The following is a 57,671-nucleotide window of genomic DNA, read 5'->3' as shown; positions in this document are numbered from 1 at the left end:
GAGGTTCCTGCCCGCGATCGGCGCGATCCCCACGGACGCGGCCTTCGACGCGCTGCTGGATCGGGTCGACGAGAAGTACGTGCTGCCCGAGGTCCAGGCGATGGCGAATCGTTTCCCGGCCCGTGCGATGCGGTTGCTGGCGGTCCGCCCGACTGCCAAGCGGACGTTCACCGAGCTGCTGACCGCACATGTGCTGGCCCACCAGGAGCTGGCCGCACGACTTCTTCCCGAGTTGCCGGAGTCGGTGGCCGACCGGGTTCAGGACGTGCTCGACCGGGCCGCCGAGGTGCGGGAGGCCCCGGCGGACACGCTGCCGTCGCTGCTCGCGAGCCCGCCGTGGACGCGCAGCCGCACGGTCCGCAAGCCGACGGTGATCACCGGTCTGGAGTGCACCGACCCGGTCGCACTCGACTGGGCGCCCGGTGAGGCCGACGTCTGGCTGACGCTGCGCTTCGAGCAGATGAGCTGGGCCTCGCACACGGACTGGGCCGAGGTCGCGACCGAGATCCGGCGAACCCCGCGCCAGAACTGGTATCAGATCGGCGCGTTCTTCGCACTGGCCCCGCTGTCGCTGACACTGCCGCAGATCGGCGCTTGGCGGCCGTCGGATCTGTACGAGTCCGGCGAGGTCATGCGGCGCGTGGTGGCCCGGCACGGCATGGTGGCGTACCCGGCCGCGCTGCACGCCGCGCAGCACATGCCGCAGGCCGTGATCGCGTTGCTGCCGTTCACGTCGCCCGAGGTGGCGACGCTGATGGCGGACCGGTTCGCGCGCCTGAAGTCGGTGCGGCCGGTGGCGCTGTCCTGGCTGACCCGGCACCCGGTCTCCGCGGCCCGCGCGTTGATCCCGGCCGCGGTCGGCAAGGCCGGTCCGGACCGGCGGTCCGCGGAGCAGGCGCTGTCCGCGATCGTGGCCGCCGGTTTCGCGGACGAGGTGCGGGCCGCCGCCCGGTCGTACGGCGAGGTGGCCGCCGCCGAGATCGAGCCGCTGATCACCACGGACCCGCTGGACAGGCTCCCGGCGAGGATGCCGGTCGTCCCGGACTGGGCGGACCCGGCGCTGCTCCCGCGGCTTCAGACGCCGGCGGGCGCGCTGCCGCTGGACACGGCCCGGCACGTGCTGACCATGCTGGCGTTGTCGCGCCTCGCGGAGCCGTACCCCGGCCTGGGGATTGTGAAAGGGCTTGTCGACGCGCGGGGTCTGGCGGAGTTCGCCTGGGCGTTGTTCCGGCGCTGGCAGGTGGCCGGTATGCCGTCGAAGGAGTCGTGGGCGTTCGAGGCGCTGGCGCACTTCGGCGACGACGAGGTGGTGCGGAACCTGGCGCCGCTGATCCGGGCCTGGCCGGGCGAGGGCGGGCACACGCGTGCCGTGGCCGGCCTGGAGATCCTCTCCACGATCGGCTCGGACGTGGCGTTGATGCACCTGCACGGCATCGCGCAGAAGGTGAAGTTCAAGGGCCTGAAGGACCGGGCGAACGAGAAGATGGCCGAGGTCGCGGCCGCGCTCGAGCTGCGCCCGGAGCAGCTGGCGGATCGGTTGCTGCCGGACTTCGGCCTGGACGACACCGGCAGCCTCACGCTCGACTACGGGCCGCGGCGGTTCGTGGTCGGCTTCGACGAGCAGCTGAAGCCGTTCGTCGCCGATGCGGAGGGCAAGCGGCTGAAGGCGCTGCCGAAACCGGGTGCCAAGGACGACGCCGAGCGTGCGCCGGAGGCGTACCGCCGATTCTCGGGTTTGAAAAAGGATGTGCGCACGGTCGGCGGTGATCAGATCCGTCGTCTGGAGCGCGCGATGGTGGACGGGCGCCGGTGGACCGGTGCGGAGTTCACGCGCTACCTGGTCGGGCATCCGCTGCTGGTGCACATCGTGCGCCGGGTGGTGTGGGGCGTCTACGACGACGGGGGTGCGCTGACCGCGGCGCTGCGGGTGGCCGAGGACCGGTCGTTCGCGGATGCGGAGGACGGTCCGGTGACGGTGGCCGACGACGCGGTGATCGGCGTGGTGCATCCGCTGACGCTCGGCGACGCGCTGCCGGTCTGGGCGGAGGTCTTCGCGGATTACGAGATCCTGCAGCCGTTCCCGCAGGTGGGACGCGAGATCTTCCGGCTGGGGGAGGCGGAGGCGACCGCGGTGGAGTTCACCCGGTTCAAGGACGTGAAGCTGCCGACCGGCAGACTGCTCGGGCTGGAGAAGCACGGCTGGCGTCGCGGCGACCCGCAGGACGGCGGCCACCAGGGCTGGATGGAGCGGGACGTGCCGGACGACCGGATGATCGTGGTGCAGCTGGACCCGGGCATCGCGGTCGGCGCGATCGACATCTTCCCCGAGCAGCGGCTCGACGAGGTGTCCGTGCAGTCGCGGAACGATTCCGTCTGGGGCCGGGACCGAAAGTTGATCAGGCTGGGTGAGCTCGACGAGATCACGATCTCCGAGATCATCCGCGAGTTGAACGAGGTGACCGTGTGACCGACATCGAGACGATGCAGCGCCCGCCGGCCGAGGTCCGGTACGCGGACGAGCTGCGCAGGCTGCGGGAGACGGACTCGGATCCGCGACCGCCGGGGTGGGCGCTGAGCCTGCGTGCGGCCCGCCGCTTCATCGTCGGCGACGAGCGGCACGGCATCTCGAAGAAGTTCGTCGGTGACCCGTCGCTGATCGACCGTTCGCTGGTCAGCCTCGCCACCAGTCGTGGCCTGATGCTGGTCGGCGAGCCCGGTACGGCGAAGTCGCTGCTGTCCGAGCTGCTGGCGGCCGCGGTGAGCGGTGACTCGACGCTGACGATCCAGGGCGGTGCGGCCACCACCGAGGACCAGATCAAGTACTCGTGGAACTACGCGCTGCTGGTCGCGGACGGCCCGTCGACGAAGTCGCTGGTCCCGGCGCCGCTGCTGCACGGCATGTCCGGTGGCAAGGTGGTCCGGTTCGAGGAGATCACCCGGTGTCCGCTGGAGGTGCAGGACTGCCTGCTCTCGCCGCTGTCGGACCGGGTGATGTCGGTGCCGGAGCTGACCGGGGCGGACGCGATGGTGTTCGCGACGGAGGGCTTCAACATCATCGCGACCGCGAACACGCGGGACCGGGGTGTGAACGAGATGAGTTCCGCGCTCAAGCGGCGTTTCAACTTCGAGACCGTCTTCCCGATCTCGGACCTGGCCACGGAGCTGTCGCTGGTCGAGCAGGAGGCGTCCGCGCTGCTGCGGCGCTCCGGCGTCACGGCCGCGCCGAGCCGGGACGTGCTGGAGGTGCTGGTCACCGCGTTCCGGGAGCTGCGGTCCGGGCAGACCGCGCGCGGCGACTCGATGGACAAGCTGACGTCCGTGATGAGCACGGCGGAGGCGGTGTCCGTGGCGCACGCGGTCGGGCTGCGTGGCTGGTTCCTGCGCGGCGAGTCCGGCACGGCCGAGGATCTGGTCTCCTGCCTGGCCGGCACCGCGGCCAAGGACAGCCCGGAGGATCTGGCGAAGCTGCGGCGCTATCTGGAGCAGCAGGCCCGGGGCCGGAAGGGCGCGGGCTGGAAGGCGCTGTACGACGCCCGGCACGTGCTCCCCGGATGATCACTTTCATCGGGGTCCGGCACCACAGCCCGGCGTGCGCGCGGCTGGTCCGCGAGACGATCGAGGAGCTGAAGCCGGCGTACGTGCTGGTCGAGGGCCCGGTCGAGATGAACGCGCGGATCGGCGAGCTGCTGCTCGGGCACGAGCTGCCGATCGCGGTGTTCAGCAGCTACAAGGACGGGGAGCGGCACCACGCGTCCTGGGCGCCGTTCTGTGACTACTCGCCGGAGTGGACCGCGCTGACCGCGGGCCGGGCGGCCGGTGCCCAGCTGCGCTTCATCGACCTCCCGGCCTGGCATCCGGCGTTCTCCGAGCGGCGGAACCGGTACGCGGACGCGGAGCAGCGGTACGCCGAGGTGGTCGACCGGCTGTGCCGCGAGTTCTCCGTGGACAACGTGGACACGCTCTGGGACCACCTGTTCGAGGTGCCGGACCCGGACGGTCTGGCCGAGCGGCTGGCCGCCTACTTCGACCTGCTGCGGGGCGAGGCGGAGGCGGGCGAGGACGACGTTGCCCGCGAGGCCTACATGGCGTCCTGGATCCGGAAGGTGCGCAGGGAGGCGGGCGACCGGCCGATCGTGGTGGTCACCGGCGGGTTCCACCGTCCGGCGCTGGTCCGGCTGGCCGCGCTGCCCGGCGACGACGAGCCGGTGGTGCACGCGCTCCCGGCGGACGCGGCCGGCGGCAGTTACCTGGTGCCGTACTCGTTCCGACGCCTGGACTCGTTCGACGGCTACCAGTCCGGGATGCCGTCCCCGGCGTACTACCAGCACGTCTTCGAGGCCGGGGTGGACACGGCCGCGAGCCGGCTGACCGAGGCCGTGGTGACCCGGCTGCGCGACCGCAAGCAGCGGCTCTCCACGGCGGACCTGATCGCGGCCACCACGTCCGGCCAGGCGCTGGCGCTGGTCCGCGGCCACCGGCACCGCTCCCGGACGGATGTGCTGGACGGCCTGGTGTCCGCGCTGCTCGACGAGGCACTGGACGTGCCGCTGCCCTGGTCCGCGCGGGGCACGCCGGCGCCGGGCACACATCCGGTGGTGGTGGAGATGGTCGCGGCGCTCAGCGGTGACCGGGTCGGCCGCCTGCACCCGGAGACGCCCGCGCCGCCGCTGGTGCACCACGCCACCGCGGAGCTGGAGCGCCACGGGCTGGACTCGGACGGCGCCCGCAAACTGGACCTCGCCCGGGACCGCGATCGCGAGGTCAGCCGCGTGCTGCACCGGCTGCGGATCCTGGGCGTGCCCGGCTTCACCCGGCAGTCCGGCCCGACGACCGGCATCGACCCGGAACCGGTCGAGCAGTGGACGATCGCGCGGGACGACCTGCGGCTGCCCGCGCTGATCGAGGCCGGCGGCTACGGTGCCACGATCGACGAGGCGGCCGGCGCGCTGCTGGCCGAGCGCGTCACGGACGTGGGCGGCGACGTGGAGAAGCTGGCCGGCGTGCTGTTCGACGCCGCGCTGGCCGGTATCCCGGAGCTGTCCGGCCGGGTGCTGGACGCGGTCGGCCGCGCGGTCGGCGCCACGCCGGAGATGGGCCCGCTGGGCAGGGTGCTGGACGTGGTGCTGGCGCTGTGGCGGCACGACCGGCTGCTCGGCACGGCCGGGAGCACGCCGCTGGGCGTCGTGATCGGGGCCTCGGTGGAGCGGATCCTCTGGCTGGCCGAGGGGGTCCGGGGCGGTGCCGGTGCGGATCTGCCGCGGATCGGCGCGCTGGCCTCGGTGCGGGACGCGCTCGTGCACGCCGGGAAGGCTCTCGACCTGGACCGGGACGCCGCGCTCGGCGTGGCCGCCCGGCTGGCGCTGAGCGCGGAGGCACCGCCGGACCTGCGCGGTGCCGGGTTCGGGTTCGGCTGGTCGCTGGGCTCGTCCGACGCCGGTGATCCGGTGCGGGCGATCCGGGGCGCGTTCGCGCCGTCGACCGCCGGTGACTGGCTGGCCGGGCTGTTCGCGCTGGCCCGCGAGGAGGTGCTGCAGGCCGGCGGCGTGCTGGACGTGCTGGACGAGGCGGTCGACGTGATGGGCGACGGGGACTTCCTGATCGCGCTGCCCGCGCTGCGGCAGGCGTTCGAGTTCTTCCCGCCGCGCGAGCGGGACACGATCGCGCAGCACCTGCTGGGCCGGCGCGGGATCGTCGGCCACAGCCGTGCGCTGCTGCGTCTCGCGGCCGAGCCCGAGCTGGTGGCCGAGGGTGCGGAGCTGGACGGACGGGTGGCGGAGCTGTTGACGCGGGAAGGACTGATCACGACGTGACGACTGATCCGACGCTGGAGCGCTGGCGGCTGATGCTCGGCGACCCGGCCTCCGCACTGAACGACGGCCGGATGAGCACGGAAGGCCGGGCCCGGAGCGCGGCGCTGGACTGGCTCTACGGCCGCGACGAGGGCCTGCGCAAGCGGGGCATCCGGGGCAGCGGGGCCGGGGGCAAGGAGGGCGGCGACGGCGACTCCGTGCTGAACACGGTGGACTGGCTGACCGCGATCAACAAGCTGTTCCCGAAGGAGACGATCGAGCGTCTGCAGAAGGACGCGGTCGAGAAGTACCAGATCCACGACGTGGTCACGAACCCGGCCGTGCTGGAGACGATCACGCCGAACCAGACGCTGCTCAAGGCCGTGCTGCAGACCAAGCACCTGATGAACCCCGAGGTGATGCGGCTGGCCCGGCGCATCGTCGAGGAGGTGGTCCGCGACCTGATGGAGAAGTTGAAGGCGGAGGTGCGGAAGTCGTTCAGCGGCAGCCGCAGCCGGCGTCCCAGTCGCTTCCAGCAGGCGCGCAACTTCGACGTCCGGCGCACGATCCGGGACAACCTGGGCCACTACCGGCCGGAGGACCGGCGGCTGCTGATCGAGACGCCGTACTTCTTCTCCCGCACCCGCCGTCACCTGGACAAGTGGCAGGTGATCCTGCTCGTCGACCAGTCCGGCTCGATGACGGACTCGGTGATCCACTCGGCGGTCACGGCCGGCTGCCTGTGGGGCCTGCCCGGCATCAAGACGCACCTGGTCGCGTTCGACACCAATGTCGTGGACCTGACCTCCGATGTGGAGGACCCGGTCGAGATGCTGATGAAGGTGCAGCTCGGCGGCGGCACCGACATCACGCGCGCGGTCCAGTACGGCGCGGGCCTGATCGAGCAACCGCGCCGCACCATCTTCGTGCTGGTCAGCGACTTCTACGAGGGCGGCGACGCCACCCACCTGGTCCGGCTGATCGGCAACCTGGTCGATCAGGGCACCAAGGTGTTCTGCCTGGCCGCGCTGGATTCCGACGCCAACCCGGACTACGACGCGCACACGGCACAGCGCTTCGCCAACGTCGGCGCGGCCGTGGGCGCGATGACGCCGGGCGAGCTGGCCGCGTTCATCGCGGAACACGTCAACCGATGAAGAACCGAGGGGGTACGCCGTGCGGGCCGACCTACGTGCGCTGACCACGGACGCGCTGGCCGCCCTGACCAACCGTGGCCTGGTCAAGCGCGCCGCCCGGGAGCTGGACGCGGCACCGCCCGAGCTGACGGAGGACGCGGACGGCACCGTGGTCGCCACGTTCGCGGACGGGCCGGTGACCACGCTGCCGGTCGGCGGGCTGGAGGCCGGTTCCTGCACCTGCGGGGCGATGGGCGCCTGCCGTCACCTGCTCGGGCTGGTCCTCGCCTACCAGCGCCTGCCGGACTCGGCGTCGGCAGCACCGTCGTCCGCTGAGGCGGAGGTCATCGACTGGTCGCCGGGCACGTTCACGGACGAGCTGCTGCAGACCCGGGTCGGCGCCCGGCTGATGACCGCGGCCCGCAAGACGCTGCGCTCCGGTTACGTCGCGCGTGTGCGCCGGCCGACCGCAGCCGACCCGTCCCCGCAGGTCGACCTGGGTTCCGCCACGGTCCGCTTCCTGGTCCCGCACGATCTGGGCTTCGTGCACACGGACGCGGTCGCGGGCGCGCGCGACGACGTGCTGGCGCTGGCCGTGTGGGCGTTCCGGGCCGCGGACGAGCGCGCGCCGGGCGCCCCGGAGATCCAGATCGAGGTCGGGGGTACGGACGCGGCCGCGGCCAAGGACGGCACCGGCCTGGCCCCGGCCGTGGCGGTCGCGTCCGAGCTGCTGCGCGACGGCGCTGTGCACGCCGGCCCCGGGCTGGCGTCCGCGCTGGCCGAGGCGCGCCGAGGGCTGGACTCGACCGGGCTGCGCTGGCCGCTGCTCGCGGTCGCGGACCTGGAGGAGCTGCTGACGGCGTACCGGGACCGCAGCGCCGGCTACCGTCCCGAGGCGCTGGCGGAGCTGCTGGTGGAGCTGCACGCCCGGGAGCGGACCGTCCGCAACGGCGGGTCCGGGCTGCGCAGCCGCGTGCTGGGCACGGAGGAGGCGGCGGAGACGCCGTTGCGGCGGACCCGGCTGGAGAGCCTGGGCTGCAGGGTCACCGAGCTGGGCGACACCCGGACCGCCGAGATCTTCTTCGCGCACGCGGACAGCACCACGGTGCTGGTGCTGCGCCGGTCCTGGACGACGGAGGAGGACGGTCCCGCGCTGGCCCGGCGGCGGGTCGGCGGCGTCACGATCGGCGGCCTGGCCGGCGGCAACGTGATCACCGAGTCCGCCGTGCGCAGCGCGAGCCGGGTGGTGCGGCTGGCCACCGGGCGGCTGGCGAAGACGTCCGCGAGCCCGTCGCGCGGCACCTGGGACCAGCTCCCGGCCGGGCTGTTCGTCGACTCCTACGACGCGGAGCGCCGGCGCCTGGAGGTGCTGCCGCCGCGCCCGGTCCGGCCGCGCGTGGAGGCGGAGCTGGTGCGCGCGCTCGCGGTCGCGGAGGTGCACACCGTCATCTACTCGCCCGGCCAGCAGCGGCTGGACGCGCAGGTCGCGGACGCGTCCGGCACGCTCGCCACGATCACCGCGCACCACACGCCGGCCGCGCCCGGCCGGCTGGACGCGCTGGCGGCCGCGCTGACCGGCGCGCACGGCACGGTCCGGCTGGTCAGCGGCACGGTGCGGCGTGCGGCGGGCGGCCTGGTGGTGGACCCGCTGGCGGTCGCGGCCGACGGCACGATCGTGGTGCCGGACCTGGCCCCGGCCGATGCGAAGGCGGACGCGTTGCCGCACGGCGCGATCCCGTCCGACCCGCTGGCCGACGCGCTCACCCAGGCCGCCGGGCTGCTGGCCGAGGGCGCGCACCGCGGCCTGGCCCACCTGCCGTCGTCGTTCCCGGAGCGGCTGCGCGCCGAGGCGACCACGCTGACCGGCCTGGGCCTGCGCCGGGTCGCGGACGCGGTGCGCGGCTTTGCCGACTCACTCGGCCCGGACCCGTCCGACGCCGCCGTGGAGTCCTGGCTGGACGCGTCGCTGTATGTCGGCACCGCGCTGGAGCAGCGCTGACGGACGCGCGCGTCCCGATCATCGCGGGCCCGGGTTTTGATCTTGCGGCCACGGACCTGGCAGGGAGGAGCCCCGGCGACGACCGGTGTCGCCGGGAGGCCTCGGCAGGTGATGTGAGACCAAATCGGCAGATGAATGCTTTTTCAGGTGGTGAGATCGGCCATCCAGAATCCGGCGGTACGCGTGTGGAGCTCCGGCTTGTGCTGCTGGTTGCGGAAGGCGAGCGCCTCGTCGTAGAAGCGGTCGATCTGGAAGACCGCGCGGTCGGCCATGTGGTCGAGCGACGAGGCGATCTGCGCGTCGAGCGCGCCGGTCGGGTCGCCCAGCGGGTCCGTGCGGATCCAGTGGGCGATGACCAGGCGGACCAGCTGCGGATCGCCGTTGACCGGCTCGGCCAGCTCGCGCAGCTCACCGCGCGGGCCGGGGTAGTGGCCGGTCGTCCGCGGTGCCGCGGTGATCGCGCGCAGCTCGGCCAGCCACCTGTCCGCGGGCAACTCGGCCAGGCGCAGGTCGAGGTGGTTGACGACCGGCTCGATCTCGCCGAGCGCGAGGCCGTGGCGGAGCGCGCCGACGCGTCTGCCGATCTGCTCGTAGTGCTCGCGCAGTCGTTCGTGGACGGCACGCCACGAGTCCGGATGGTTGATCGGGCGGTCCGCCAGCTGGTCGAGCAGCACCCGGCGCAGGAACGGGTGCAGGAGCCGGGTGCCGGGCGCGACCAGCAGGTCCGTGCGGGTGAACTCGGCCAGGCCGGGCGGCGGCGGCGCGGCCAGCGCGACCGCGGTGGAGACCGGGTCGAGGACCGGCAGCACGCTGCACGTGACCAGCTCCTCGTGGAGCGCGCCGGCGACGCGGCCGAGCAGCCGCGACGCGGTCACCGTCGCGAGCGTCGCACCCGGGTCAACGGCGTCGGCCAGACGCAGCACCGCCCGGGGATCGAGGGGCGGACCGGAAGCTCCGTCCGTCTGTCGTGCCGTCGCCAACGTCCGTAGCACATGGGTGAACCCCCAGGGATGGCCGCCGGTGAGACGCTCGGCCACGGTGACGTCGTCGGAGGTGACGGCGGACTCGAGGTGGCGGCACATCGCCTCGGCGGAATCGTCGTCGAGATCGGGCAGCTCGGTCACGAGCAGCAGGTGAGCGGGGTCGGCCCAGCCGGCGGCGAGCCGTTCACGCCAGGCGCCGGCACCGCCGTCCTCGATGGACGCGCCGGCGACGGTGGGTTGCGCCGTGCCGGCCGGGAACCGGGTGTGGCCGGACGCGAGCAGCAGCATCGGGTCGGAGCGGCCGGTGCCGCCGCGCTCGACGAGTCGCTTGTGCCGGATGGCGGTGAGCATGGAGAGCAGACTCAGGCCGGAGCCGCTGTCCGCGTGGTCGAGCAGCACCACGGGGTGGTCGGTGCGCGGGCCGGCGAAGCGGCCGCCGTCGTAGGCCGCGGCGAGGTCGGCCAGGAACGCCTCGCAGAGGATCGACTCGATGGCCTCGTGGTCGACCTCCATGGTGTGCCGCATGTCGATCAGCGCGTCGACCGGGTCGCGGGAGGTGGTGTGACGCTGCCGGTACCACGCCAGGCTCTCGTGGGCGCGGCGGCCGAGCGAGGCTGCGGTGGCGTCGATCGCGGCGAGGTAGCTGACCTCGGACGGGTCCGGCTTGAGCCCGGCGGCCGCGAGGTCGCGCCCGAGCTTGAGCATGACCTCGCGGGTGACGGCCTTGAGCCGGTGCCGGTTGGCCAGCAGGTCGCGGAGCACCTGCTCGGTGACGTGCCGGCTGTTGTCGTCCTCGAAGGACACGCGCAGCGCGACCAGCCCGAGCGCGAACCGGGGCAGCGTGAGCCGGCCGTAGCCCTTGATCTGGCCGGCCAGGCCGAACATGACGCGGGCGAGCAGCTCGTGCGGCTCCAGCCAGCCGCAGGCGCCGAGGTCGATGCGCACGCACGGCCGGGCGCCCTGCGACTCGGCCCAGACGTGGGCCAGCAGGTCGCTGCCGCGCTCGCCGCGGGCCGTCCAGAACAGCATGATCGGCTGCTCGGTCGGGACCATGTCGCCGGCGTCGGTGAACTCCGGCTCCAGGAAGCGCGGGAGCAGGTGGTCGACGATCCAGCGGCGGTTCGGTGGCAGCGGGGGCGGCTCGGGCATGGCGGGGATCCTCGCTCGACTCGCTCGGTGGTGCGGTGCGGGGGAAGGCGCGAGGCGCTCCGGGCAATGATGCGCGTCCGCAGGAGGCGTAGGCAAGTGCAGATGCACGTGCAGATGCAGACTCTCAAAGGTGAGCCACTTCCGACCGATGCGGAAATTTCCGGACATTTCCGTTCGGTCCATGCGTGACGGCCTGGAACACCGATCGTTAGTTTTCCGGATTTTCTGCCTGCTGGCGTGCTCGTGTTCGCCGCATCGGGGTCACAACTGAGCCAAGTTTGCGGCAAGACGCGGTCAACCGTCCTGCTTCGGTCGGAATCCAGTCGTCCTCTTTACAGTGACTAACGGACGAATGCGGTAAGGGCGACGGCGAACAGCAGTAGGGCGCCCGCGGCCGTCCACGGTGTCCGGGACGCGCGACGGCGGTGCCGCCGGGCCCGGCCGGGCAGCCGCGGGCCGCCGGACGGCAGCGACCGGTGCACCCGTTCGGACTGCAGCGCCGCGCGGTGCTCCGTGACGCGCCGGGCGGCCTCGTGACGGACGAAGTCCCGGCTGCCGAGGTAGGCGCTGTCCAGCGCGCGCCGGGCGTCCGCCTGTTCGCGCAGGCTCTCCGCACGCTGGGCGGCCGCGTAGATCAGCGCCCGGTGCACGTCCGGCGACTCGCGCTCGGCCGTGGTCGCGGCCTCCAGCTCCTCCTGCGTGCGCCGGCGCCGGTGCCGCTTCGCGATGTCGACCAGGCTGACCGGCGAGAAGACCTTCGCCACGGCCGGCACCAGGTCCACCACGACGAACACGATCTCCAGCAGCCGGTAGAGCCGGCGCGCCTCCGGGTCCCGGTCCAGCACGGTCGCGAGCGCGGCCCGGCGGGCGAAGATGCCGTCGTTGTGCGCGGTGGACGCGCCGGCCGCGTCCGCAGCGGCCCCGAGGCGCCGGTCCAGGTCCCGCACGGCCGTGTCGATCTCCGGGCCGCGCGCGTTCAGCCGGCTCCGCGCGATGTCCCGCGCGGTCTTCGCCACGTTCAGGTCGCCGAGCTTGATCCCGGCGATCTTGCCGCAGCCGCGCAGCCGCCGGGTGCCGGGGCACTCCTCGTCGAACGCCTTCTGCAGCGGCGGGATCGCGGCCTCGGTCCGGTCGTAGCCGCGCTGCAGCGCGGCCTTCTCGGTGACCAGCGCGGCGCGCTGCTTGGCCAGGTCGGAGTCCGCCCGGACCTGGTCGGAGATCGCGGCGGTGCTGCGCAGCCGGTCCGCGTCGATCTGCTGCGCGATCTCCTTCGCGCCGACGCCGAGCATCGCGAACCACGCGATGAGCAGGCCCATCGGCACCGCGATCGCGAGCCGCGGCACCAGCAGCCAGAGCCGGTGGAGCACGCCGTCCCGCTCGATGTGCGCGGAGACCAGCCACCGGTCGATCTGGAAGATGCCGAAGCCCCAGACCAGCGCCACGGCCGCGGCGACGCGCGGCGACGCGTCGGTGGCCATCGTGACCGCCCAGAACGTGGTGGCCGCGGCCATCAGTGTGGTGAAGAGCACCAGCGCGCCGAACACGCGGTACCGGCCGGCCTCGCCCCAGAAGAGCGCCTCGTCCGGATCCACGCCGGAGGCGCGGAGGAAGAGGTGGGGTCTGCGTCGAGCAGGGGACATCGAGCCTCCAACGGGCTAGATCATCCCCATTATGTGTTTTTGCCCTAGTTGTTTGGCCCTGAATGACCAGATCCGTCACGGTTGGACCCAGAACCGCCGTGATCGCACGCAGTGGCGGTCGCGTAAGCGCTCTGTGAGGGAGAAAGCGTTAGCAGAGTGCCAGGAGAATTTCTCTTGATTCGAAAATCCCATTACGTGCCGAACTTCCGCTACTTTCCTACCCGTTGGCGACGTCCGTTTTCGCACGGGGCGATCACCGCGGCCACCGCATGCCGTGGAGATGGCGGGAACGGGCGGCTGTGGGCTAGGGGTGCATTGTGATCATGCCAGTGCGGCGTGCGCGTCAATGGTCGCGTTCCGCGCCGGGTCTTCTCGCGGTCGTGCTGATCCTCGTGCCGACCGCAATACTTTTCGGACAGAGCTGGAACGCGTCCAGCGAACGAATCGACTCCGTGAAGCGCGAGCACCAGGGCGTCGAATACACCATCGCGCTCGGCGAGCTCACGCGCGTGATGGCCGAGGCGCAGTCGGCCGCGCTGCACCAGAGCCCGTCGCTGGATCCGGTCAACGGTGCGGTCGCGGCCGTGGACGGGGTGGACGCCCGACTCGGCGCGGACCTCGGCACCACCGCGCGCTGGGCCGACGCCCGCTCCAAGATCGAGGCGCTGGGCGGGGTGAACGGCAGCACGACCACGGTCTACGCGGCGTACGCGGCCGTCACCGACCTGCTGCTCGCGCTGCACGCCGAGGTCCGCGACAACGCGGAGCTCAGCCGGGACCCGCGCGGCGATACGTTCCACCTGCAGGAGGCCGGTGCGGCGGAGCTGCCCGCGCTGATCGTCGGCACCGGGCGCCTCGCGGACCTGGCCGGCATGGCGGTCGGCGCGACCGACGCGGAGCGGCCCGCGCTGCTCGGCCGGATCCTGGCCACCCGCACCACGGTCGAGGACGGCGTCGCGGACCTCACCGACAACCTGCAGTCCTCGCTGGACTCGACGGACAGCGACACGCTCAGCACCAAGCTGCTGACCGGCCTGAACCGGTTCCGGCAGGGCGTCGACAAGCTTTACGTGGTGGCCGCCGGTGCGGAGACGGACGCCGGCATGGCCGCGCAGATCTCACCCGCGCGCACCGAGGCACAGCGCGCGCAGGCGGACCTGATGGCGACCGTGCTCACGGAGCTGGACACGCTGCTCCGCGACCGGTCCGGCCAGCTCAACACCCAGCGGATCGTCGCGGTGGCCATGCTGGTCCTGGCCGTGCTGATCGCGGCCGTCCCGATCGTGCTGCCGTTCGTGCTGAACAGGCCCCGTGCCCAGACCGAGCCGGTCGCCCGGCACGCCGAGGAGACCGCGGCGGCGGAGGACGTCTGGGCCCCGAGACGGAGGCGGACCAGTGCCACGCGTTGAGTTTCCCCCGCTGCGCGTCCAGGGCAAGCTCGCCCTGGTCATGGTGGTGCCGCTGATCGGACTGATCGCGCTCGCGGTGCCGGTGGTCGTCGACCGCATGCAGGAGGCCGGGCGCGCCGGCGACACCGCGGACCGGGTCATGCAGGCCGGGCGCGTCGGCGCGGTCGTGCAGGCGCTCCAGCAGGAACGGCTGCTCTCCGTGGCGTACGTGCGCGGCCTCACCGACCGCTCCCGCCTCGAACTGCAGACCGCGCGCGTCACGGACTGGACCGCGGACCTGCGCGCCGAGGGCGACCTGACGCCGGAGCTGACCGCGGCCGCGGACGCGGTCGGCGAGCTGGCCGGCACGCGCAAGGAGGTGCTGTCCCGGACCGCGGGCACGGAGGCGATCGGCGCCGGCTTCGGCCAGGCGATCGCGCGGTTCGTGGACGGGCTGCGGCTCTCCGGCGTCGCGGACGGCGGCACCGAGACCGGGCGCCGCGTGCTGGCGCTGGACACGGCGATCCGGGTGGACGAGGAGGCGAGCGCGGCGGCCTACGTGCTGCTCGACCTCGCGGTCAGCAAGGATCTCGCCTCGGTGGCGCGGGCCGCCGGCCGGTTCGAGGCGCTGGACCTCCAGCTCGCCCGGCTGCGTGGATTCGCGGACGCGGAGCAGACCGCGGCGTACGACTCCGTGCTGGCCCAGATGCGGCTCGCGGCCGGCGACGACTTCTTCGACAGTTTCGCCACGGACCCGGTCGGCACCGCGAACCGGCTGGACGCCGCGCGGATGCTGCCGTTCATCCAGTCCGTCCTGGTCAACGGCCGTTTCATCGAGCATCAGATCGCCCGCGAGGTCGGTGACCTGGTGGAGTCCGACCGGCGCGCGGCGAACGCGATGGCCGGGCTGGTGCTCACGCTGACCGTGCTGCTCACCGCGGCCGTCGGGGCGGGCGCGTTCATCACGGCCCGCCGCGTCACCAAGCCGCTGCTGCGCCTGACCGAGACCGCGGACCGCGTCGCCCGGCTCACCGAGGAGGAGCTGACCCGCGTCGCCGACGACGAGGCCGAGTCCACCACGCCGATCCGGCTCGATCCGCTGCGCGTGCGCGGCGACGACGAGGTCAGCGACCTCGCGCACGCGTTCAACCGCGTGCAGGGCACCGCGGCCCGGCTGGTCGAGCGGCAGGTCGCCGGCCGGCGGAACGTGGCGCAGATGTTCGGCCACATCGGACGCCGCGCGGAGAACCTGATCGACCGTCAGCTGGCCGTCATCGACGCGCTCGAACGCGACGAGACGGACGCGACGCGCCTGGAGAGCCTCTACCGCCTCGACCACATGGCCAGCAGGCTGCGCCGCAACGCCAGCAGCCTGGTCGCGCTCTCCGGCGGCGGCACCGAGTCCGGCCAGTACCGGGAGCCGCTGCCGCTGCTGCACGTGGTCCGGCTCGCGCTCGGCGAGATCGAGGGCTACCCGCGCGTCGACGTCGACGTGCCGGACACCATCGACGTGCTGCCACAGGCGATCGCGGACCTGACGCTGGTGATCGCGGAGCTGATGGAGAACGCCTGCACGTTCTCCCCGCCGGACACGCGGGTCACGGTCACGGCCGCGCCCGCGGACAACGGCGTCCGCCTGATCATCACGGACCACGGCCTCGGCCTCGCGCCGGACCGGCTCGCGCAGGAGAACGCGCGGCTGGCACGCCGGGAACGGCTCGATCTGGCGCCCACCGAGGTGCTCGGCCTCTTCGTCGTCGGCCGCGTGGCCCGCAGGCAGAACATGCCGGTCCGGCTCGCGGAGACGCCCGGCGGTGGCGTGACCGCATCCGTGCTGCTCGGCCGCTACCAGCTCGTCCTGCCGGAGCCCGAAGAGCAACACCTGCGTCCGGGGGTACGGATGGAGGCCGCGATTCCGGCCGCGGGCATGGAGGTGGCGCTGCTGGACCGGGCGAGCCGCAGCCTGGAGGCCGGGCCGTCCTGGGACGCGTTCTCGATCGCGGCCGCGGAGCTGGCGGAGATCGAGGCGGCGCCCGAGCCCGCACCGGCCGAGCCCGCACCGGCACCCGCGCCGGTCGTGCAGACGCCGCTGCGGGTGCGCCCCGTGGTCGAGTACCGGGCCGCGCCGATCGCGCTGCCCGGCCCGCTCCCGGAACCGCTCGCCCTGCCGGGACCGCGGCGGCCGGTCAGCCCGCTGATCGTCGCGGACGCGGACGGGCGGACGACCGACACCGTCGAGGTGCCGAGACCGCTGATCGTGCCGATGGTCGCGACGCGCGGCGAGCTCGTCGAGAACCCGGCGCCGTCCGTCCGCCGAGCGGACCAGGACACCGCGCCGACGACCGAGATCACGATCGTCGACCCGGCTTCGGTTACCGACGCTGCCGAGACGGGTAACGGGCTGCTGAAGCGGGTGCCGGGCGCCACGCTCGACAGCCAGAACGTCCCACTTGTTCCACCGAGGATCATCCGCCCGGGAACCGCGCCGGCCCGTCAGGACCCGGAGAAGGTACGCGAGTTGATGCGGCAGTTCGAGTCCGGCGTCGCCCGGGGCTTGCGTGCCGTCCGATCCGACCAGCACACCGACGAGGGAAACACCCGATGAGCACCCTGAGCACCGAGGCCAAGACCTTCAACTGGCTGCTGGACACGTTCGCGTCCGGTACCGCCGGCGTGATCCAGGCGATCGCCGTCTCGTCCGACGGCCTGCTGATGGCGATGACCACCGCCCAGGAACGGGCCAACTCGGAACGACTCGCCGCGGTCGTCTCCGGGCTGACCAGCCTGGCGGCGGGCGCGGCGAGCTGCTACCCGCTCGGCGGCCTGAACCGGGTCATCCTCGACATGGACGAGGGATATCTCCTGGTCACCTCGATCAGCGAGGGCTCGGCGCTGGGCGTGATAGCCGAGCGCTCCGCGAACCTGGGCACGCTCGCCTACGAGATGACGCTCTTCGCCAACAAGGCCGGCGATGCGCTGACACCCACGCTCATCAACGAGCTCAAGCGCAACGTCTCGGCGTGACCGCGGTGGAGAACGGCGGCGAACTCGTCGGGCGGCACCGCGTGCGGCCCTACCTGGAGTCGTCGCCGGCAGACGAGCCCGGATGGAACACCTCCACCGGCTTCCGGCCGTTCGTGCTGACCGCCGGCCGTGTCCACGAGGACGGCGACACCGCCGGCGCGATCGGCATGGAGACACAGGTGGTGGCGCGCTGGGGCGAGCCGACCGACGCGCTCGGGCCGGAGGAGCGGGAGATCGTGCGGCTCTGCGTGGAGTCGCTCTCCGTCATGGAGATCAGCGCCCGGCTCGGGCTGCACCTCGGCGTGGCCATGGTGCTGGTCGGTGACCTGAGCGCGGCCGGGCACCTCGTCGTGCAGGAGGAGACGGGCGAGGACGGCCTGAGCGACGAGACCATGACGCGGGTGGCCGAAGGGCTGCGGTTGCTCTGAATTGTCGTACCCCTTCCATAGGGTCGGTGGGTGCCCGTCGAACCGTGGACGGCCGCGCACGTTCTCGCTCTCGCACCCGACGCCTCTTCGGCGAAGGGTGCGCAGAGCGTCAGCGGTGCGGCCAAGTGGGAGGCCGTCGGCCTCAACGATGACGTGTTGTGGGGACTCTGCAAGGGCAGCGGTAAGAAGCCGTACCAAGCCTGTGTGGATCTCTCCGGACCCGCCTACAAATGCTCGTGCCCGAGTCGCAAATTCCCGTGCAAACACGCGCTGGGACTGTTGCTGCTCTGGTCCGCCGGCAGTGTGCCCACCGGTGATCCGCTGCCGGACTGGGTGGCCGAGTGGCAGGCCGGGCGCCGCGACCGGGCGGCCCGCGCGGAGACCCGGCGCGCCGAGCCCGGCGTCGTGGTGGACGAGGCCGCGGCCCGCAAGCGCGCGGATCAGCGGGCCGACCGGGTCGCCGGCGGCCTCGCCGAGCTCGACCGGTGGCTGCTCGACCAGGTGACGTCCGGCCTGGCCGGCGCGGAGCGGGCCGGTTACGGGCCGTTCGAGACAATGGCCGCCCGGCTGGTCGACGCGCAGGCCGGCACGGCCGCGAGCACGGTCCGGCGGCTCGGGCGGCTGGCCGGCGTCGGCGCCGGATGGGCCGATCGGCTGCTCGGCGAGCTGGGGCTGCTGCGGCTGCTGGTCGCGGGCTACGACCGGCGCGACGCGCTCCCGCCGGAGCTGGCCGCGACCGTCCGCACCCGGATCGGCTTCGCCACCTCGACGGACGAGGTGCTGGCCGGCCCGCGCCTCCGTGACTCGTGGCAGGTGCTCGGCCAGGCCGACACCGTGGAGGAGCGGCTGACCAGCCGGCGCACCTGGCTGCGCGGCGTGACCACCGGCCGGTCCGCGCTGCTGCTGGCCTACGCGGCACCCGGCCAGTCGCTGCCCGGCGACGCGGTGCCGGGCACGCTCCTCGACGCCGAGCTGTGCTTCTACCCGGGCGCGTCCCCGCTGCGCGCGCTGATCGCGCAGCCGCACGGCACGTCCGGGCTCTCCACGGTGGCCGGTGCGCTGCCGGTCCGGGCGGCGCTGGCCGCGGCCGGCCGCCTGCGCGCGTCGGATCCGTGGCTGGAGGAGGTGCCGGTGCTGCTCGGCGCCGTGCGCCCGGCCGGCACGGACCGGCTGACCGACCCGGCCGGAGACGCGGTGTGGCTGGTCGGCGGCGAGCCCTGGTGGCTGCTGGCCGCGTCCGGCGGCCATCCGGTGACGGTCGCGGGCGAGCTGACCACGGACGGCGGCGTGCGCCCGCTGGCCGTCTGGTCCGAGGACGGCGTGTTTACGGCGGCCCCGCACGGCGCGGTGACCGGCGACCGGCACGCCACGCGGCTGCCGGGGGAGCTGGTGTCGTCCGCGCTGGTCGGCGTGGAGCGGCGGCCGTGGCGCGGGCCGTCGGTGACGGCCGAGGGGCGCGAGCTGCTGGGCCCCGCCGAAGCGCTGCTCGAAGCGGCCGCCGTGGCCGTGGTCTGTCAGCGGTCCGGGCCGGCACCGTCGCCGGACGTCGAGCCGGACGCGCCGGCCGGTGCGGAGCCGCGCCCGCCGGTCACCCCCGCGGCAGCCCGGCGGCTCGCGCAGCTGCTGTCCGGCGCCGGGGTGCCGGGCGGCGGTGACGTGGCGCAACGGCTGCTCGCGGAGTGGCTGCGGATCGCGGCCGCGCACGGCCTCCGGGCGCCCGCGTCCTCGCTGCCCGCGCTGCTGGACGCCGGTCGTCGCAGCACCGCGCTGCGGCCCGCGCTCGCGCTGGTGGCCGGCGCGCGCGGCGGCTGGCTGGCCGAGCGGCACCCCGACTGGCGTTACCTGCTGACCGAGGCGACCGCCACGGCCGATGAGGCGGATTGGGCGACCGGCTCGCCCGGCGCCCGCCTGGCCTACCTGGTCGCGCTGCGCGAGCGGGACCCGGATGCCGCCCGTGAGCTGCTCACCGCCGGTTTCGACGCGGAGGAGCCGGAGCAGCGCGCCCGATTCGTGGCCGCGCTCGCCACCGGACTGTCCACGGACGACGAGCCACTGCTCGAGCGCGCGCTCGACGACCGCCGCCGCGAGGTCCGGCAGGCCGCGGCGGAGCTGCTGGCCGCGCTGCCCGGTTCCGCGCTGCGGGCCAGGATGACCGGGCGTGCGCTGGACGCGGTCCGGCTCGACGCGGGCCGGCTGGTGATCACGCCGCCAGCGGCCTGTGACGCGGCCATGCGGCGGGACGGCATCGCGCCGAAACCGCCGCGCGGCGTGGGCGAGCGTGCCTGGCTGCTGGAGGAGGTGGTCGCGCGCACGCCGCTGAGCACCTGGACCGGCGCGTTCGGCCTGGACCCGGCCGCGATCACGGCGCTGCCGGTGGCCGACGACTGGGCTCTCACGCTCCACAAGGGCCTGTCCCGCGCCGCCGTCACCGAGCGCGACCCGGCCTGGGTGATGCCGCTGGCGGACCTGATGTCGAGGCCGATCAACCGTGACCTGGACGTGGCCGACCACCTGCTGACGATGGCGCTCTACGAGGCGCTGCCCCCGGCCGAGCTGGGCCGGTACGCCGCACGCGTGCTGCGCGCGGACCCGGCCCGCGCGCACCGGCTGGCCGAGCTGTGCCCGGCACCGTGGCCGGACGAGCTGGCCGACGCCGCGCTCGACGGTATGGCGAGCCTGTCCGCCTCCGGGCGGTACGCGTGGAACCTCGGCGACCTGTGCCGGCTGGCCGCCGCGGCCATGCCGGTGTCCTGTACGACCCGCGTCGCGGAGCTGGCCGAGCGGATCCGGCACGCCGGCGACGCCGCGGTCACGACCCGGCCGGCCGACACCGTCGCGGCGCTGGCCGCCGCACTGACCTACCGACACGAGATGACCGAGGAGCTTCGATGACGGCCCTGCGCCCGCACGCCGAGCAACTGTTCGCGGCCGAGCTGGAGCGGCTCGCGGCCGCGGACGATCTGCCCCGGCCGCCCGGCTGGAAGCTGTCCCCGCAGGCCGTGGTGACGTACCTGCTGGGGGACGGCGAGGGCATCTCGCCGAAGTACGTCGGGCCGCGCCGGCTGATGGAGGTCGCGGTCGCCACGCTCGCCACCGACCGGGCGCTGCTGCTGCTCGGCGTGCCCGGCACGGCCAAGACCTGGGTCTCCGAGCACCTGGCCGCCGCGATCTCCGGCGACTCGACGCTGCTGGTCCAGGGCACGGCCGGCACCGCGGAGGAGGCGATCCGGTACGGCTGGAACTACGCCCGGCTGCTGGCCGAGGGCCCGTCCACGGACGCGTTGGTGCCCAGCCCGATCATGCACGCGATGCGTACCGGCGCGATCGCCCGGTTCGAGGAGCTGACCCGGGTGCCGTCCGACGTGCAGGACTCGCTGATCACGATCCTGTCCGAGAAGACGCTGCCGGTCCCGGAGCTGAATTCGGAGATTCAGGCGCAGCGCGGCTTCAACATCATCGCGACCGCGAACGACCGCGACCGGGGTGTGAACGAGCTGTCCAGCGCGCTGCGCCGCCGTTTCAACACGGTGGTGCTGCCGGTGCCCGCGTCCGCGGACGAGGAGGTCGACATCGTCGCCCGCCGCGTCGAGCAGCTCGGCCGCTCGCTGGAGTTGCCGGAGGTCCCGGCCGCGGTGGAGGAGATCCGCCGCGTGGTCACGGTCTTCCGCGAGCTGCGTGGCGGTCTGACCGCGGACGGCCGCACCAAGCTCAAGTCGCCGACCGGCACGCTCTCCACCGCGGAGGCGATCTCCGTGATCACGAACGGGATCGCGCTGGCCGGGCACTTCGGCGACGGCACGCTGCGGGCCGGCGACGTGGCGGCCGGGATCACCGGTGCCGTGATCAAGGACCCGGTGTCGGACGCGGTCGTCTGGCGTGAATACCTGGAGACCGTGGTCCGCGAGCGCGACGGCTGGTCCGACTTCTACCGGGCCGCGCGCGAGGCGATCTGATGGAGCGCCACTACGGGGTCCGGCACCACGGGCCCGGCTCCGCGCGGGCGGTGCTGCACGCGCTCGACGCGCAGCGGCCGGACCTGGTGCTGATCGAGGGCCCGCCGGAGGCGGACGAGCTGGTCACCTGGGCGTCGAACGACGGGCTGGTCCCGCCGGTGGCGCTGCTCGGCTATGTGACGGACGCCCCGGGCCGGGCCGCCTACTGGCCGTTCGCGGTCTTCTCGCCGGAGTGGCAGGCGATCCGCTGGGCGGTCACGCACGACGTGCCGGTGCGCTTCTTCGACCTGCCGTGGGCCTACCGCGCGGCCGAGGAGGAGCCGGAGCCAGATCAAGATCATGAGGGGGTACGGCCGGTCGACCCGATCGGCGAGCTGGCCGCGGCCGCCGGTTACGACGATCCGGAGCGCTGGTGGGAGGACGTGATCGAGCACCGGGGCCTGCCGGCGTTCGAGGCGATCGCCGAGGCCATGGCCGCGATCCGGGCCGAGTCGCCGGAGGACCCGCGGGACCTGCTGCGCGAGGCGCACATGCGCACGGTGCTGCGCGCCGCCCGGCGTACCCACGGCAACATCGCGGTGGTCTGCGGGGCCTGGCACGTGCCCGCGCTGGACGCCAAGGTCAGCGCCGCCGCCGATGCCGCGCTGCTCAAGGGCCGGAAGAAGGCCAAGGTCACGTTCACCTGGGTGCCGTGGACGTACGGGCGGCTCGCGTCCTGGCAGGGCTACGGCGCCGGCGTCCGCTCGCCGGGCTGGTACGACCACCTCTTCGCCACCGAGGAGCGGGTGATCACGCGGTGGCTGGTCCGGGCCGCGGGCGTGCTCCGGGACGACGGCGTGCCGGTCTCGTCCGCGCACGTCATCGAGGCGGTCCGGCTCGCCGAGGCGCTCGCGGTGCTGCGCGGCCGGCCGCTGGCCGGCCTGGACGAGGTCACCGAGGCGTCCCGCGCCGTGCTGTGCGAGGGCGACGAGCTGCGGCTCGACCTGATCGGACGGCGGCTGGTGGTCAGCGAGCGGCTCGGCGAGGTGCCGGACGACATGCCGGCCGTGCCGCTCGCCCGCGACCTGGCCGCGCACCAGCGCACGCTGCGTCTCAAGCCGTCGCCGCTTGAGGCCGAGCTCAAGCTGGACCTGCGCAAGGAGACCGACCTCGGGCGCAGCCGGCTGCTGCACCGGCTGCGCCTGCTCGACGTGCCGTGGGGCGAGCTGGACACGCGCGGCGGCGGCAAGGGCACGTTCCGTGAGACGTGGAACCTGCGCTGGCAGCCGGAGTACGCGGTCGCGCTGGTGGAGGCGAGCGGCTACGGCACCACCGTGCTGTCCGCGGCCACGGCGCGGGTGGTGGAGCGGGCGCGGCAGAGCACCGCGCTGGCCGAGGTGACCGCGCTGGTCGAGACGTGCCTGCTGGCCGACCTGCCGGAGGCGTACCCGCCGGTGCTGCGCGCGCTGGACACCCGCGCCGCGCTCGACTCCGACGTGACGCGCCTGATGGCCGCGATCCCGGCGCTGGCCCGCACGCTGCGGTACGGCGACGTGCGCGGCACCGACCTGGGCGCGCTCGGGACGGTCACCGCCGCGCTGGTCGGCCGCGTCTGCGCCGCGCTGCCGTCGGCCGTGCTGGCGCTGTCCGACGAGGCCGCGGCGGATCTGCGCCGCCACGCGGACGCGGTGCACGCCGCGATCGGCCTGCTCGACGACGCCGGGCTCCGCGACCGCTGGCTGGACACGCTGGTGTCGCTGACCGGCCGCGACGACCTGCACGGGCTGCTGGCCGGCCGGTTCACCCGGGTGCTCTACGAGGAGGACCGGCTGGACCGGCCGGACACGCGACGGCGGATGGGCCTGGTGCTGACCGCGGGCGTGACCCCGGCCGCGGCGGCCCGCTGGATCGAGGGCTTCCTGTCCGGCGGCGGCCTGCTGCTGGTGCACGACGCCGCGCTGCTGGCGCTGGTCGACGAGTGGCTGACCGGCATCGGCGCGGACGCGTTCACCGAGGCGCTGCCGCTGCTGCGGCGCACGTTCGGCACGTTCGCCCAGCCGGAACGACGGTCGATCGGCGAGCGGGTGACCGGCACCGCGCGCGACGACCGGCACGGCGGCGCCGGCAGCCGGGGCGTGGACCACGAGCTGGCCGCGCTGGCGCTGCCCACGCTGGGCGCGCTGCTGGGACGCGAGATCCGCTACGAGGGGAGCACGGCATGAGCAGGCGGGGATTCAAGCTGGACCGGTTCCGGCGCATGCTCGGCGGCGGCGTGCCCGCGGCGGGCGTGACCAGGGTGAGCAGGCCGTCGGGCCGAGCGTCCGGGATGGACGATGAAGCCTCGGCCGAGGCCCGGGAAGGATCGACGGCGCTCGCCGACGACCGCATCCGGCCGACCCGGCAGGCGCCCCCTGCCGGGGGTCCGGGCGGGGACGGGCGGGCCGCGCGGGCCGACGACCAGGACCAGCGGGCGCTTCAGGCCGGGGACGGCCGGGCGCCACGCGCGGACGGCCCGGCCCGGCGGGCGGCGGAGGAAGAGCCCGACACCCCGACGACGGCCGTGGACGGGCTCGGAGCGGGCGATTCGCACGGGCGCTCGCGTACCGGCAAAGGCTTTGGATCTTATCGGGGTGTGCATCGGAAGGCGGCGGCGTGACCGGCGACGAGGAGCGGCTGCGCCGTTGGCGGATGGTGCTCGGCGGTGCGGCCGCGGGCGATGGCTTCCGCGAGCTGACCGGCGCGGAGGCCGCGATGGACGCGGCGCTGGGCGCGCTCTACGACAGTGGCGGTGACGACGGGCAGGCGAAGGGCAGGTCGGCCGGGCTGGGCGGTTCGGCGCCGCGGGTGGCGCGCTGGCTGGGCGACATCCGGGAGTACTTCCCGAGCACGGTCGTGCAGGTCATGCAGCAGGATGCGATCGAGCGGCTGAACCTGACCTCGCTGCTGCTGGAGCCGGAGATGCTGGCCGCGGTCGAGGCGGACGTGCACCTGGTCGGCACGCTGCTGTCGCTGAACCGCGTGATGCCGGACCGGACGAAGGAGCTGGCCCGCCAGGTGGTCCGGAAGGTGGTGGACGAGCTGGAGCGCCGCATCGCGCAGAAGACGCGGGCCGCGGTGACCGGCGCGCTGAACCGGGCGACGAGGGTGAACCGGCCGCGGCACGCGGACATCGACTGGGACCGGACCATCCGGGCGAATCTGAAGCACTACCAGCCGGAGCACCGGACCGTGGTGCCGGAGCGGCTGATCGGCTACGGCCGGCGGACCAGCGCGGTGCAGCGGGACGTGGTGCTGTGCGTGGACCAGTCCGGTTCGATGGCCGCGTCCGTGGTCTATTCCGGCGTGTTCTCGGCCGTGCTCGCCACGATGCGGAGCCTGCGCACGTCGCTGGTCGTGTTCGACACCGCGGTCGTGGACCTGACCGAGCAGCTCAGCGACCCGGTGGAGGTGTTGTTCGGCACGCAGCTGGGCGGCGGCACGGACATCAACCGCGCGATCGCCTATGGCCAGACGCTGATCACCCGGCCGCAGGAGAGCATCTTCGTGCTGATCAGCGACCTGTACGAGGGCGGTGTCCGGGACGAGATGCTGCGCCGGGTGGCCGCGATGGTCGCGTCCGGCACGCAGGTGATCGTGCTGCTGGCGCTCTCCGACGAGGGCGCGCCCGCCTACGACCACGAGAACGCGGCCGCGCTCGCCGCGCTGGGCGTGCCCGCGTTCGCCTGCACGCCGGACATGTTCCCGGACCTGATGGCGGCCGCGATCGAGCGCCGTGACGTGAAGGCTTTCGCGGAGCGTGCGACGGAGGAGGGCGCGGGGCGTTAGGTGTCGTCGCCGGGTGGGAAAGGTCTGTCCCAACTGACGGTGAGGAGCCTGCGGTGCAGGAGCTATGGACCCAGCTCGCGCTGGTTGCGGTGCTGGTCGTGCTCAACGCGGCGTTCGCGGGCAGCGAGATGGCGCTGGTCTCCCTGCGGGAGAGCCAGATCCACCGGCTGGAACGGGAGCACGGCGCGGCCGGCCGGGTGCTTGCCCGGCTGGCGAAGGATCCGAACCGGTTCCTCGCCACCATCCAGATCGGCATCACGCTGGCCGGCTTCCTGGCGTCCGCCGCGGCCGCGGTGTCGCTGGCCCGGCCGCTGGTGCCGCTGCTGAGCCCGCTCGGCGGCGCGGCCGAACCGCTGTCGATCGTGATCGTGACGCTGGTGCTGACGTTCGTCACGCTGGTCTTCGGCGAGCTGGCCCCGAAGCGGATCGCGATGTCGCGTGCCGAGGGCTGGGCGCTCGCGGTGGCGCGCCCGCTGAACACGCTGGCCACGATCTCCCGCCCGGCCGTGTGGCTGCTGGGCGCGACCACGGACGTGGTGGTGCGCGCGTTCGGCATCGACCCGGCCGAGGAGCGCGACGAGATCAGCCCGGACGAGCTGCGTGACATCGTGTCCGGCCACCGCGGCTTCACGGTGGAGCAGCAGACGATCATCAACGGCGCCGTGCAGATCGCGGAGCGGCAGCTGCGGGCCGTGCTGGTGCCGCGGTTACGCGTGTTCACGCTGGACTCGGGCACCACGGCGGAGGCGGCGCGGATCGTGCTGGCCGCGTCCGGTCACTCGCGCGCGCCGGTGGTCCGGCACAGCATGCTGGACGACGTGGTCGGCGTGGTGCACCTGCGCGACCTGATCGGCGTGCCGGACGACCGCCCGATCGACGAGTGCGCCCGCCCGCCGCTGTTGCTGCCGGACTCGCTGCCGATCGCGGACGCGCTGCGTCAGTTCAAGGCGGAGCGGCAGCACATAGCGCTGGTGGTGGACGAGCGCGGCGCGATCGAGGGCATCGTGACGCTGGAGGACGTGCTGGAGGAGATCGTCGGCGAGATCTACGACGAGACGGACCGGGACGTGCAGTCCGTGCGTACGGAGGAGGACGGCACGCTGGCGCTGCCCGGCACGTTCCCGGTGCACGACCTGCCGGACATCGGTGTGGAGCTGGACGAGCGCCCGCACGGTGACTACACGACGGTGGCCGGGATGCTGCTGACCGTGCTCGGCCACATCCCGACCGTGCCCGGCGAGACCGTGGCGCTGGACGGCTGGGACGCGGCCGTGACCTCGGTGGACCATCACGCGATCACCGGTGTGGCGCTGCGCCGGCAGCCGGAGCGGGTGGAGCCGGACGCCCAGGTCGCCTGAAGATCCACAGCGACCTGTCCGCTGGCCGTTATCGAATCGTGACTCAAGCACGCATTCGGTCACGCCCGGTGAGGCTCTAGTGGTGATTCGCCCGATAATGCCCGGTTAACCGGCCGGAAACCTTTGCACGCGCCGTAATCAACTGCGTCCATGGATGGTTACCCATGGGTAAGGGTCGGGTTGTGACCCACGTCGCTTCGCACAATCATTGGCTCCGCGATTCGTTACCGGCCGGTAGCTCCCGCCGGTGCACCCTCTCGTGGAGGAGGAACTGTGCAGGCGAAAGGTCATGTGAGCTGGCGCCGTGCGGCGGCGCTGGCGCTCCCCACCGCGGCCGCCACCGGGCTGCTGGTCTTCGGCATGTCCAACGGCGCGGTCGCGGCGTCGTTCTCGGTCTCCGGCAACACGTTCAAGGTCGCGGCGGACCGGCTGGAGGGCGACGGCTTCGCCCAGTACGGCGGCATCGCGTCCCAGGAGAACGGCACCAAGCACCCGACCGCGGTCTCCGCGATCCGCGACGCCGAGCTCTACAACCTCTGCCAGTCGGTGAACGCGTCGAACCCGCTGACCGGCCGCGTCATCCTGACGATCAACGCGGGTGGCGGCGACCGGCCGGCCACCGCCACCAACCTGGTGCTCGACGTGGACGAGCTGCGCGGCGACACGACGTTCACCAACATCGAGATCGGCCGGGACGCGTCCACGCTGAACAAGGGCGGCGAGGGTGCCAAGGGCCAGGCCGGGCTGTTCGGCCAGCAGGCCGACCACGTCACGATCCTCGGCCTGCAGCAGGTCGCGTGGTCGACCACGGCCGGCACGTTCGCGCTGACCGGCCTGCGCCTCAAGGTCAACGTCGGCGACGACGCCAAGGAGTGTTTCTAGACCGGGCTCGCGTCGACGTAGGAGGTAACGGATGCAAGGCGTCGTGCGGGGCTGGCGCGCGTTCGGGCGCTGGCGCTGGACCCGGCCGTTCTGGGGCGGCCTGCTGCTGATCCTGGCCGGGCTGGAACTGTTCGCCACCACCCAGGGCGGCGCGGACCTCAACGGGCTGTCCGTGCACGTCGGGCCCAGCGGCTACCTGAGCTGGCTGCTCCCGGCCGTGCTGGTCACCTGCGGGCTGCTGATCTGGTTCAGCGCCGGCCAGCGCGTGTTCTACTCGGTCATCGGCGCGGTGACCTCGGTGTTCTCGCTGATGGCGGTGAACCTGGGCGGCTTCTTCATCGGACTGCTGCTCGGCGCGATCGGGTCGGTGCTGGCATTCGGCTGGACACCGCCGCCTGCCGAATCCGCCGATGACGAGCCGTCCGATGACGAGCCGTCCGATGACGAGCCGGCGGCGGAGGAGCTGACCGGCCCAAAAGCTGAGGGGGACGGCGGCCCCGCACCGAGCACCGGGCAACTGATCAGGCCCGGCACCGTCGAAGAGCAAGATCAAATACTGCCACGGGGGTACGACGAGAGCGGCGCGATTCCGCCCGGCGACGGTGACGGGCGCGCACGGCGTACCCCCATGGCGGTCTGGATCGTGATTCTGGTTCTGATCCTGGGGGCGGGGCTGGGTGCGCTGCCGGGCGCGGGGGCGGCCCTGGCGCAACCGTGCCCGCCCGCCTCGCCGTCGCCCTCGGTGACCGCGAGCCGATCGCCGGGGCCGATCGAGGGGATCATCGGCGAGATCACCGGCGGGATCGGGGATCTGCTGGGCATCAGTCCCAGCCCCGGCACCGCCGCGTCACCGGCGCCCTCGCCCCCGGCCTCCGGCGGCTCGTGCGGCGCCGATCCGGACCCCGGCGGCTCGGCGGAACCCGGCACACCGGGAGATCCGAACAACCCTGGCGATCCGAGCGACCCCGCGAAGCCGGGTGATCCGGCCGCGCCGAGCGACCCCGCCAAGCCAGGGAAGCCCGCGGACCAGGTGAAGCAGCTGGGAATCCCGGCGGGCGTGCCGCCGGTGGCGATGCGGCCCTCGCTGCTGACCGGCACCAAGGTCGAGATGTGGGATCTGGGGCTCGACGGCATCGTGGACATGCCGCGCGCGGACGGCAGCACGATCAAGGCGCTGCAGTTCTCGATGACCAGGGCCGACACGCACGACTTCAGGCTGGACACGCCACGGCACCAGGAACTCTCCCCGATCACCAGCGCGAAGCTGGGCGTCCAGGGGCACGTGCGGTTCTACGCCACCAGGTTCACCGGCACGCTGCTCGGCATCCCGCTCACGCTGACGCCCGAGTCGCCGCTGCCGCCGGACGGGATTCCGATCGCGCTCCCCTACATCGCGTTCGACGACCCGTCCATGGAGTTGTTGCTGGCCACGTGCGACGTGCTGACCGGTCCGGACCTGGTGGACCGGGTCTGAGCACGCCGGGGAGATCCCCCTACGGGTGGTGTTAGCCCTACCTCGAAGCGGGAAGCTGGCCACATCGATCGGCGTCGCCGAGATCCCTACGGTCGACATAACCGATCGAAACGGGGCCGACGATGCCTGATTCCCGGAACTCCACGGCATGAACCTGCTGGAGCATCCCTACGCGTTGCTCGGCCCGCTCGTGCTCGTCGAGGGGCCGGCCGCGACCGTGACCGCCGGATCGCTGGTCGGCGCCGGGCTCGCCCGGTTCTGGCCGGTGCTGGCGATCGTGGTGCTGGCCGACCTGGCCGGGGACACCGTGCTCTACCTGCTCGGACGCTTCTCACACCACCCGCGGGCCGCGGCGCTGCTGCGCCGTCTCGGCCTCTCCGACGCGCGGCGGGCCCGGTTCACCACGTCGGTCACCCGGTCGCTGCCACGGCTGGTGCTGACCGCGAAGGTCGCGGACTTCCTGGCCATCCCGGCCTACGTCTCCGCAGGCGTGGCCCGCATCCCCTACCAGCGCTTCGTCGCCTGGGTCGCGGCCGGTGCGGCGGCCCGCGCCGCGGTCCTGATCGGGGCCGGCGCGCTCATCGGCTCCAGATTCCACGGCAACGTGCTGCTGCTGACCACGGTCGTCGCGGTGGCGGCGCTGATCCTGCAGGTCGGCTTCCAACGACTTCTCAAGCAACGCAAGGGAGAACCATGCGCATCCTCATCGGTGCCGAGACCTACGCTCCGCACGTCAACGGCGCTTCCTACTTCGCCCAGCGTCTCGCCGACGCGCTGACCGCACGGCACGAGGTGCACGTGGTGTCGCCGTCGACCGGTTATCGCAGCTTCCGGCGGCGCGCGGCGAACGGGGTGGTCGAGCATCGGGTGCGCGCGCTGCCCGTACCCACGCATCCGGGTTTCCGGTTCTGCGCGCCGATCGGCTTGCGGCAGGTCGCCGCGCGGATCCTGGACGAGGTGCTGCCGGACGTCGTCCACGTGCAGAGCCACTTCCCGCTCTGCCGCGCGCTGGTCTCCGAGGCACGGGCGCGCGGGCTGCTCGTGGTCGCCACCAACCACTTCATGCCGGAGAACCTGACGCACTACCTGCCGGTCGGCGGCGGCGGACGGCAGGTCGTGCACGACTGGGCCTGGCGCGATGCGGCCCGGGTCTTCGCGGCGGCGGACGCGGTCACCGCGCCGACGCCCTATGCGGCCGCGCTCGCCACCATGGCCGGCGTGCCGGGCCCGGTGCTGCCGCTGTCCTGCGGCATCGACCTCGAACGTTTCGGCCCGCAGGTCTCCGCGTCCGAGTTCCGGCTGCGGCACGGCGTGGAGGACAAGCCGACCGTGCTGTACGTGGGCCGGCTCGACGCGGAGAAGAACCTGGACGTGGTGATCAGGGCGTTCGCGCTGGTCCGCGAGAAGGCCGACGCCCGCTTGGTCCTCGTCGGCAAGGGCGCGGAGCGGCAGAATCTGGAGGCGCTGGCCGAGCGGCTCGGCGTGAGCGGGACGGTGCGGTTCACCGGGTTCGTGCCGGACGAGGAGCTGCCGTCCGCGTACGCCGCGGCCACGGTCTTCGTCAACGCCGGCACCGCGGAGCTGCAGAGCCTCGTCACGCTGGAGGCGATGGCCGGCGGGCGGCCGGTGATCGGCGCGGACGCGGCCGCGCTGCCGCACCTGGTCATCGACGACGAGACCGGCTACCTGTTCCCGCCGGGCGACAGCATGGCGCTGGCCGACCGGCTGCTGACCGTGCTCGGCAACCCGGACCTGGCGGAGTCGCTCGGACGCAGCGCCCGCGCGCACGCGGAGAAGCACGACGAGGCCGTGACGGTGGCCGCGTTCGAGAGCCTCTACGCGATTCGTGCGGCGCGGGCTGCCGCATCCGTCGTCTAAGGCGTGTGTGGTGGCTCGCCGCGAGCCACCACGGACGTCCTAGAACCTGGCCATGGCCTGGCGGAACGGGTCGAGGCCGATCGAGCCCAGGTTCAGGCCGGCCTCGTGGAACGTACGGAGATCGAACGCGGAACCCTGCCGGGCTCGGGCATCCTCCCGGGCCTGGAGCCAGAAGCGCTCGCCCACCTTGTACGACGGCGCCTGCCCCGGCCAGCCCAGGTAGCGGTTGAGCTCGAAGCGCAGGTTGTCGTCCGGCACCCGGCAGTGCGCGCGCATGAACGCCCAGCCGTGCTGCGGCGTCCAGCGCTCGCCCGGCGCGAAACCGAACGGGTTGTCCGCCGGGATCTCCAGCTCCAGGTGCATGCCGATGTCGACGATCACGCGCGCGGCCCGGAACGCCTGGCCGTCCAGCATGCCGAGCTTGTCGCCCGGGTCGTCCAGGTAGCCGAGCTCGTCCATCAGGCGCTCCGCGTAGAGCGCCCAGCCCTCGCCGTACCCGGAGGTCCAGCACATCAGCCGGCGCCAGCGGTTGAGCAGGTCCGCGCGGACCGTGGTCTGGCCGACCTGGAGGTGATGGCCGGGCACACCCTCGTGGTAGACCGTGGTGACCTCGCGCCAGGTGGAGAAGTCCGTGATCGCGCCGGGCACGGCCCACCACATCCGGCCCGGCCGGCTGAAGTCCTCGCTCGGGCCGGTGTAGTAGATGCCGCCGTCGCTGGTCGGCGCCAGGCAGCACTCCAGGCGCAGCACCTGCTCCGGGATGTCGAAGTGGGTGCCGTTCAGCTCCGACACGGCCTTGTCCGCGAGCGCCTGCATCCAGTCGCGGAACGCCTCCTTGCCGTGGATCGTCCGCGCCGGGTCCGCGTCCAGCGTGGCCACGGCCTCGTCGATGCTCGCGCCGGGGCCGACGATCCGGCCCGCGACCAGGCGCATCTCGTCCTCCAGGCGGGCCAGCTCGTCGAAGCCCCAGGCGTACGTCTCCAGCAGGTCCAGCTTCGCGCCGACGAAGTACTGCGACGCCAGCGTGTACCGTTCCAGGCCGGCCGCCTGCTTCTCCCGGCCCAGCGGCGCCAGCTCGCGGCGCAGGAACTCGCCGAACTCCACGGTCGCCCGGTTCGCGGCCTCGGCGCCCCGCTCCAGGTCCTTCGCCAGCCCCGCGCTGCCCGGCAGCAGTCGCCGGACCAGCGCGCGGTAGACGTCGTCCTGCTCCGGGTCGGTCCAGACGCCGCACTGCTTCGCGACCTCGATGATCTGCTCACGCGGGCTGACGTGGCCCCTGGCGGCCTCGTCCAGCAACGTGGTCCGGATCTGCGCCAGCGCGTGCGGGACCTTGTTGAGCCGGGCCGCGATGTTCGCGATCGCGCGCTCGCCCTCGGTCGGCATCAGGTCGAACGCGCCGCGGACCTCGTGCAGCGCGCCGGTGATCACGTTGAGCTCGCTGGCGGTGTCGCCGGACTCGTACCGGGCCAGGCTCAGCTCCAGCCGCTCGATCATCGCCTCGCGGCCGACCTCCTCGTCCGGGGAGCCGGCCGGGGTGGCGTGCAGCGCGGCCACGGTCCGGCGGTCCAGGTCGGCCTGTGCGGCGTGCCCGTCCGGTGTCAGGTCGTCGAATGTGTCGTCGTAGCCGTCGATACCGAGGTGCGTGGCGCCGATCGGATTCAGCGGCGCCCATTCCTCGACGTACCGTTCGGCGAGATCGTCGATGTGTCCCACCCGCAGATGTTGTCATACCGCTAGGGCAGAGTGTCCCGGTGTGACGACCCGCTCCTGGCTGCCCGGATATCTGGCGCTCGCCGCCATCTGGGGCGCCAGCTTCCTGTTCATCGGCATCGGTGTCCGTGAGCTGCATCCGGTCTACGTGACGCTCGGGCGTGTCGTGGCCGGCGCGCTGGCGCTGATCGTGGTGCTGCTCCTCACCCGCGACCGGCTGCCCCGCGATCCCGTGGTCTGGGCCCACCTCTGCTTCACCGGCCTGGTCGGCGTGGTCATCCCGTTCACGCTCTTCGGGTACGGCGAGCAGCGCGTCTCCTCCGGCCTGGCCGGGATCTGGAACGCGACCACGCCACTGCTCACGCTGCCGATCGCGGCGCTGGTCATGCGCACCGAGAAGCTGACCGTGCGCCGGGCCGCCGGCGTGGGCGTCGGGTTCCTCGGCGTGCTGGTGGTGCTCGGCGTGTGGCAGGGCGTCGGCGGCGCGCACCTGTCCGGGCAGCTCATGTGCCTGGGCGCGGCCGCGTGTTACGGGGTGGCGATTCCGTACCAGAAGAAGTTCCTCGGCCACCGCCCCGACTCGTCCGGCGCGCTCGCGGCCGGGCAGCTGATCACCGCGACCGCGCAGCTGCTGATCGTGGCGCCGCTGCTGGCCGGCGCGCCGCCGTCGCCGCTGGGGCTGTCTCCGGAGGTGGCCGCCAGCGTGCTGGTGCTCGGCGTGTTCGGGACCGGGCTGGCGTTCCTGATCAACATGCGGAACATCCGGATCATGGGCGCGAGCACGGCCTCGTCCGTGACGTACCTGATCCCGGTCTTCGCGGTGCTGCTCGGCGTGCTGGTACTGGACGAGCACATCTCCTGGCACCAGCCGGTCGGCGCCGTGATCGTCATGCTCGGCGTCGCGATCAGCACGATCAGCGTGCGGCGGCCCACTCCATGAGCGCGTCCGCGGACCACGTGTTCACCACCCGGTCCGCGGGCACGCCGCACAGCGACGCCCGCTCACAGCCGAACCGTTGCCAGTCCAGCTGACCGGGCGCGTGCGCGTCCGTGTCGATCGCGAAGAGACAGCCGGCCTCGACCGCGAGCCGCAGCAGGCGTTTCGGCGGGTCCAGCCGGTCCGGCCGGCAGTTGATCTCGACGGCCTTGCCGTGCTCCGCGCACGCGGCGAAGACGCGCTTCGCGTCGAAGTCGCTCGGCGGGCGGCTGGTCGTCGCGCGATGCCCGCGGTCGCCCTCGCCCTTGATGCCGACCTGCGACGGCGGCACCCGGCGGCCGGTGCAGTGCCCGAGAATGTCCAGGTGCGGGTTGGCCACCGCCTTCAGCATCCGGCGCGTCATCGCGGCCGAGTCGGCCCGCAGCTCGCTGTGCACGGACCCGACCACCACGTCCAGCCGGGCCAGCAGCTCGTCCTCCTGGTCCAGCGTGCCGTCCGGGTTGATGTCCACCTCGATCCCGGTCAGGATGCGGAACCCCTCCGGCAGCTGCGCGTTCAACGTTGCCACGTGGTCGAGCTGTTTCCTCAGCCGCGCCGGGGTCAGGCCGCGCGCCACCTTCAGCCGCGGCGAATGGTCGGTCAGCACCAGATATTCGTGGCCGACCTCGACCGCGGCCAGCGCCATCTCCTCGATCGGCGAGCCGCCGTCCGACCAGTCCGAGTGGCTGTGGCAGTCGCCGCGCAGCTGTTCCCGCAGCCTGTCGGCGGCCACGGACGTGTTCGTGCCCTCGGTCGCGGCCAGCCGCCGCAGATACACCGGCTCCTCGCCGGCCAGCGACTCCGCCACACAGCGTGCGGTCACGTCGCCGACGCCCTTCAGCTCGCCCAGCGTGCCGTTCTCCGCGCGGGTCCGCACCTCGTCCGGGGCGAGGCCGCCGAGCACGGTCGCGGCGGACCGGAACGCCTTCACCCGGAACGTCGCCTCGTGCGCCGCCTCGAGCAGGAACGCGATGCGCCGCAGATCGGCGACCGGATCACGAGAAGCCATGTCGTCAACCTAACGCGGGCTTGTCGGTCAATGCGCGCAATGGGTACTGTCCGGCCACGTGTGCCTGTGGCGCACGGGGAGGATCGACGATGACCGCCACGCTACGGGCCGCCGTCTCGGTGGCGCTGCTCGCCGGGTTCTACCTGGTCGCGCTCGGTCAGCTCGCGCTCGCCGCGATCCTGCTGCTCTGGGTCACCGCGATCGTCGCCGGACCGGACGCGGTCAAGCTCGCGCTGCCGCTCATCACACTCGGCGTCGGCGTCGCCGCGCTCCCGATCGGCCGCGGCCTCGCCCGCCGCCGGTCCCGCCCGCAGAGCATCCCGGTCGCGCCCGAGCGCGCGCCGGACCTGTGGCGGGTGGTCCGGGAGATCGCGGAGCAGGCCGGCACGCGCGCGCCGGACCGGATCCGGCTGCTGCCGGACGCCACCGTGCGGATCACCGAGGACGTGCGCCTGCTCGGCCTGGTCCCCGGCACCCGCACGCTCTACGTCGGACTGCCGCTGCTGCAGATCCTGACCGTGGACCGGGCCCGTGCGGTGCTCGCGCACGAGCTGGGGCACTTCTCCAGGCCGGGCGGCGTCGCGTACCGGGGCCGGCTCGCGGTCACGGCCGCGCTGCCCCGGATGCCGATCAACCTCCGCTGGTACGCGCACTTCTACCTGGCCGTCGACGCGGCCGGCACCCGCCTGCAGGAGGCCGCGGCCGACCGCCTCGCGGTCACGGTCGCCGGACCGGGCGCCGCCATCGCCGCGCTCCAGGACCGGCCCGTGCTGGAGGCCGCCTGGTCGTTCTTCTTCCGCCGGTACGTGCGGCCCGGCTGGGAACACGGCTACGTGCCGGACGACCTGTTCGGCGGGTTCGCCGACTTCGTGCACGCCCGCGCGGACGAGCTGGACGACCTGCGCAACCGGAAGCCGGACGCGGACCGCTGGGACACGCACGCGCCGGTCGCGGACCGGGTGGCCGCGCTCGGCGGGCTGCCGTCCACCACGGACGACGAGGCACCGGTGCCGGCCACCGCGCTGCTCACGGACCCGGCCGGCGCGGCCCGCGCGCTGCAGGACGCCACGGTCGCGGACGGACGCCGCCCGCTGGCCTGGCCCGAGTTCATCGCGGCGGCCGGCACGGCCACGCTGCGGCGCGAGGCCGACGAGGTGCTGCGGGAGACCGGTCGGACGCTCGGCCGCGACGACGTCGGCCTGTCCGAGGCGCTGGACGTGGCCGCCACCGGCCGGTTCGCGCGCGGGCCGGTCGAATCACTGCTGCTCCTGGCCGCGGTCCAGACCGGCGCGGCCGGTTGGCGGCACAGCTGGTCCTCGCCGCCACGCCTGATCGGCCGGGACGGCGTCGTGCTGCGGTTCGGCGAGATCGCGGACCTGGCGCGCAGCGACCGGACCGTGGACGAGGCCCGCAAACGGCTCACCGACCTGGGCATCGACACCGGGTCCGCGCTGCTCGCCCCGCGGTCCGGTGCGGCCGGCGCGGGTGCGGTGGCCGGCCTGATGAACGTGATCGTCAACGGCGAGCGGTCGGACGTGGTGCTGCTCAACACCGGCCTGATCGTGGTGCCGGGCGTGACGCGGCTGCGGCAGCGGGACGTGCGGCCGCGCATGCACGCGATGCTCACCTCGGTCCCGCCGGAGGAACTGGCGGCCGCGCCCGGCCACCGTTTCGTGGCCTACGCGGAGTTCGCCGACGCCCGCCTGGCCCGCCGTGTCCCCAAGACCTACGAGATCACGCTGCACGACGGCGCCGCCCTCAAGATCCGGGCCGGCGGCGACACCGAGGAGCTCGGCCCCGGCTGGTCCACGCTCGCCGACGCCACGCTCGCCTCGCGGACCTGACGCCCGCACCGCTACCGGCGCGGATGATCGCGTCGACGGGCGTTGTGCACAGCGGGTTCTGCCCTTGCGACCACGGATCGCGCAGGGAGGAGCGCCGGCGACGACCGTTGCCCGCGGGAGCGAACGGGCCGTACCCCGGCGTAGGTGGGCAAAGGAAATTGATCTAGATCTAGATCTTGATCCTTAGTCCGGGCGGACCGCGGTGACCGTGGTGCGGTCCTTGGAGACGCCGGTGATCCAGCCGCCGGCGCGGCCCAGGTCGAGCAGCGCGTTGACCGTGGGGCGCATCGGGAGCGGTTCGCCGGCGACCGGTGGCCAGGCGGAGCGGACGTCGTGGCCGGGGGCGAGCCAGGGGCGCAGCGCGGCGATCGGGTTGCGGGCGTCGAGCGCGTCGCGGGCCGCGGTGAGCGAGTCGATCACGGCGTCCAGGACCGGGCGGACCGCGTCCGCGTTGCCGCCGCACATGGCCGCGACCAGCTCGGAGCGGGTGGCGGCGACGCGCGTGCCGTCGCGGAACGAACCGGCGCCGAGCGCGGCCGCGAGCGGCGCGGCGGCCTGCTCCGCCACCGCGGACGCGACCAGGTGCGGCACGTGGCTGATCGCGGCGACGGCCCGGTCGTGGTCGGCCGCGGTGGCCGGTACCGCGCGGGCGCCGAGGCCGGTGACCAGGTCCGCGAGGTCGAGCCAGTCGCCGAGCATGGTACGACCGGGCTCGAGCCCGAGCACCCACGCGCAGCCGTCGAAGAGGCGCGGGTCGGCCGCGGTGAAACCGGACGTCTCGCGACCGGCCATCGGGTGCCCGCCGACGAAGCCGGCCAGCCGCTGGGAGCCGCCCAGGTACTGCTCGGCCAGCTCCAGCACCGGCACCTTGACCGAGGTCACGTCCGTGATCAGTCCGCCGAAGCCACGCCCGGTCAGTTCGTCCAGCACGATCTCCAGCGCGGGCAGCGGCACCGCGACGATGCACAGCTCCGCGTCCGCGACCGCGGCGGAGACGCTCGGCGCTATCTGCCACCGGGCGCTCGGCGGGGCCTCGGCGGACGCGGTACGGGCGGTGCCGCGGGTGGCCGGATCGTTGTCGAAGCCGACGACCTTGTGCCCGGCGGCGGCGAGGGCACGCAGCACCGACCCCCCGATGAGACCCATACCGATCACCGCGACGCGCACGCGGTGACTTTGTCACAGCACCGTGCGGGCCGGACGCGCGGCTCCGGGTCACCGGTTCGGCCCCGGCACGCCTCCACCGAAGCTCTTGCGGCTTTTCACCCTTTTTGCTCGCCGGTCCCGGTCTTCTTCGCACGTACCGTTATGAAATGATTTTTAGGGACTTAGTGTGTCGAATCCTCGTGACGACGATCGCGTGCACCGCGCTCGCGACCGGCACCGCGACGCCCGCGCACGCGATCGGTTCCACCCCGGACAACACGCCCGGGTTCAACGGCTCGGTCTGGGCAACCGCGTACGCCGGCGACACCGTCTACCTCGGCGGCGACTTCACCGCCGCCGTGGTCGACGGCAAGCAGATCGCCCGCAGCCGCCTCGCCGCCGTCGACGCGAAGACCGGCCGCCTCCTCGACTGGGCCCCCGCCGCGGACGGCACCGTGCGCGCGATCGCCACCGGCGGCGGCGCGGTCTACGTCGGCGGCGCGTTCAGCAAGATCGGCGCCGTCAAGCGCGACAGCCTGGCGAAGCTCGACGGGACCACCGGCGCGGTCAGCGCCATGCTCAACCACACCATGACCGGTCAGCCCTACGCGCTGCTGATCGAGGGCAACCGCCTCTACGCCGGCGGCAACCTCACCGACGTCGACGGCGAGCCCCGCGGCATGCTGGCCGCGTTCGGCCTCGGCAGCGGCAAGCTCGACGGCACCTGGCTCCCGAAGGCCGACGACCAGGTCCAGGCGCTCGCTGCCGTCGGCGGCCGCATCTACGTCGGCGGAAAGTTCAAGAAGATCAACTCTGCCGGTGGCGCCCCGCGCCTCGCCGCCGTCAGCCCCGTCACCGGCGCCCCCGACCCCACATTCAAGACCAAGGCCACCGTCATCGTGTACGGCATCGCCGTCAGCCCGACCGGCGTCTACGCCGCGCACGGCGGCCAAGGTGGCAAGGTCATCGGCTACGCCCTGGACGGCACCGTCCGCTGGACCATGACCATGGACGGCAACCCCCAGGCCCTGGCCATGCTGTCCGGCACGCTCTACATCGGCGGCCATTTCGACAACATCTGCGCCACCGCCTCGACCGGCACCCAGGGCAGCTGCAAGGACGGCCAGATCCCCCGGATCAAGCTGGCCGCCGCCTCTCCGTCGGACGGTTCCCTCGACCCCTGGACCGCCGACGGCAACGGCGTCCTGGGCGTCCTGGCCATGGCGTCGAGCCCCGCGCTCGGCAAGTTCACCGCCGGCGGCGCCTTCACCACGATCAACGGCGTCGCACGAAAGCGCTTCGCCCAGTGGGGCTGACCGCTCCCGCGGCCTGTTCTTTCTAGCCGCGTTCCGCCCCGCTGTGTCCCGCTTTCTGTCGTGTCCCGCTTTCCCCGCTGCGGTCCCGCGCGCACCGGCGACGCGAACGGTTCGGCCGCGCCCAGCAACGCCCGGGACTACCCCTTGTGCGCGATGCCCGAGCCCCCACGCCGTCCCTTTTGGTGGCTTTGCGGGCTCGACCGTCATCGCTGTCACCGCTGATCTTCGCAAGTCACGCTCCGTGCCGGTCCGCCATAATATGAAATTCCGGGCGCGAAGTGCCCGAAATTGACACGGGCGACCCGCCTGCCGCCGTCAGTGCGAAGTGCCGCCATGTGATGCCGGCGCAGGCGTCGCGACCGATCTCGCCATCCGCTGACCTCCGGCCTCGGAGCCAGTCCTTGCGACCGCCCAGCCGCAGCCGCGCCTGAGGCCGTGACCAGCGGCGGAAGCCGCGTGGCCTTTTCCCGGCCACGGCGGGACCGGCTCCGAAACGGCGTGCGTAACGGAGCGAAGCGGAGGTGGAGCCCGCCGGAGGTTGGCCCGCGGGAGCAGCGCTGCCGGACCACGCCGGAAGCGGGAAGATCGGGGTCTGGGTTTCGCGTGCCTGCGGGGAGCGGATCAGTAAGGGGCTTTGGGGCAGCCGTCGTTCTCGGCGATGTAGTCGGCGGCCTCCGCCTTGGGGGAGTTGGAGCCCTGTTTGCGCCAGGAGTCGAGGTAGGGGGCGGGCCAGAGCGCGCCGCGGCGGATCCACCAGTCGCCGACCTGGGCGCAGGCGGGGGAGATGCCGAAGTGGAGGTGGCAGACGTTGTTGGCGTTGCCGGTCTTGCCGACGTTGCCGAGGCGCTGACCGGCGCGGACGCGGACGCCGGGCTCGATGCCGGCGTCGACCACGGACATGTGGGAGCCGTAGTAGCGCACGCCGTCGTCACCGACCAGGGAGACGAAAAAGCCGCCGTTGAGCGGGCCGTCGGGCTTGCCCTTGACGAACTCGTCCTTGCGGCTGATCTCGACGACCGTGCCGTCGGTGACGGCCAGGACCGGGTTTCCGCAGTTGGCGAAGATGTCGGTGGCGGGGTTGGTGGCGTGCGTCGGGTGGTAGGAGACGGGGCTGCCGGGCACCGGGAACACGTATTTGTAGTTCGCGGCCTTTGCCGGCGTCGGCGACGCGCTCTTCGAGGCCGACGCCGACGGGGAGGCCGACGGCGCGGCGGACGCGGAGGCCGGCGCGGGCGAGGACGGCTCCGGCAGGATGACCGGCGCGGACGAACCGGCCTGCCAGACCGGCGCGGACTGCTCCGGACCGGTGGCACAACCGCCGGCCACCAGCACGGCGGTCAGTGACATCGCGATCCCGGCCATTGATGAGGCGCCCCGTTGCATTCGGCCATCTTGGCAGATGGACGCCGTGCGCGGGTCTCACTGTCATATCGGCGTTAGGCTCGGACGAAAGGCAACCGCGAGCGATCCAGGAGCGTGGCTACGTGGCGCAACAGCCCGGTTACGGCGATCCGGCCTTCATGTCGCCTCCGCCGTTTGAGCCGGGCAACGATCGCTTCGCCGGGCCGCCCGCGATAGTGGCGGCCCGGGAGGCCTACCGCTTCGGGCGGGTGGATCAGCCGCAGTCGATACCGCCGCGGCCCACCTACCGGGAGCCGCACCCGGTGCGCGCGTTGTCGCTGGTGGCGGGCATGAGCGGCGCGGTGCTCTGGATGGCCGTGCTGCCATTGCTGGGCACGAGCCTCGGCGGGTACGTGTGGTGGACGCTGATCGCGGGCGGTGTTGCCTGGCTGGCCGCGGGCGTGCTGGTCCGCGCCGGGGACCGGGGTGCCGCGGCCGGCATCTCGATCAGCGTGGGCGTGGCCTGGGCGATCGCCGCCTACGCGGTCGCGGTCCGGTGGGCCGAGACCTCGAACTGGCCACTGTGGTGAGACGGCTTCAGAAGAGCTTTGACGAGGGTACGGGCGTCGGCCGACCACGGGGCCGGGCGCATGGTGGCGGGGTCGAGGCAGATGTTGACCCGGCGTCCTTCCGCGTGCACGACCGCGCCGTCCTCGGAGAGGAAGCGGAACCGGTAGTCCGCGCTGGTCGTGCCGAGCTTCTCCAGCCAGAAGTGCACGGCGGCCCGGCCGGTGCCCACGATCGGCGCGTGGAACGTGATCGAGTACTCGCGGATCACGTTGTACGCATCAGGCCTGGTCGGGCGGCCTCCGGCGAAGGACCAGCCGCGCTCCGCCCACCAGCCGATCAGCGCGCGCTCGAACAGCACCCCGAACCGGGCATTGTGCACGATGCCCAGCGCGTCCAGATCGTCGAAGTGGATCGGGACGGCGATGGTGGTGCCGTAGTCGGCCTCGGTCATTCGTGCTCCTTGATCAGGGTGGGATCCGTGCTGAGCGCGCGCAGCCGGTCGCGCATGGACCGCAGCGCGTGGTCGTAGACCGCATCCGGGCCGAGTAGCCGGGACTGCATGACCGCGGCCAGCCCGAGCGCCTCCGCCTCGTAGGCCAGCAGCGCCGGGTCGGTCTCCGGCCGCAGCTCGCCGAGCGCGATGGCCTCGCCGGCCAGGCGCTCGATCAGCGCCAGCCAGTCGGTGAGGATCGCGGCGAGCCGGTCGTGGATCGGGCCCTGCCGCGCGTTGAACTCGAACTGCACATTGCCGAAGAAGCAGCCGCCGGGGAGCACCCGGTCCGCGTAGAACGCGATGCGGTGCCGGTGCAGCGCCCACAGCCGGCGCAGGCCGCGTGGCTCGCGCAGTGCCGGGCTGATCACCTGCTCCAGCCACTGCTCGCGGGCGCGCTCGATCGTGGCGAGCTGCAGCTCCTCCTTGCTGCGCCAGTGCGCGAAGAGCGCGGACTTGCTGATCGTCAGCGCGTCCGCGACCTGGCCCAGGGAGAGGCCGTCGAGCCCGTTGCGGGTTGCCAGCACCACCGCGGCGTCGAGCACCCGGGTCCGGGTGCGGTCGCCGCGGGCGAGTCGTCCGTCGCGCGTGGTCACGGCGGTGAGGCTACTAAAAGAACGACCGGTCGTAAAGATTAGCGAGGGTTCCGGAATGCCCTATAAGCGACGCTTGCACCGACTAGCGTCACGCGTATCGACGGCTGGTATTCGGGGGGACCCAATGTCGTACTTCGCTGCCGCCCTGGTTCGGGGCCCGAGTGGTTGGTCCGCACAAGACCTCGCGCTGACCGGTGCCGCGGACACCGAGGACATCGCCGACCGGCTGCGGGACGTCGACCACGACGCCGACCTCAGCCTGCTCTTCGTCGAGTCCGACGACTCGTACCTGGTGATCATGCGGCTGGACGAGGGCGAGGACCCGCGCGTCTTCGGCTCCGACTCGATCTTCGCGGAGGAGTCGCGCCTCGGCGCGCTGCTGCTCAGCGACATCGAGATGCCCGCGATCGAGATCCACAACGAGATCGAGGAGATCACCGAGGGGGTCGAGGAAGGGTCCGCCGCCACCGGCGCCGATCACAAGGCGCCGCCGGAGGAGCCGGAGATCGACCCGGTCGGGGACGCCGACCTGCTCGCGGACCTGGGGATCTCGTCTCACGATCTGCTGCTGATGTGCGGGCGGGGCGGGGTGCACCCGTCGGATGTGACGCATGAGCTGTGCGAGCAGATCATCGGGAGCGCGGAGGCCGTGGACGAGCTGCGGGAGCACGCGTTGCGGCACTGATCGCGCGTGCCGCGTCCGGCTGGCGTGCCGGCCCGGTCCGGCCGTGTGCCGAGCCTGCCTGCGGTGCGGTGCGGTGCGGTGCGGTGCGGTGCGATGCGGGGCCTGCCTGTGGTGCGGGGCCTGCTTGCGGTGCGGGGCCTGCTTGCGGTGCGGGGCCCGCCTGCGGTGCCGGGTCGGGGCGCGTGGCGGGGGTGCTCGTGGAGAATGCGCGGGTGGAGACGCGGCGGGAGCGGCACGAGCGGTGGATGCGGCGGGCGCTGACGGTGGCGGCGGGTGCCGGCGACGACGTACCCGTGGGGGCCGTGATCTTCGGTCCTGATGGCGCCGAACTCGCACTCGGCCGCAACGAGCGCGAACTCACCGGAGACCCGACCGCGCACGCGGAAGTGCTGGCCCTGCGCCGCGCCGCCGCCGTCCTGGGCGAGTGGCGGCTGACCGGCTGCACCCTCGTGGTCACGCTCGAGCCGTGCACGATGTGCGCCGGCGCGCTGGTGCTGGCCAGGGTCGAGACCGTCGTGTTCGGCGCGTGGGAGCCGAAGACCGGGGCGGCGGGCTCGCTCTGGGACGTGGTCCGGGACCGGCGGTTGAACCATCGGCCGGAGGTCTACGGCGGCGTGCTGGAGACGGAGTGCGCGGCGCTGCTGACGGACTTCTTCGAATGACCTGCCGCGGGGCGGGCGTCTTCGCACCCGCCCCGGGCCCGGTCAGGCCGTGACGGCCGTGTCCAAGGCGATCTCGATCATGGAGGAGAACGTCTGCTCGCGCTCCTCGGACGTGGTCTTCTCGCCGCGCTTGATGTGGTCGCTGACGGTCAGCAGCGTCAGCGCCTTCGCGCGGTACCGGGCCGCCGTGGTGAACAGCGCCGCCGACTCCATCTCGACCGCGAGCACGCCGTAGTCGGCCAGCCGGTCGTAGATGTCCATCCGGTCCGTGTAGAACAGGTCCGCCGCCAGGATCGGCCCGACCCGCACCGGGATCTGCCGCTCCTCCGCCGCCGCCACCGCGGTCCGCAGCAGCCCGAAGTCCGCCACCGGCGCGTAGTCGATGATGCCGTCGAACCGCTGCCGGTTCATGCTCGAATCCGTGGACGCACCGTTGACCGCGATCACGTCCCGCAGGTGCAGATCGTCGACCAGCGCGCCACACGTGCCGACCCGGATCAGCGTCTTCACGCCGTACTCGTTGATCAGCTCGTGGGCGTAGATCGTCGCGGACGGCATCCCCATGCCGGAGCCCTGCACCGACACCTCGACCCCACGGTACGTGCCGGTGAAGCCCAGCATCCCCCGCACGGTCGAGTAGCACTTCGCGTCCTGCAGGAACGTCTCCGCGATCCACTTGGCTCGCAGCGGATCCCCCGGCATCAGGACCCTCGGGGCGATCTCGCCCGGCTTAGCGCCGATGTGCACACTCATGCCGCCGATCATGCCAGGCCGTGGCCTCCCTCGTTCCGGGAAGCATCCCCCGTGCGCATCGGCGATGGGGCGTCCGGTAACGTACCTACCGGTGGTGTGTCCGAGTGGCCTAAGGAGCACGCCTCGAAAGCGTGTGAGGGTGCAAGCCCTCCGCGGGTTCAAATCCCGCCGCCACCGCCATCCAGCAGGGTAAACGCCCGGCAGCTGCGCCAGCAGCGGCCGGGCGTTTCTCTTTCTGCCGGAAGCTCAGCGCAGGAGGCCGTCGAGGTGCTCCTGCGCCGGCCCGAACAGTGGGTACGGCACACGCTCGGCGAGCGCGGCGCGGTCGCACCACGCCACCTCGGCCAGTTCCTTCTCGTCGCCGACCTGTGCGGTGCCGCTGATCACCTCGCACACGACGTAGTGCATGAGCCGCCCCGTGGCCGGGTGCACGCGCTCGCCGAGCGTCCGCGTCGGCCGGACGGTGACGCCGGTCTCTTCTTCGGCCTCGCGGGCCGCCGCCTGCTCGACGGTCTCGCCGGGTTCGACCTTGCCGGCCGGGAACTGCCAGGAGAGCGAACCTTCCGCGACCCTCCGCCGCACCATGAGCACCCGCCCCCGGTCGACGATGACGGCGGCCGCGACGGCCGGACGCTGCAGGATCTCGGCAACCGTGAGTCGCGTCCCGGCCGGATACGTGTCGACCTGCCCGGAAACGCGGGTCACCGTGACCGCGGCACCCGAGGTGAGGACGTCACCCGGCCGCAGATCGACGACGGGCGGCGGCTCCACCGCGAACGTGCCGTGCCCGTGCCGCACCTCGATGAGCCCTTCGTGCCGCAGCACTCCCAGCGCCCGGCGGATCGTCTCGCGCGCGAGGCCGAACTCGTCGTGCAGGTCCTTCTCGGAGGGCAGCCGCTGGCCGGGAGGCAGCGCGCCGCTGGTGATGCGATCACGTATGACGCCGGCGAGCTGCCGGTAGACGGCGCCTCCACGGTCCGGCGTGATCATGTGGACACGCTAGGCAGGGGCGTATGGACGCCAAGCGGCGTATTCGTCTAGACGTGTTAACCGCTGAACCGCTGCAGCCCGATCGTCGCCAGCAGGTCGAGCTGGGCCGCGGCCTCGCTGCCGGGAGCGGCCGTGTAGACGATCAGGCGCAGGTCGCTGTCGCGGACCGTGAGAATGTCGCTGTCCAGGGTGATCGGCCCGATCTCCGGGTGCAGGAAGGTGCGGCTGCACGGGCCGGACTGCGGCGGCAGGCGCTGTTCCCACAGCGTGGTGAAGTCCGCGCTCACCTTCAGCAGGTCGGTGATCAGGCCGCCCAGCGTCCTGTCCTTCGGATAACGGCTCCGTGCTTCGCGCAGATCGGCGACCACCTCCCGCCGGGCCAGGCGTTCCTCCTCCTCGTTACGCACATAGCGGGAAGGCCCGCCGGCGAACAGCGTCCAGGCGAGGTTCTGGTCGCGCAGTGGCAGCGTCGTGGTGTCGCCGGTCAGCGCGTACCCCAGCGCATTGGACGTGATGCACTGCCATGACGCGTCGACGACGGTGACGGGTGTGTCGGTCAGGCGGTCCAGGATCCGTTGCACGCTCGGGCCGATGTGGCGTCTGACGCTCCCGCGGGCCGGTTCGGCCTGGTCCGCGGCGCGGAACAGGTGGGCGCGCTCCTGGTCGGACAGGCGCAGCACGCGGGCGAGCGACAGGAGCACGGCGGACGAGGGGCGTGTCGCGTGGCCCTGTTCGAGGCGGGCGAGGTACTCGACGGACAGGCCGGCCAGCATGGCCACCTCCTGCCGGCGCAGGCCGGGTGTCCTGCGTCGCCCGCCGGCCGGCAGACCGGCTTCGGCGGGTGAGATGCGGTCCCGCCAGAAACGCAGGCTGCAGGCGAGATCGTTGGAGTCCGGGACCACGACTCGTTTCTAACACGGTCCGGCGCGCCTATGGTCTCCCTGCCGGTACCCGGCTGAGCAGGTCTCTTTTGCCCCGCGGCACGCCGCCGCAGGATCGGGAGCGACCGATCGCAAACAGCAGAGGTGGGTACGGAAGATGAGTACGGAAGAGCTGCGCGACTTCTACCTGCGCTACGTCGACCTGGCGAACAAGCGTGACTTCGACCGGATGGACGAGTTCGCGCACGACGAGGTCATCATGAACGGCACGCCGGTCGCCCGGGACGACATGGTGGCGGAGTTCCGCCGGCACACCGACGCGGTGCCGGACCTGCACTGGGAGATTCAGGACCTGGTGGTCGAGGGCGACCACGTGGCCGCCCGCCTGATCGACACGGGCACGCCGGTCCGGGAGTGGAACGGCCTCGCGCCCACCGGCGCCTCCGTCGAGTTCGCCGAGACCGCGTTCTACCGCGTCGAGAACGGCCGATTCAAGGACATGTGGTACATGATGGACGCCGATACGTTGCGCCGTCAGCTGGCCGGTTAGAGGAACGTGACCGATCGTGCCCGACTGTTCTGCCGGGGGATGACGCGGCCGGGCGGGGCGTGGAAAGGTGGATCGCGAACGGGCCGAATCCGATGAAGTAAGGCGCTGACTTTGCCGATGGCATGGCGATCCGAGCGGCTCCAGGCAACCGCCCACGTGACGACCACCGCACCCACGACCGCGTTCATCGAAAGACCGGCCGCCCCGCGCCCGGAGGTCGCGGAGGGACGCCCCGCCGAGCAGGCGTTGCTCAGGCACAGCACTCGCTCCGGCGTGCTCATGCGCGGTTTCGTCGGCTTCGCCGCGACGATCGCCGGCGTGCTGACCGCGCCGGAGGCGAGCGCGCTCGTGGTGAGCGTCCTCGCGGCGAACCTGATCTGGTCCGTCGTCTTCGTGGCGATCGCGCGCGTGCGGGGTCTGATGTGGTGGCTGGCGCTCGGCGACATCGCGATCGTCTCCGCGATGTGCCTGCTCCAGAAGAGCGTGGTGGTCCCGACGGCGCTGCCCGGCGGCGCCAGCTGGATCGGCAGTCTCGTGACGATGACACTGCTGGTCGCGGGCCTGGGGCTGCCGGCGCGCTGGGCCGTCCCCGCGTCGACGGTGCTGATCGTGGCGAATCTGGTGGGCATCCGCCCGGCCGACGACGGCGTGATCACCGCGTTGATCCATGTCATCCAGCTGATCGCGATCACGGTGCTGATGCGGCTGTTGCGGCGGTCCGCCGGGTTCGCCGACGATGCGCTGGCGGCCGTGCTGCGTGATCAGCGCGCCGAGCTGATCGAGCGGGCGCGCCGGGCCGATGATCGTGAGCAGCGCCGCGACCTGCACGACACCGTGCTGTCCACGCTGACCGTGGTCGGGACGGATGGGATCCACGGCCCGTCCGAGCAACTGCGGCGGCGCGCGGCGGCGGACATCGCGGTGCTCGACCGGATCGCCGACCCACAGGCGCCGGCGCCGGACGTACCCTCGCGGGATCTTGATGAACGCATGCGGGAGATCGCGCTCCAGCCGGACATGGATGTGGCGCTCGCGCTGACGCCGGTCGAGGTGCCGGCGCCGGTGGTGGAGGCGATCGCCGGCGCCACGGCCGAGGCGGTCAGCAACGTGCGCCGGCACGCCGGCACCGACCGGGTTCGCATCAGCCTGACCAGCGAAAACGGGGCTGTCCAGGTGGAGATCCGTGATCGGGGCCGCGGCTTCGACCCCCAGAGCACCCCCTTCCATCGGTACGGGGTGCGCGAGGCCATCATCGGCCGGATGCTGACGGTCGGCGGTACCGCGGACATCGACTCCGGCCCCGGCGGCACCACGGTCACGCTGCGGTGGTGGCCGTGATCGAGTCCACCGCGCTCCTGGTCGCGCGCCGTTACGTGCGCGGCATGGCGATCGCCGCGCTGGTCATTCCGGTGTGCTGGCATCTGCTCTACGACGGCACGATGACGCTGCTCGGCTGGTCCGTCTACCGCTGGCCGTGGGTGGTCGCGGCGTGCTGGGCCGCCTACCTCGCGATCGGCGTGGCCGGCGCGTTCAACCTGTTCAACCGCGCCCGCCCCGGCCTGTTCGCGCCCTTGACGGTGGCCTCGCTCGCGCTGGTCACGATCGTGATGGCCGCCTGCCCGCCGGAGGAGATCCTGCGGTCGTTCGACTGGGCGTGGGGCTCGATCGGCTGGCTCGGCGTGATCGTCTTCTGGCGCCGTCCGATCGGCAACCTGGTCGCGTTCCTGCTGGCCAACGGCGTGATCGTGTCGGTCGGCCTGGCCCTGGGCGATCAGCTCGACCGGGTCACGCTGGCCCGGTTCGGCATGGTGCTGATCGGCAGTTGCGCGCTGCAGCTGGGATTCTCGTTCACGGCCAGCGGCGTCCGGCAGATCGCCTCGTCCGCGGCCGAGAGCGCGCTGGCCCAGGCCGAGGTGGCGGATCGTCGCGCCGTGGCGGAGGCGGTCCACCAGGCCCGCGTCGCGCGCTACGTGGACATTCGCGACGACATCCGGCACCTGCTCATCGAGCTGGCCGAGGGCGCCGACCCGGCCGACCCGCTGGTCCAGCAGCGCTGCCGGGCCGGCGCCGCCCGCCTGCGCCGCCTGCTCTCCGAGACCGACGACGTCCCCGACCCACTGCTGCACGGCCTGCGCGCCGGCGCGGACGTCGCCGAGCGCCGCGGCGTCGAGGTCTCCCTGGTCCGCGTCGGCACGCTGCCCGACCTGACCGTGGAGACCTGCCGCGCGCTCTCCGAGGCCCCGATCGAGGCGCTCAGCAACGCCGCCACCTGGGCCCGAGTCACCGTGGTCGGCTCCGGCGAGGAGGTCGTCGTCAGCGTCATCGGCGACATGCCCGACTCCCCCATCGCCCCCCGCTCCGGCGTCGAGATCACCGCCCACACGGAGGGAGAACGCCGCTGGATCGAGGCCCGCTGGTCACTGGTCCCCGCCGCCGCCTGAACGAGATCTACCCTGGGACGGTGGTGGAAGTTCCACGCGCATGGCTGGCGCTCGTCGCCGGTGCGGAGCGCGAACACGGTGCCAACGACGGGTACGACGACGCGCCGGCGACCCGCTACAGCTGGGACGACACGGTGGCGAACCACGCCGAGGTGCGGCCCGGCGACGCGATCGTCGTGTGGGAGGAGCGTGGCCTGCTGGGTGCCTCCGTCATCGAGTCGATCGAGGTCGGCGCGGCCCGGAAGCGGATCCACCGGTGCCCCGAGTGCGGCATGGGAAAGATCCAGATCCGCCGCACCCGCGTGCCGCTCTACAAGTGCTACCGGCGCGACTGCCTGCACGAGTTCGACGTGCCGCGCACTCACGAGAAGGACGTGGTCACCTACCGCAGCAAGCACGACCGGGGATGGGTCGACCTCGCCGGCTGCCTCGACCCGCGGACGCTACGCGGCCTCACCGTGCACCCGAAGTCGCAGAACGCGTTTCGGGAGCTGCGTTGGGACGACTTCCGCGCCGAGATCCAGCAGGCGGAGCTGACCTCGCCGCTCACGGTGCTCGACGCGGTGGCCGCGCAGATGGCCGGCGGGCACCGGCGCGCGGTGGTGCGGGTCCGCGTGGGACAGGCCACGTTCCGTCGGCGGCTGCTGGACCGGTTCGGCCCGGTCTGCGCGTTCACCGGACCGTGCCCGCCGGAGGCGCTCGAGGCCGCGCACCTCTACAGCTACGCGTCGATCGGAACCCACGAGGAGCACGGCGGCCTGCTGTTCCGACGGGACCTGCACCGCCTCTTCGACGTCGGCCACCTGGCCGTCGAACCCGTCACCCACCGGATCGACGTCGCCCGGCCGCTGCTGGCCTACGACGCGTACCGGTCGCTGCACGGGCGCGAACTGTCGATCGTGCTCACCGGCGATCAGGACCGATGGTTCGGCGAGCACTGGGCCGAGCACCGCAGTCAGACACCGCCTCCGCGCGGTGCCTGACGGACCCCGGCGAAGAGGTCGGCCGGCCGGCGCTCAGACCGCGATTGAGCCGAAACTCAGCACGCCGCTGCCGCCGCCGGCCAGCTCGCCCTTTGCCGGGCGGAGGACGTCACGGGCGTGCGCCAGCACGTCGTCCTCACCGAGCTCTGCCGCTGCGCGCGCCACCAGCCACCATCGGGCCTCCAGGAACAGGTCCCGCGGCGACTCCGGGACCGCCCGCAACGCGTCACGCGCCTCGGCCCGCTTTCCGGCCGCGATCAGCCGAGACGGTCGCAACCACGGCTCATACGGCCCGGCGTCGAGCGGCACGTCCCAGCCCGGCGCGTTCGAGGTCAGCGAGGACAGGGACAGGGCCAGCAATCCCTCCTCCATGCCGGGCATCCCACGGCCGGCAAGCCGCGCCGCGGCCGTCCGGTAGGCCGCCTCCGCGGCCTCAGGATCGCCGTGGAGTGCGTGGCGCAGGGCCGCGTACCAGTCGGTGAAGATGCCGACCATGGGAAGTTCGTAGTGGGCGGCCAGCCGGTTCACGTCGGCCGCGTGCCGGTCGGCGGCGTCGGTGTCGCCGCGTGCGCAGGAGGCCTGCAGCAGCACGAGATGGCCCAGCACCTCGTAGGTCACCAGCCGATGCCCCGCGGCCAGCTCCACCAGTTCGGCCCCGATCGCCGCGCGCTCGGCGGCCAGGCCGGTCCGTCCGAAGCAATGCATGAAGCGCGCATTCAACGCGAACGCCAGCAATGACGGCTCCCCGGACGCCCTCGCCAGCCGCTCCGCCTCCCGCGCGGCCGTCTCGCCGCGGTCGTCCGTCCGGCCGCGCAGCTCCAGCGCCATCGTGCTCAACAGCCTGCTTCGCAGGCCTGAAGATCCCGCCAGGGTACGCCCGGATTCTCCCCCGCCCGAGGCGAGCAATTCACGGCCGGCGCGGTCCACATCGGAGGTACCCCACGCGGCCAGCACCCGCTCCGCCGCGGCCACGATGCGGGCGGACAACTCCTCGTCGTCGTTGCGGGGCCAGACCGCCGGAACGTCGAACGAGGTCAGCGCGACCGCGACCGCCTCCGGGTCGCCCATCGCCTCGGCGGCCTCGATCGCGTCCGCCCGATGCCGCCGTGCCTCGTCCAGCCGCCCGATCACGGCCAGCGCCCGCCCCAGCCCCAGCACCGCCGTGAGCCGTTCCCGCTGCCCGGCGGCCGGGCGGTCCTCGGCGTGACGAGCGCCGGTGTGGCGAGCGTCGTCGGCCTGAGCGCCGGCGCGGCGAGCATCGCCGGCCTGAGCACCGGTGTGGCGATCGCTGTCGGCCGGAGCGCGGCTGGCCTGAGCGTCGGCGACACGAGTGCCGGTAGCGCGAGCGCCGCCGGCACGGTCGTGGGCGTCCACCGCGAGCTGCCACATCCGGGCCGCCTCGTGCGGGTTTCCGCGCTGTTCTGCCTGCTCCGCCGCGGTCCGCGCATATCGGGCGGACTTCGACGCGTCGTCCGCGGCGGCCCGCGCGAAGTGGTGGGCCAGCGTCGCGGCGTCGTCCGGCCGCAACCGCTCCAGCGCGGTCCCGGCCGCCGCGTGCCACCGGGCCCGGCGCAGCGCGGACAGATCGCCGTAGACCGTGTCGCGCACCAGGATGTGCGTGAACCGCAGCCGCCCGCCGTCCTCCGCCAGCAGTCCCGCGCCCACGGCCGACTCCAGCGCGTCCAGCAGCGTGTCGTCGTCCAGGCCGGCCAGCGCGGCGAGCACCTCCGGGTCCACGTCGCGCCCGAGCACGGCCGCGCGGTGCAGCAGCGTCTGCGCCGTGGCCGGGAGCCGCGTCACCCGGTGCCGGATCACGTCACGCACGCCGGCCGGCACGCGGGTCAGCGCGTCCGGGCCCTCCGCGGCCAGCACCCGAGCCAGTTCACGGACGAAGAACGGATTCCCGCCGGTACGCCGATGCAGCAGCGCCACCACGTCCGGCGCGAGGTCGAGACCGGCGACCGCGGCGGCCAGGTCCCCGGTCTCGTCCGCGGGGAGCCCGCCAAGGTAGACGCGGGCCGGCTCCGCCCGTGCGAACCGTGCCAGCGCCGCCCTCAGCTCCGGCGTGATCTCCGTGGCCCGGTAGGTCCCGATGATCAGCACCGGCCCGTCGACCGCATCCGGCCCGACGAGCAGCCCGGCCAGCAGATCCAGCGTGCCCTCGTCGGCCCAGTGCAGATCGTCCAGCACGATCAGCGTCGGCGCAGCCCGTGCCACGCTCCCCACCAGCGCGGACGCGGCCCGCCGCAGCCGGAACCGGGTAGCGGCGGGGTCAGCGCCGACGTCCCCGGTCGTCTCGGGGTGCGCAGCGGCGGAGTCGCCGGCCATGCGGCCCACGGCCGGTGGCAGCCGCAAGCGGGTGGCAGCGGGATCGGTGTCAGTGCGTCCGGCGGTCTCGGGGTGCCCGGCCACGGCGGAGTGCCCGGTGCCCGCCACGGAGTGTCCGCTCGGCGCTGTGGAAAGGTCGCGGTCCGTGGCGGGCAGGGCGTCAGGGGGCGCGGTCGGGAAGGCGCTGGCGGGAAGGCCGCGAGTCGCGGCGGAGAGTGCGTCGGTGATCTGGAGCCAGGGCCAGGCGACGGGAGCGCCCTCGTATTCGGGGCAGCGACCCCAGACGGTGGTCCAGCCGGAACCCGCGAGCGTCCCGGCCAGCGCTTCGGCCAGCGCGGTCTTACCCGCACCGGCATCGCCGGAGATCAGCGCCAGCACGGGCCGCCCACGCGAGACCGCCACCTGGGCAGCCACGACGAGCCGCCGACGCTCCTCAGCCCGACCGACGAAGTCCCCACCGACGAAGTCCCCACCGACGAAGTCCCCACCGACGAAGTCCCCACCGACGAAATCCCGACCGACGAAGTCCCGACCGGCAGGATCCGGGCCGTCGACATCCCGGCCGGCCGTATCGCGGCCCGCACGATCCCGGCGGGCAGGTTCCCGGCCCGGGAAATCGCGGCCGGCAGACTCCCTGCCGGCGGGATCGCGGTCGGCGAGGGGTTCGGGGGCCGCCGATGGGGGCCGTCCCGGCCGTGAATTGCTCGCCGAGGCCGGGGGAGAGTTCGGGCGTACCGTGGCGGGAATTTGATCTTGGGGTTTGTGCAGGTGAGGGGCCTGGGAGAGGATGTCGGACTCCAGCGCGCGCAGGCGAGGGCCGGGATCGATGCCGAGTTCGGAAACGAGGAGCGCGCGGGCACGACGGAGCGCGGCGAGCGCGTCGCCCTGTCGGCCGGCGCGGTAGAGGGTGGTGGCCAGCAGGTGCCAGGCCTCCTCGCGGAGCGGGTGGTCGGCGACGTGCGCCTGGAGCGACGGGGCGGCCTCGGCGGCGCGGCCGAGGTCCAGGAGGGCCTGGGCGCGGCGTTCGACGGCGAGCGCGCGCAGCTCGTTCAGCCGGTCGATCTCGGCGCGGGCCCAGCCCTCCTCGGCGAACTCCGCGTAGGCGGGACCGCGCCACAGCGCCAGCGCGTCGTCCAGACGGGCCAGGGTCGGCGAGGGGTGCAGCACCGCGTCCGTGAAGTGGCGGGCGTCCAGGTCGCGGGCGTGCAGCGCGTAGCCGGGCGGCGCGGTGACCAGCAGCTCCGAGGGGCGGCGCGGCGGACGGCCGGGCTCGAGCGCGCGGCGCAGGTCGGCCACGAACGTGCGGATCGCCGCGATCGCGCGGTCCGGCGGATCGTCCGGCCAGAGGTCGTCGACGAGCGTGCCGACCGGGACGACGTGCCCGTTCGCCACCAGCAGCCGGGCCAGGACCGCGCGCTGACGGTTCCCGCGCAGCGGGACGGGACCGGCCGTGAGCGGGCCGAGCACGCCGAACGAGACCGTCACGGCACCAATCTACTTTTCCGTCGCTGATCCGCCGCTCATCCGGGTCACGCAGAGTCGGGGTCATGAAGATCAGCGGATTCGAGTACCGGCAGATCCCGGTGGCGGACGGCGTGCGGCTCTCCGTGGCGGTCGCGGGCGCGGGCAGCCCGATCGTGCTGCTGCACGGCTTCCCGCAGACGCACCTGATGTGGCGGCACGTGGCCGCCGACCTGGCCGCGGACCACACGGTGATCGTCCCGGACCTGCGCGGGTACGGTGACAGCGACAAGCCCGCCGAGGACGGCCCGGAGACCTACGCGAAGCGGACCATGGCCGCGGACGTGGTGGCGGTCGCGGCCGCGCTGGGACACGACCGGTTCGCGCTGGCCGGGCACGATCGGGGCGCGCTGGTGGCGATCCGGGCCGGCCTCGACCACCCGGGTACGGTCACGCACCTGGCCTCGCTGGACGTGCTGCCGACGCTGGACTCGTGGAACGTGCTGCGCGGCGTCTCGGCCTCGGTCGGCTTCCACCTGTTCCTGATGGCGCAGCCGCCGGGCCTGCCGGAGAAGATGATCGCGGCGACCGCGGACGACTTCTTCGGCTACTTCCTGGACGCCTGGACCAATGATCCGGAGGCGATCCCGGCGCCGGTGCGGGCGGAGTATCTGCGGGCGAGCCGGGCGGCGGTGCCGTCGATCGTGGCGGACTACCGCGCCTCGGCCGGCGTCGACATCGTGCATGACGAGGCGGATTTCGCGGCCGGTCGTCGGCTGCCGATGCCGGTGACGGTGATGCAGCAGGACTGGGGTGCGGCGCTGGGGTTCGACGCGGCGGCGCTGTGGGAGCGGTGGGCGGCGGACCTGCGGCATCGCACGGTGTCGTGCGGGCATTTCATGGCGGAGGAGGCGCCCGCGGTGGTGGTGAAGGAGCTGCGTGACCTGCTGACCAGGTAAAAAGCGAGTGGCCGCCCTCCGCCCCGATGCGGAGAGCGGCCACTACGGCCCTGTCGAACCGATCAGGACGTCGTGCCGGCGGCGGCCCGGACCTTCTTGGGCGCGTCGCCGGATTCGGTGGATTCGGATTCGGACTCGGCGTCGTCGGCCGGGAGGTCGCCCCGGTAGCGCCAGACCGAGTCGTCGGTCTTTTCCGGCTTGGGGGAGACCACGTCCGCGGCAACCGGGGCCTCCGGCTTCCGACGCGACGCGAGCAGCCACGCGATCGCGCCGCCGCCGACCAGCCCGGCCACCAGCCCGCCGATCCCGATCCACAGCCCGGCCCCGGCGCTGTCGTCCGTCACGTTCGCGACCGGCTGCGTGTCCGTCGTGGTGGCGCCGCCGTGGTGGCCGCCGTTCTGGTCGCTGATCGTGTCCGGGATGAGCCGGAGCACGGCCGCCGCGTGCGGGGCCGACGCGCCCGGCGCCGGGACCACGTCGTTGACCACGGCGCTGCCGTCGTCGTACTTCTCGGTGATCGTGAAGACCACCTGCTCCGCGACCGGTAGCGGCCCGAGCGTGACCAGCAGGTCCGCCTTGCCGCCCGGCTTGACGCCCTTGCCCGGCATCGCGTACCAGGTGATGTCCGTCACGGCCTCGGTGACCTTGCTGCTGTGCACGCCCTGCAGCGGCTGGTCCAGCGTCTTCCAGTTGATCCGGGGTGCCCAGTCGTCGACCGACAGCGGGTACGTCTCCGCGATCGGCATCGAGTCCGGCATGGTCAGGACGACCTCGGTGAGTGTGGCCCCCGGGCTGCCGTTCGTGACCGTGAAGGTCAGCCGGGGAGCGCCGCCCTGGACGCTCACGTCCGGGTCGACCGTCACGTCCGCGGAAGCGGGCGTGGGGAGAGCGAGCGCGCCCGCCGCGAAGGCGAGGGCCGCACCTGCCAGGGACTTGCCGAGCCAGCACCTCATGAGTGGTAGTTCGGATGGCGACCCCTGTTTGGTTCAATGAGCCGCCAAGATTGATGGTTGGCGATGTCAGGGCCTAGACTGGGGTCCGGTGCCGCGGGGGCTGACGCGACACCGAGCCGGAGCTGCGCTTCCTCACTTCTCGTCATGAACACCGTGAGAGGAAGCATCGTGAATCTTCGACGCAGGGTGGGCGCATATCTCGCCGCCTCCATGCTGGCCGTCGGGCTGGCAGTCGTCATCAATCCCTCCGGCGCCGAGGCGCACGGGGCGATGATGACCCCCGGCGCGCGGACCTATCTGTGCTGGCAGGACGGGCTCGACTCGACCGGCCAGATCATCCCGCAGAATTCCGCCTGCAAGGCCGCCACCAACATCAGCGGTACGAACGTGCTCTACAACTGGTTCTCCGTGCTGCGTTCCGACGGGGCCGGCCGGATGGAGGGGTTCATCCCGGACGGCCAGCTCTGTTCCGGCGGCAACACGAACTTCACCGGTTTCAACGTGGCCGGCGACTGGCCGCTGACGCACCTGACCTCCGGCGCGCCGTGGAACTGGAAGTACAGCAACTGGGCCGCGCACCCGGGCACGTTCAGCCTCTACATCACGAACGACGGCTGGAACCCGAATGTGCCGCTGACCTGGGGTGCGCTGGCCGACACGCCGTTCCTTCAGGTGACGAACCCGCCGCAGAACGGCGCGGTCGGCACGAATGACGGCCACTACTACTGGTCCGGCAACCTGCCGTCCGGCAAGAGCGGGCGCCACATCATCTACTCGGTGTGGGCGCGTTCGGACAGTCAGGAGACGTTCTACGGCTGCTCCGACGTGACGTTCGACGGCGGCAACGGTGAGGTGACCGGCATGAAGGGCGGCACCACCACGCCGTCGCCCACGCCGACGACGCCCGGACCGACTACCCCGACACCCACCGCCACCACTCACCCCGGCGGCGGCTGCATGGCGACGTACAGCGTGGTCAGCGCCTGGAACGGCGGCATGCAGGGCCAGGTGGAGATCATGAATCACAACACCGCGACGTCCGGTGGCTGGACCGCGACGCTGACGCTGCCGAGCACGTACACGATCAGCAGCGTCTGGAACGGCACACTGAGCGGCAGCGGCACATCGGTCCAGGTCAAGAACGTGAACTGGAACGGCGCGATAGCCCCGGAGGGCAGCACCACGTTCGGCTTCATCGCGAACGGCACCGGGCTGCCACAGGTGTCCTGCACGTTGAGTTGATCGCGGAGAGACGGGGCTCGCCTACATAAAGTGAGCCCCGTCTCGACTCCGAGCGATCGTTCAGGTTTTGTGAGTACCGTGGTCAGTCCACTACTCCCTGGATGTAGATCACGTGAACGGACAACCGACTGCCGAGAGCCTGCTGCGGCACACGATCGCGATGACGGCCTCGGACGACTACGACGATTTGCTGGACGCCGCCCTGCACGCGATCGCGGACGTCTCCGGCGCCCGCACCGCGCTGGCCCTCACGCCGGGCCGGCGCGGCACCCGTGTGCGCACGGTCGGCGCGCCGCTGGCCGGCAGCACCGACGTCATCGGCGACGAGCGGCACCGGCTCGCGGTCGGCCGGCACACGCTGGTGGTCGTGGGCGATGCCGAGCTGCCGGACCGGACGAAGTCGCTGCTCGGCCTGGTCGCCACGCAGGCCTCCGCGTGCCTGGGCCGGCTCGAGACGCTGGACCGGCTGCGTGAGGAGGCCGGCTCCGACCCGCTGACCGGCCTGCGGCACAGCGGTCCGTTCGGCGAGCGCCTGGCCGAGGCGACGCCGGGACACACCGCACTGCTCGCGATCGACGTGGACAACTTCAAGAGCATCAACGATGGGTACGGCCACCAGGCCGGCGACGCCGTGCTGATCGAGCTGGCCGGCGCGCTCAAGGCGGCGCTGCGCCACGCGGACGAGCTCTACCGCGTCGGCGGCGACGAGTTCGTCGCCGTGCTGGAGGTGCAGTCGCCGGAGGAGGCGGCCGGCATCGGCGAGCGTCTCGTCGAGGCCGCGCGCCTGGTCGGGCGCACGGTCAGCGTGGGCGTGGCGATCACCCGCGCGGACGAGGAGCCGGCCTCGACACTGCACCGGGCGGACACCGCGCTCTACTCCGCGAAGCGCTCCGGACGTGA

General features: G+C 72.8%; 44 protein-coding genes, 1 tRNA gene and 1 pseudogene (2 of these 46 cut by a window edge). 33 read left to right on the top strand and 13 right to left on the bottom strand.

Annotated elements, in window-relative coordinates; all coding sequences use genetic code 11:
• The 5 genes in view from OP04_RS10815 to OP04_RS10795 are tightly spaced (at most 32 nt apart) and all read left to right on the top strand, a layout consistent with a single transcriptional unit that may run on beyond the window.
• Positions 1-2,467 carry the 3' portion of a DUF4132 domain-containing protein gene (locus OP04_RS10815; RefSeq protein ID WP_033339363.1) on the top strand. The gene continues 887 nt to the left of window position 1, outside the view, so the window shows 2,467 of its 3,354 coding nt (coding positions 888-3,354); its start codon lies beyond the left edge, outside the window; the stop codon is at positions 2,465-2,467.
• Between the two features lie 14 nt (positions 2,468-2,481).
• Positions 2,482-3,555, top strand: a complete 1,074-nt coding sequence (locus tag OP04_RS10810) for an ATP-binding protein (RefSeq protein WP_033339476.1) — start codon at positions 2,482-2,484, stop codon at positions 3,553-3,555.
• Positions 3,552-5,810, top strand: a complete 2,259-nt coding sequence (locus tag OP04_RS10805) for a DUF5682 family protein (RefSeq protein ID WP_033339362.1) — start codon at positions 3,552-3,554, stop codon at positions 5,808-5,810. Before OP04_RS10810 ends, OP04_RS10805 begins: the two co-directional genes overlap by 4 nt.
• A gap of 32 nt (positions 5,811-5,842) precedes the next feature.
• Complete coding sequence (locus tag OP04_RS10800; RefSeq protein WP_033339475.1) at positions 5,843-6,946, top strand: VWA domain-containing protein; 1,104 nt, start codon at positions 5,843-5,845, stop codon at positions 6,944-6,946.
• 19 nt (positions 6,947-6,965) lie between these two features.
• Positions 6,966-8,924 (top strand): hypothetical protein, encoded by a 1,959-nt coding sequence (locus OP04_RS10795; RefSeq protein WP_033339361.1) that lies wholly within the window; start codon positions 6,966-6,968, stop codon positions 8,922-8,924.
• A gap of 143 nt (positions 8,925-9,067) precedes the next feature.
• Here OP04_RS10795 and OP04_RS10790 read toward each other — a convergent pair whose 3' ends face one another.
• Both OP04_RS10790 and OP04_RS10785 read right to left on the bottom strand, forming a co-directional pair.
• Positions 9,068-11,056: a hypothetical protein gene (locus OP04_RS10790; RefSeq protein ID WP_033339360.1), complete on the bottom strand. Its 1,989-nt coding sequence runs from the start codon at positions 11,054-11,056 to the stop codon at positions 9,068-9,070.
• A 341-nt stretch (positions 11,057-11,397) separates the two neighbouring features.
• Positions 11,398-12,696 carry a DUF4407 domain-containing protein gene (locus OP04_RS10785; RefSeq protein WP_085066360.1) on the bottom strand — a complete coding sequence of 433 codons (1,299 nt, stop codon included), beginning with the start codon at positions 12,694-12,696 and terminating at the stop codon, positions 11,398-11,400.
• Between the two features lie 380 nt (positions 12,697-13,076).
• Here OP04_RS10785 and OP04_RS10780 point away from each other — a divergent pair, with 380 nt between their 5' ends.
• The 14 genes from OP04_RS10780 to OP04_RS10715 all read left to right on the top strand — a co-directional run bounded on the left by OP04_RS10780 (position 13,077) and on the right by OP04_RS10715 (position 30,885).
• Positions 13,077-14,105 (top strand): hypothetical protein, encoded by a 1,029-nt coding sequence (locus OP04_RS10780; RefSeq protein WP_157239600.1) that lies wholly within the window; start codon positions 13,077-13,079, stop codon positions 14,103-14,105.
• Positions 14,092-16,689, top strand: a complete 2,598-nt coding sequence (locus tag OP04_RS10775) for a sensor histidine kinase (RefSeq protein ID WP_051797462.1) — start codon at positions 14,092-14,094, stop codon at positions 16,687-16,689. Before OP04_RS10780 ends, OP04_RS10775 begins: the two co-directional genes overlap by 14 nt.
• On the top strand, positions 16,686-17,108 hold the full coding sequence (locus tag OP04_RS10770; RefSeq protein WP_033339358.1) for a roadblock/LC7 domain-containing protein: 423 nt from the start codon (positions 16,686-16,688) through the stop codon (positions 17,106-17,108). Before OP04_RS10775 ends, OP04_RS10770 begins: the two co-directional genes overlap by 4 nt.
• Positions 17,105-17,536 (top strand): DUF742 domain-containing protein, encoded by a 432-nt coding sequence (locus OP04_RS10765; RefSeq protein ID WP_051797460.1) that lies wholly within the window; start codon positions 17,105-17,107, stop codon positions 17,534-17,536. Before OP04_RS10770 ends, OP04_RS10765 begins: the two co-directional genes overlap by 4 nt.
• A 30-nt stretch (positions 17,537-17,566) precedes the next feature.
• Positions 17,567-20,428: an SWIM zinc finger family protein gene (locus OP04_RS10760; RefSeq protein WP_033339357.1), complete on the top strand. Its 2,862-nt coding sequence runs from the start codon at positions 17,567-17,569 to the stop codon at positions 20,426-20,428.
• Positions 20,425-21,489, top strand: a complete 1,065-nt coding sequence (locus OP04_RS10755; RefSeq protein WP_033339356.1) for an ATP-binding protein — start codon at positions 20,425-20,427, stop codon at positions 21,487-21,489. Before OP04_RS10760 ends, OP04_RS10755 begins: the two co-directional genes overlap by 4 nt.
• Positions 21,489-23,690, top strand: coding sequence for a DUF5682 family protein (locus OP04_RS10750; RefSeq protein ID WP_033339355.1), 2,202 nt, complete (start codon positions 21,489-21,491; stop codon positions 23,688-23,690). Before OP04_RS10755 ends, OP04_RS10750 begins: the two co-directional genes overlap by 1 nt.
• Positions 23,687-24,124, top strand: a complete 438-nt coding sequence (locus tag OP04_RS10745) for a hypothetical protein (RefSeq protein ID WP_033339354.1) — start codon at positions 23,687-23,689, stop codon at positions 24,122-24,124. Before OP04_RS10750 ends, OP04_RS10745 begins: the two co-directional genes overlap by 4 nt.
• Entirely contained in the window at positions 24,121-25,293 is a 1,173-nt protein-coding gene (locus OP04_RS10740) for a VWA domain-containing protein (RefSeq protein WP_232323537.1), read from the top strand. Before OP04_RS10745 ends, OP04_RS10740 begins: the two co-directional genes overlap by 4 nt.
• Before the next feature lie 53 nt (positions 25,294-25,346).
• On the top strand, positions 25,347-26,651 hold the full coding sequence (locus tag OP04_RS10735; protein ID WP_033339353.1) for a hemolysin family protein: 1,305 nt from the start codon (positions 25,347-25,349) through the stop codon (positions 26,649-26,651).
• Positions 26,652-26,924: 273 nt separating this feature from the next.
• Positions 26,925-27,533, top strand: a complete 609-nt coding sequence (locus OP04_RS10730) for a DUF6230 family protein (RefSeq protein ID WP_033339352.1) — start codon at positions 26,925-26,927, stop codon at positions 27,531-27,533.
• Between the two features lie 31 nt (positions 27,534-27,564).
• The gene (locus tag OP04_RS10725) at positions 27,565-29,007 is read left to right on the top strand and encodes a DUF6114 domain-containing protein (RefSeq protein WP_033339351.1); all 1,443 of its coding nucleotides are present in this window, start codon (positions 27,565-27,567) and stop codon (positions 29,005-29,007) included.
• Between the two features lie 148 nt (positions 29,008-29,155).
• On the top strand, positions 29,156-29,785 hold the full coding sequence (locus OP04_RS49465; RefSeq protein WP_051797457.1) for a DedA family protein: 630 nt from the start codon (positions 29,156-29,158) through the stop codon (positions 29,783-29,785).
• Positions 29,701-30,885, top strand: a complete 1,185-nt coding sequence (locus OP04_RS10715; RefSeq protein WP_033339350.1) for a glycosyltransferase — start codon at positions 29,701-29,703, stop codon at positions 30,883-30,885. The genes OP04_RS49465 and OP04_RS10715 overlap by 85 nt, the downstream gene beginning before the upstream one ends.
• Positions 30,886-30,924: 39 nt before the next feature.
• Here OP04_RS10715 and OP04_RS10710 read toward each other — a convergent pair whose 3' ends face one another.
• Positions 30,925-32,598 (bottom strand): DUF885 domain-containing protein, encoded by a 1,674-nt coding sequence (locus tag OP04_RS10710; protein ID WP_033339349.1) that lies wholly within the window; start codon positions 32,596-32,598, stop codon positions 30,925-30,927.
• Here OP04_RS10710 and OP04_RS10705 point away from each other — a divergent pair.
• On the top strand, positions 32,588-33,535 hold the full coding sequence (locus tag OP04_RS10705; protein WP_051797456.1) for a DMT family transporter: 948 nt from the start codon (positions 32,588-32,590) through the stop codon (positions 33,533-33,535). The two genes, OP04_RS10710 and OP04_RS10705, sit on opposite strands and share 11 nt — an antisense overlap.
• On the opposite strand, the gene OP04_RS10700 is transcribed toward OP04_RS10705, so the two are convergent.
• The gene (locus OP04_RS10700) at positions 33,510-34,580 is read right to left on the bottom strand and encodes a PHP domain-containing protein (protein WP_033339348.1); all 1,071 of its coding nucleotides are present in this window, start codon (positions 34,578-34,580) and stop codon (positions 33,510-33,512) included. The genes OP04_RS10705 and OP04_RS10700 overlap by 26 nt on opposite strands.
• 89 nt (positions 34,581-34,669) lie before the next feature.
• Here OP04_RS10700 and OP04_RS10695 point away from each other — a divergent pair, with 89 nt between their 5' ends.
• Positions 34,670-36,424, top strand: a complete 1,755-nt coding sequence (locus tag OP04_RS10695) for a M48 family metallopeptidase (RefSeq protein WP_051797453.1) — start codon at positions 34,670-34,672, stop codon at positions 36,422-36,424.
• A 183-nt stretch (positions 36,425-36,607) separates the two neighbouring features.
• On the opposite strand, the gene OP04_RS10690 is transcribed toward OP04_RS10695, so the two are convergent.
• Positions 36,608-37,591 (bottom strand): prephenate dehydrogenase, encoded by a 984-nt coding sequence (locus OP04_RS10690; protein WP_051797451.1) that lies wholly within the window; start codon positions 37,589-37,591, stop codon positions 36,608-36,610.
• 179 nt (positions 37,592-37,770) lie between these two features.
• Between OP04_RS10690 and OP04_RS10685 the strand changes: the two genes are divergently transcribed.
• Positions 37,771-38,886 carry a hypothetical protein gene (locus OP04_RS10685; RefSeq protein WP_232323534.1) on the top strand — a complete coding sequence of 372 codons (1,116 nt, stop codon included), beginning with the start codon at positions 37,771-37,773 and terminating at the stop codon, positions 38,884-38,886.
• A gap of 621 nt (positions 38,887-39,507) precedes the next feature.
• Here the strand turns inward: OP04_RS10685 and OP04_RS10680 are convergent.
• Positions 39,508-40,233 carry a M23 family metallopeptidase gene (locus OP04_RS10680; protein ID WP_232323533.1) on the bottom strand — a complete coding sequence of 242 codons (726 nt, stop codon included), beginning with the start codon at positions 40,231-40,233 and terminating at the stop codon, positions 39,508-39,510.
• A 137-nt stretch (positions 40,234-40,370) separates the two neighbouring features.
• Between OP04_RS10680 and OP04_RS10675 the strand changes: the two genes are divergently transcribed.
• Positions 40,371-40,817, top strand: a complete 447-nt coding sequence (locus tag OP04_RS10675) for a hypothetical protein (RefSeq protein ID WP_232323532.1) — start codon at positions 40,371-40,373, stop codon at positions 40,815-40,817.
• Here OP04_RS10675 and OP04_RS10670 read toward each other — a convergent pair.
• Together OP04_RS10670 and OP04_RS10665 are read right to left on the bottom strand one after the other, a co-directional pair.
• Positions 40,766-41,248 (bottom strand): acyl-CoA thioesterase, encoded by a 483-nt coding sequence (locus OP04_RS10670; protein WP_051797446.1) that lies wholly within the window; start codon positions 41,246-41,248, stop codon positions 40,766-40,768. The genes OP04_RS10675 and OP04_RS10670 overlap by 52 nt on opposite strands.
• On the bottom strand, positions 41,245-41,883 hold the full coding sequence (locus OP04_RS10665) for a TetR/AcrR family transcriptional regulator (protein WP_033339345.1): 639 nt from the start codon (positions 41,881-41,883) through the stop codon (positions 41,245-41,247). Before OP04_RS10665 ends, OP04_RS10670 begins: the two co-directional genes overlap by 4 nt.
• Before the next feature lie 124 nt (positions 41,884-42,007).
• Here OP04_RS10665 and OP04_RS10660 point away from each other — a divergent pair, with 124 nt between their 5' ends.
• Together OP04_RS10660 and tadA are read left to right on the top strand one after the other, a co-directional pair.
• A complete protein-coding gene (locus OP04_RS10660; RefSeq protein ID WP_033339344.1) occupies positions 42,008-42,568 on the top strand; it encodes a tRNA adenosine deaminase-associated protein in 561 nt (186 codons plus the stop codon).
• A gap of 212 nt (positions 42,569-42,780) precedes the next feature.
• Positions 42,781-43,230, top strand: a complete 450-nt coding sequence (tadA, locus tag OP04_RS10655; protein WP_269746677.1) for a tRNA adenosine(34) deaminase TadA — start codon at positions 42,781-42,783, stop codon at positions 43,228-43,230.
• A 42-nt stretch (positions 43,231-43,272) separates the two neighbouring features.
• On the opposite strand, the gene deoD is transcribed toward tadA, so the two are convergent.
• Positions 43,273-43,983 (bottom strand): purine-nucleoside phosphorylase, encoded by a 711-nt coding sequence (deoD, locus tag OP04_RS10650; RefSeq protein WP_033339463.1) that lies wholly within the window; start codon positions 43,981-43,983, stop codon positions 43,273-43,275.
• Between the two features lie 90 nt (positions 43,984-44,073).
• Between deoD and OP04_RS10645 the strand changes: the two genes are divergently transcribed.
• Positions 44,074-44,163 (top strand) — tRNA-Ser (locus OP04_RS10645).
• Between the two features lie 66 nt (positions 44,164-44,229).
• Here the strand turns inward: OP04_RS10645 and OP04_RS55520 are convergent.
• Positions 44,230-44,973: an NUDIX domain-containing protein gene (locus tag OP04_RS55520; protein ID WP_085066359.1), complete on the bottom strand. Its 744-nt coding sequence runs from the start codon at positions 44,971-44,973 to the stop codon at positions 44,230-44,232.
• Positions 44,974-45,029: 56 nt separating this feature from the next.
• A complete protein-coding gene (locus OP04_RS10635) occupies positions 45,030-45,875 on the bottom strand; it encodes a helix-turn-helix domain-containing protein (RefSeq protein WP_033339343.1) in 846 nt (281 codons plus the stop codon).
• A 136-nt stretch (positions 45,876-46,011) separates the two neighbouring features.
• On the opposite strand from OP04_RS10635, the gene OP04_RS10630 reads away from it, so the two are divergent.
• The 4 genes from OP04_RS10630 (at position 46,012) to OP04_RS10615 (ending at position 49,828) form a co-directional block, all read left to right on the top strand.
• Positions 46,012-46,404 (top strand): ester cyclase, encoded by a 393-nt coding sequence (locus tag OP04_RS10630; RefSeq protein WP_033339342.1) that lies wholly within the window; start codon positions 46,012-46,014, stop codon positions 46,402-46,404.
• A gap of 117 nt (positions 46,405-46,521) precedes the next feature.
• A complete protein-coding gene (locus OP04_RS10625; protein WP_157239598.1) occupies positions 46,522-47,742 on the top strand; it encodes a sensor histidine kinase in 1,221 nt (406 codons plus the stop codon).
• A complete protein-coding gene (locus OP04_RS10620; RefSeq protein WP_157239596.1) occupies positions 47,733-48,845 on the top strand; it encodes a hypothetical protein in 1,113 nt (370 codons plus the stop codon). Before OP04_RS10625 ends, OP04_RS10620 begins: the two co-directional genes overlap by 10 nt.
• A 20-nt stretch (positions 48,846-48,865) precedes the next feature.
• A complete protein-coding gene (locus OP04_RS10615) occupies positions 48,866-49,828 on the top strand; it encodes an HNH endonuclease signature motif containing protein (RefSeq protein WP_051797438.1) in 963 nt (320 codons plus the stop codon).
• Between the two features lie 33 nt (positions 49,829-49,861).
• On the opposite strand, the gene OP04_RS54580 is transcribed toward OP04_RS10615, so the two are convergent.
• Positions 49,862-53,641, bottom strand: a complete 3,780-nt coding sequence (locus tag OP04_RS54580) for an ATP-binding protein (RefSeq protein WP_051797437.1) — start codon at positions 53,639-53,641, stop codon at positions 49,862-49,864.
• Positions 53,642-53,703: 62 nt separating this feature from the next.
• Between OP04_RS54580 and OP04_RS10605 the strand changes: the two genes are divergently transcribed.
• On the top strand, positions 53,704-54,576 hold the full coding sequence (locus OP04_RS10605) for an alpha/beta fold hydrolase (protein ID WP_033339341.1): 873 nt from the start codon (positions 53,704-53,706) through the stop codon (positions 54,574-54,576).
• A 62-nt stretch (positions 54,577-54,638) separates the two neighbouring features.
• Here the strand turns inward: OP04_RS10605 and OP04_RS10600 are convergent, their stop codons facing one another.
• Positions 54,639-55,529, bottom strand: a complete 891-nt coding sequence (locus tag OP04_RS10600) for a DUF1775 domain-containing protein (RefSeq protein ID WP_033339340.1) — start codon at positions 55,527-55,529, stop codon at positions 54,639-54,641.
• A gap of 168 nt (positions 55,530-55,697) precedes the next feature.
• On the opposite strand from OP04_RS10600, the gene OP04_RS10595 reads away from it, so the two are divergent.
• Complete coding sequence (locus tag OP04_RS10595) at positions 55,698-56,771, top strand: lytic polysaccharide monooxygenase (RefSeq protein WP_033339339.1); 1,074 nt, start codon at positions 55,698-55,700, stop codon at positions 56,769-56,771.
• A 274-nt stretch (positions 56,772-57,045) separates the two neighbouring features.
• Positions 57,046-57,671 (top strand): annotated as a pseudogene (locus OP04_RS10590) (GGDEF domain-containing protein); its annotated part runs 19 nt beyond the window's last position; the annotation flags it as partial.

It is taken from the genome of Catenuloplanes japonicus, from assembly GCF_000717135.1.
Classification (GTDB): domain Bacteria; phylum Actinomycetota; class Actinomycetes; order Mycobacteriales; family Micromonosporaceae; genus Catenuloplanes; species Catenuloplanes japonicus.
Note: the sequence above shows the minus strand (reverse complement) of the source record. Positions and strands in the feature narration are given on the sequence as shown.

Bases quoted from the DNA above. Each gene is read 5' to 3' on its own strand.
- OP04_RS10770 (WP_033339358.1), top strand. From the start codon at position 16,686: ATGAGCACCCTGAGCACCGAGGCCAAGACCTTCAACTGGCTGCTGGAC.
- OP04_RS10785 (WP_085066360.1), bottom strand. From the start codon at position 12,696: ATGTCCCCTGCTCGACGCAGACCCCACCTCTTCCTCCGCGCCTCCGGC.
- OP04_RS10670 (WP_051797446.1), bottom strand. From the start codon at position 41,248: ATGACCGAGGCCGACTACGGCACCACCATCGCCGTCCCGATCCACTTC.
- deoD (WP_033339463.1), bottom strand. From the start codon at position 43,983: ATGAGTGTGCACATCGGCGCTAAGCCGGGCGAGATCGCCCCGAGGGTC.
- OP04_RS10790 (WP_033339360.1), bottom strand. From the start codon at position 11,056: ATGCCCGAGCCGCCCCCGCTGCCACCGAACCGCCGCTGGATCGTCGAC.
- OP04_RS10715 (WP_033339350.1), top strand. From the start codon at position 29,701: ATGCGCATCCTCATCGGTGCCGAGACCTACGCTCCGCACGTCAACGGC.
- OP04_RS49465 (WP_051797457.1), top strand. From the start codon at position 29,156: ATGAACCTGCTGGAGCATCCCTACGCGTTGCTCGGCCCGCTCGTGCTC.
- OP04_RS10755 (WP_033339356.1), top strand. From the start codon at position 20,425: ATGACGGCCCTGCGCCCGCACGCCGAGCAACTGTTCGCGGCCGAGCTG.
- OP04_RS10745 (WP_033339354.1), top strand. From the start codon at position 23,687: ATGAGCAGGCGGGGATTCAAGCTGGACCGGTTCCGGCGCATGCTCGGC.
- OP04_RS10750 (WP_033339355.1), top strand. From the start codon at position 21,489: ATGGAGCGCCACTACGGGGTCCGGCACCACGGGCCCGGCTCCGCGCGG.
- OP04_RS10625 (WP_157239598.1), top strand. From the start codon at position 46,522: ATGGCATGGCGATCCGAGCGGCTCCAGGCAACCGCCCACGTGACGACC.
- OP04_RS10630 (WP_033339342.1), top strand. From the start codon at position 46,012: ATGAGTACGGAAGAGCTGCGCGACTTCTACCTGCGCTACGTCGACCTG.
- OP04_RS10805 (WP_033339362.1), top strand. From the start codon at position 3,552: ATGATCACTTTCATCGGGGTCCGGCACCACAGCCCGGCGTGCGCGCGG.
- OP04_RS10810 (WP_033339476.1), top strand. From the start codon at position 2,482: ATGCAGCGCCCGCCGGCCGAGGTCCGGTACGCGGACGAGCTGCGCAGG.
- OP04_RS10680 (WP_232323533.1), bottom strand. From the start codon at position 40,233: ATGTCACTGACCGCCGTGCTGGTGGCCGGCGGTTGTGCCACCGGTCCG.
- OP04_RS10660 (WP_033339344.1), top strand. From the start codon at position 42,008: ATGTCGTACTTCGCTGCCGCCCTGGTTCGGGGCCCGAGTGGTTGGTCC.
- OP04_RS10725 (WP_033339351.1), top strand. From the start codon at position 27,565: ATGCAAGGCGTCGTGCGGGGCTGGCGCGCGTTCGGGCGCTGGCGCTGG.
- OP04_RS10605 (WP_033339341.1), top strand. From the start codon at position 53,704: ATGAAGATCAGCGGATTCGAGTACCGGCAGATCCCGGTGGCGGACGGC.
- OP04_RS55520 (WP_085066359.1), bottom strand. From the start codon at position 44,973: ATGATCACGCCGGACCGTGGAGGCGCCGTCTACCGGCAGCTCGCCGGC.
- OP04_RS10700 (WP_033339348.1), bottom strand. From the start codon at position 34,580: ATGGCTTCTCGTGATCCGGTCGCCGATCTGCGGCGCATCGCGTTCCTG.
- OP04_RS10600 (WP_033339340.1), bottom strand. From the start codon at position 55,529: ATGAGGTGCTGGCTCGGCAAGTCCCTGGCAGGTGCGGCCCTCGCCTTC.
- OP04_RS10705 (WP_051797456.1), top strand. From the start codon at position 32,588: ATGTGTCCCACCCGCAGATGTTGTCATACCGCTAGGGCAGAGTGTCCC.
- OP04_RS10695 (WP_051797453.1), top strand. From the start codon at position 34,670: ATGACCGCCACGCTACGGGCCGCCGTCTCGGTGGCGCTGCTCGCCGGG.
- OP04_RS10800 (WP_033339475.1), top strand. From the start codon at position 5,843: ATGCTCGGCGACCCGGCCTCCGCACTGAACGACGGCCGGATGAGCACG.